Raw genomic sequence first — 44,646 nt, 5'->3', positions numbered from 1 at the left:
CATTGTTTATACGCCCTTTATTTCACATTTGGGTACACAATGCAAGGGCTTATTGAGAATGGTGCAAGATCTCAGTTAAAACCGACTCAAAAAAACTATTTTGAATAACAGGCAGGATGCCTGTTCCACACAAAAATTAAATTTTCTGGTTGTGGGGTGGGCGTCCCGCCCGCCCAAAAATACAATTTAGATACAACACAACTTATTAATGAGTGATTCAACCAAACAAAACAAAATTTTAGCATTCTATCTCGGTCAGCAGCCGGATTCGCAAGGTCGGGCGATCGAGGATATTTGGTCGTGGGATTACCAGAAACTGGAATCCGTGCACAATTACATTCAATGGCTGTTTCCGCTGAGAGAAAAGAGTCGCTTTAATTCCAGTGCTCCTACTTTAAATGATGAGGTAATTCAAGCTTTTAGAACAAGTGAAGAGTTGAGAAATCGCTTACTCCATTCGTTCAAGGTCATACTGGCGTTTTACGGGTTGGAATGCAGCGAAGGGGAAAACGCAGAAATTGTAATTGCCAAATCCGAGGAATATTTGTCAAGAAACAGAGAGTGGATTGAAAAATTTAATCACAACTACCTGCGGCTGACTAGGATTCTCACAAGTTTGACAGACTTGGGATTGGAAAATTACGCTTTAGCTCTTTTCTTGTGTTTAGATGAGATATATAATGAAAATCAAAAAAGTATTGGTTTAGAAACTTATACTTATTGGAAAAATGCTGTAAATAGTTAGAACCGATATTGGGAACTGGTCGCTATCGTCAACTCTACTGCCCACAAGAAAACTTAATTTTCGTGGAACAGGCCCGAAAGCCTGTTATGGGAGGGCTAGAAGCCCACCCCACAAGAAAATTTAATTTTTGTGGAACAGGCCGGAGTGCCTGTTGCTGACATTGGTGCAGTTTTCCACCCCAAGCGGATTCATGCTCAAAATATTATTTTAAATAATTTGAACCTTTTTCGAGAGCGTCCTGTCTAAACACTTCAGATAACGAACTGGTGGGGGAGACTTCACAGGTGTTAGGTGTGCCAGCCAATGTTTTAACCGATGACTGTTCCGACTCGGACTTAGTTGCTCAATGTTTAAAGGGCGATCGCACTTGCTTTCGCTACCTTTACCAACGCTACCAACACAAAGTCAGATCAACCCTTTACCAACTCTGCGGCCCCTCGCTTCTTGACGATTTAGCACAAGAAGTATTCCTGCGAGTCTGGAAAGGATTGCCCAAACTCAAGCACCAGGAAAACTTTTCAACTTGGCTTTATCGAATCACTTGGAATGTGGCTTCTGACCAAAGACAAGCATTTGCTAAACAGCATTCTTTTGACTCCCAACTCAAAAATCAAGAAGTAATGGATCGGGTTATTCTCAAAGATAACACATCGGACTTGATGAAATTGCACTATCAAGATTTAGTGCAGCGGGGATTGGAGCAATTGAGCTTTGAACACCGCAGCGTTTTGGTGCTGCATGACCTAGAAGACATCCCGCAAAAAGAAGTGGCTCAAATTTTGGGACTGCCAGCAGGAACTGTCAAATCTCGCGTCTTTTATGCCAGAAATGCTGTGCGACAATTTTTGCAAAAAGAAGGTGTTAGCGAGCTATGAATAACCCAAGCAGCGACCAAAACTTAGTTAATTTCTTGAAGCAACATCGCCCAAACGTTCCCGAAGCTGCACCCGATTTTGAGCAAAAACTTTTAGCAGCAATAGAGAGGAATGAGGCCGGTGAGAGAAAGCTCAATTATCTAGAAGATCGCCAATTTACCCGGTCTAATAAGAGGTCGGGAATGATCGGTTTTCGCAAGTGGGTTTTTCCTTCGGCGCTCGCCGCTGGCTTGCTAGTTTTTTGGTCGGGCTACCGTCCGTTTGAGACTGCACAATTGCCCGATAATGAAACAGCTAAGTTAGAAGCATTTTTAGTGACTAACTGGGAGGGTGTCCTGCATGATTCTAGCGAAAAGAATATGACCGATCGCTCGCAAACAGACTGGTTGACTTTCAGCCAGAGTGCTGACAGCGAACCGCTAACAAATAACTAATCTCAAAGAGGTAATTTTCATGTCAATTCGTCGCATTTCTGCCCTAGCCGTTTTAATGCTTACTCTCGGCAGCACAGCCGCAGCAATAGCAGTTCCTAATCCCCTAGAACCCGAAACAATTGCCCAAACCCAGCGTCCCAATCGACCCGCTGGCAAAGAAGGTGGGATGTTCGAGAAACTGAATTTAAGTGCAGACCAAAAGCAGCAAATGCAGGCAGTTCGCGATCGGTACAAAGACCAAGTTTCCCAGCGGATGCAAGCAGTCCGCCAAGCGAGACAAGAATTGGAAACGATGATGTCCGGCACGGCAAATGCCAGTGAAATGCGCGAAAAACACCGTCAAATAATCGGATTGAGGCAGCAGTTGGAAGAGGTGCAATTTGAAAGTACACTCGCAATGCGAGAAGTGCTCACGCCTGAACAGCGCAGTCAATTAGCTCAACTGATGCAGCAGCGCCGACAAACTGCTAGAAACAGGATGCAAAACGGTCAAAAACCGCAGTAATTGACGAGTAGTTTTGAGTGAATCGCAGGGTGCTTACGCACTCTGCGATCTATTAGTTCAATCTCCCAGATTGGAAGCATCTCAAGGAAAGCAGCTAAGCTAGAAATTGGAGTTTTGAGGCAGGAGGCAGAAGGAAAGAGGAAAAAGAAAGGAGTCAATCGATTTTAGATTAAAGATTAAAGATTTTAGATTAAAGATTAAAGAATTGAAGCATTGACCCCACGGATAAATTCGGGGGCTCCTTTATCGGATACAGGTTGTTTATTTCTCCGTCCTGAGTCTGCTTTCGGAATGAATCCGGGGGCTTGTATCCTGGATGATTTCGGTCAATCGATTTTAGATTTTAGATTAAAGATTAAAGAATTGAAGCATTGACCCCACGGATAAATTCGGGGGCTCCTTTATCGGATACAGGTTGTTTATTTCTCCGTCCTGAGTCTGCTTTCGGAATGAATCCGGGGGCTTGTATCCTGGATGATTTCGGTCATAAGAAGTGTTTTTACAAATATGAGATGCTCCCCCTAGATTCATGGAGTAAATCTAAAATCTAAAATCTAAAATCTAAAACCTACAATCGAATGACCCCTCTAGCTGGGGCGCAAACGTTAGCTTTCATGCTGGTTGCGTCGCCTAATGTAAAGGTGTGGGTTGAGATTTTCCCCTCCAGCATGATATCATCAGGCTGATCTATTTGGTTTGTTAATTTAGATTGGCTTTCAATATAGAATTTACTAAATTAACCGCAGAGAGCGCAGAGTTCGCAGAGGGAAGAGCAGGGGAGAATTATCATTTTATTATTACATGAGTACAATTTACTATTAAACCGGAGCTATTGAGATGAGATTGTTAAAACCCTGGCGTTTAGTTTTATTAGGTCTAGTTTTTGGGATGGCTGTAATTTTATCAAATTGCGGCACGCCCTCAAACACGGTTAGCAATAATTCTCCAACTCCGACAACTCCCGCCGCACTACCACCGGGAGCTTTAGTCTACGGTGCGGGTGGGCCGCCGATAAATCTGGAACCGGGAAATATTACTGATGGCAATTCGGTGATTGTTATCGACCAAATTTACAATCGCTTGACTGATTTCAAACCGGGAACTGTGGAACTTGAGCCGAGTCTCGCTACTGAATGGTCAAGTTCTCAAGATGGCAAAACTTGGACTTTTAAGTTGCGTTCCGGGGTAAAGTTTCACGACGGTACGGATTTTGATGCGGAAGCTGTTAAGTTTAATGTGGATCGCTGGTGGGATGCCAAAAATCCTAACGGTTTTCGAGAAGCGGGCAAGAATTATTCAATTTGGAAAGATTTTTTTGGCGGGTTTAAGGGAGAAAAAGATTCTTTAGTAAAAGATGTAGCGGTTCTTGATAAGTCTACAATTAAATTTGTTTTGAATCGACCTTTTGCGGCTTTTCCGTCGGCGATTGGGTCTGGTTATTTCGGGATGGCGAGTCCGGGGGCGGTGAAAAAAGCGGGTGCTAAATACGGCACTCCGGGGTCGCTGGCGGTGGGTACGGGGCCTTTTGTGTTTCAGGAATGGCGCTCGGGCGATCGCATTGTTTTGGAGAAAAATCCTAATTATTGGAAAACTGGCACGCCAAAAGTCAATCAATTGGTAATTCGTTTTGTTGATGATCCGGCGGCGAGACTGGCTCAGTTGCGAGCAGGACAACTTGATTTTACTGTGGATTTAACGCCGGATCAACTCAAAGAAGTTCAGGGAGATCCTAATTTAGAAGCTGTTGTGCGACCTTCTTTTAATGTCGGTTATTTAGCCTTAAATCCGACTTACGAACCTTTGTCAAAACCGGAAGTCAGGCGCGCGATCGCCCAAACAATTAACAAGCCCGCAATAGTCAAAGCTTTCTGGGGAGAACTCGGCAAACATGATTCGCAATTTCTCCCGCCTGCGCTGAATTGGGCGGCGTCAAATCAAGTTAAAGATTATGAATTTAACCCGCAGCAAGCTAAAGCAATTCTGGCGAAAGCCGGTTATCCGAACGGTTTTGATTTGGATTTGTGGTATATGCCCGTCAGTCGTCCCTATTTTCCCACACCGAAGCCGATCGCTGAGGCTTTGGCAGCGGATTTGAGCGCGATCGGGATTCGGGTAAAATTGCTGACAAAGGATTGGTCTGCTTATTTAGCCGATCGGCTCAAACCTCCCGGCTTTCAAGCTTTTATGATGGGTTGGACGGGAGATTACGGCGATCCAGACAATTTTTATTATCCTCACTTCGGGCCTGGTTCCACGGGGGATTTGGGAAATTGGAAAAATCCGAAAGTTCTGGAACTTTTGGATCGGGGGAGGGCGAGTGGGAATAAAGCAGCTAGGGCGAAAATTTATGCGGAAGTTAGCGAGATTTTGCATGGGGAAGCTGTCCGTTTGCCGATCGTACATTCGCAACCGCTTTTAGGGAAACGCAAGAATATTCAAGGTTGGATTCCGAGTCCTTTGGGGTCGGAGTCTTTTGAGGAAATAAGCAAAGATTGAAAGTTTAGATCGAGACACCTCTCCGGGGTTATCATACTTTACATGAATTTACCTTAACAAATAGTATGGAGAGCAATCAGCAACCTGCAAATCATCACCCACAAATTATTTTGATTACCGGGAACATGGCCGCCGGAAAATCAAGTGTGGCGCAATCACTTGCCGAACGGTTGCCCAAAAGTGTCCACCTTCGCGGCGATATCTTTCGTCGCATGATTGTGAACGGACAGGCGGAAATGGCGTTAAATTTGTCAGCAGAGGCATATCAGCAGCTTCAACTGCGGTATCACCTGGCAGCAATGGCAGCGCGACATTATCTCCAGGCTGGTTTTACGGTCGTTTATCAAGACATCATCATTGGTTCGGCACTGGCTGAGGTACTTGCCACTTTCCACGATGTGCCGTTGTCCGCGATCGTTCTGTGTCCCAAGGCAGAAGTTGTAGCCGCACGGGATTCAGCAAGATCGAAGACCGGATATGCCAACGAAACAATGGTTTATGCCTTCGATCGCATTCTCCGTACCGAAACTCCTCGCCTTGGCTACTGGCTGGATTCAACCAATCTAACGGTAGAAGAAACGGTTGATCGGATTTTGGCAAATTTGCAAGGTGAATGAGATCAACTGATGTTTCAATATATTGCTAAACGTTTGCTGGGACTATTGCCAGTCCTTTTCGGAATCACTCTGCTAGTATTTACTTTTTTGCATTTGATACCGGGAGACCCAGCTACAGTGCTTTTGGGAGAACGGGGAACTCCCGAACAGGTAGAAGTTTTGAGAGCAAGGTTGGGTCTGAATCAGCCTTTACCTGTGCAATATTTGGCGTTTTTATGGAGTTTGCTGCGCTTGGATTTGGGAAATAGTATTATTAGCGGTATTCCGATAATTGATGAAATTACAATTCGCTGGCCTGCTACTTTTGAACTGTCTGTAGTGGCGATGTTGGTGGCACTTGTTATCGGAATTCCGGCGGGGATTTTGGCTGCTGTTCGGAAAAATAGCTGGCTGGACAATCTGGCGATGAGTGGTTCGTTAATTGGCGTATCATTGCCAGTGTATTGGTTGGGATTGATGTTAATTTATTTGTTTGCTGTTTATCTGAAATGGCTGCCTCCAAGCGGTCGGATTAGTGTAGATTTGGGGTTTGGTTTTAAGTCGATTACGGGTATTTATGTTTTGGATTCTTTGCTGAGGTGGGATTTGGCGGCTTTGCGGGATGCGATCGCCCATTTAATCCTTCCAGCTTTGACTTTAGGAACTATTCCTCTGGCTATTATAGCTCGCATCACTCGTTCTGCAATGCTGGAAGTGCTTTCTCAAGATTACATCCGCACTGCGAGGGCGAAGGGATTGCCGGAATATTGGGTAATTTTGAAACACGCTTTGAAAAATGCGTTTTTGCCGATCGTCACAACTATCGGTTTGCAGTTCGGCACTCTTTTAGGCGGCGCTATTCTGACTGAAACAATTTTCTCGTGGCCGGGAATTGGTTCTTGGATTTATAGCGGTATTCTGACGCGGGATTACCCAATAGTCCAAGGAGGAGTAATTTTTGTGGCTGTAACTTTTGTATTGATTAATCTGGCGGTTGATATTTCCTATGCTTTTTTTGATCCGAGAATTCAGTACCGTTAATGAAAAGGAAATCAGACACGAAATGCTTGTTTAACATCCGGCCGCAACAGGTAGTAAATGCTAGCTACTGCAAAACCCAGAGTTAAAAAATTGACTGCTGTACCGCCGCTGCCCAACATTTTGGCAATTTGCGCGAGGGTGGCGATGATATGGACAATTAATGTTCCAGTCCAAGCCCAATTTTTGAGTTGAAACAAACCCCAAGTTAATAGTAAGGAGAGGAGGCCTAAAATAAAACTGATTCCAGCAAAAATTGCAATGAAGCCGCCGATTACCGTGCCAACTTTTGCCCCGAATCCAACCGCACCGAGACCGCCAAAAATGCCGGCAAAAAGTAAGATGAACAAGCCGTCAAGAATGCTGAATACGCCGCTAATTAGCTGCAAGATTGCCAGAACTGTAACGCTTTGAGGACGATTCATTGTTTTTATTTTCCATTTTTAACGGATTTGAAAAATATTTTAACCTGTTGTGGGCACAGGGCGGATATGTATTCAGGACTTACGCACCGCTACCCGTGAAACCGGGTTTATGAGAATAAGTGTGTCCATACTGTGTCGTTGCGAGATTCGCACTGGCAGATCCCGCTGCGATCGCTAAGACGAGTCCGCAATGACTTAGTAACGGTCGATCGCCCCCTGCCATATCGGCCTTTGTTGCTGGTGAGAAGCGCGCTCCTCGATCCCAAAAACAATATTATCTGCTAAAATATATTTTAATTTGCCAGCAGCCAGGAGCGATTCTGTTTCGGATCACCTCTTTTGGCGTAAAAAACTTAACATTTTTTAATAAGTTGCAAAGATTAGCTATAATTGTTTACAGGTGCTGGTTGGGGAACTTTTTATAAATCACCCGATCGGATGAGTCTGAAAGACGATGCCAAGCATCAGCAAAAATTTTACCTTTAAGGTAATCCTGAGATTAAATTAGGTGAGTCGGTATGATCGTTAGCCCTAAAAAGGAAACTGCTCAGGTCACGGTGGAAGATACTCAGACTGTAGACACCAAGGCCGCAGAGACCAAAATTGCAGATAAAAAAACCGCCCAAAAGCAGTCTCCGAAGAAACCCGCGCGCAAACCGCAGCGCTGGGCGATTGGGTTGGTGGCAGCCGGGTTGCTAGCTGTACCGACCACCATATATATAGCAAAAAGTCGATCGCAACCGAAAGTAGATGCGATCGCCACTATGACAGTGCCGGTGGAAGCGCAAAACCTCACGGTGCGGATCACATCTAGCGGCACCGTGCAGCCCGTACAGCGCGTGAATCTCAGCCCCAAAGGCTCCGGCCGGATCGCAGAATTATTTGTCGAACAGGGCGATAAAGTCGAAGCAGGACAAATCGTGGCCCGCATGGAAAGCCGCGATGTAGAAGCTCAACTCCAGCAAGCTCAAGCCCGCGAAGCCAGCGTGCGAGCAAAACTCGCCAAAATCGAAGCCGGGAATCGATCGGAAGACATCGCCAGCGCCCGAGCGCGCTTAGATCAAGCCGAAGCCAGTCTCGCGCAAGCCCAAGCCGGCAGCCGCGTTGAAGAAATTGCAGGAGCCAGAGCCCGCTTGCAGCAAACTCAAGCAGGCTTGCAGCGACTGCGAGCCGGCAGCCGCGTTGAAGAAGTCAGCCAAGGGCGAGCTCGTTTAGCCCAAGCTCAAGCTCGTTTAGCAGATGCTCAAACCGGCAGTGTCAAACAAGAAATTGCCCAAGCACAAACGCAAATTGACTCGAGTAAAGCCCAAGCCGAACTAACAGCTCAGCGGGTAGAACGCAATCGACCGCTAGTGGAAGAAGGTGCTCTGGCTAAAGATAAACTGGATGAATTAATTAAAGAAAACCGTACTGCCCAAGCTAAATTAATAGAATCTCAAAGACGCCTGCAACAACTGCAAGAAAATCGGCTGTCCCAAATTCAGCAACTGCAAGCTGCTGTGCAAGTCGAGCAGCAAGCATTGAACCAATTGCAAAACGGCACGCGATCGGAAGAAATTGCTAAAGCTGAAGCAGAAGTTGCCGAAGCCAAAAGCAAATTAGCGCAGCTAGAAAACGGCAACCGTCCAGAAGAAATCGCCAAAGCCGAAGCAGCAGTTGCTGAAGCCAAAAGTCAATTTGCCGCACAAGAAAACGGTTCTCGCCCGGAAGAAATAGCTCAAGCTAAAGCTGAATTAGAGGAAGCTCAAGCTCAAGTACGCTTTCAAGAAGTGCAGTTAGAAGATACGAAAGTTCGCGCTCCTTTTGCGGGAATTATTACCCAAAGATACGCCATCCAAGGAGCTTTTGTAACTCCGGCAACTTCGGCCTCGGAAGCTACTTCGGCAACTTCGACATCGATTGTCGCTTTGGCTAGAGATGTGGAAGTTTTGGCGAAAGTCCCGGAGGCTGATATCAGTCAAATTAAACCGGGTCAAGAAGTTGAAATAGTCGCTGACGCTTATCCAGATAAAGTGTTTAAAGGCCGCGTTAAGTTAATTGCGCCGGAAGCTGTTAAGGAACGGGATGTGACGCTATTTCAAGTGCGAGTTGCCCTTGATACGGGCAAAGATTCGCTGCAATCTGGGATGAACGTAGATTTGAGATTTGTTGGTGAAAAGTTGAGCAATGCTTTAGTTGTGCCGACGGTGGCAATTGTGACTAATAAAGGTCAAACGGGTGTGCTAGTTCCCGATGAGAAACAACAGCCGCAGTTTAAACCTGTTACGGTTGGATCTACTATTGGCAACAAGATTCAGATTTTGGAGGGTGCGAAAGCGGGCGATCGCGTTTTTACCGAACTTCCTCAAGGTAAAAAGCTGGAGGATATTATCAAGAATCAGAAGTAGTCAGTTGATAGTTGATAGTTGATAGTTGGCAGTTGGCAGTTGACAGTTGGCAGTAGTCAGTTGGCAGTTCTTAGTAGTCAGTAGTCAGTTGGCAGTTCTTAGTAGTCAGTAGTCAACAGTCAACAGTCAACAGTCAACAGTCAACAGTCAACAGTCAACTGCTAATCTAAAATCCCAAATCTAAAATCGAATTATGGATATTGTTGAAAGCGTCAAAATGGCCGTCACAACTTTGATGGCAAACAAGCTTCGCAGCACCTTGACGATGTTAGGAATTATCATAGGCAATGCTTCTGTCATTTCGATGATAGGTATCGGGGAAGGAGCTCAAACATTTATCGAAGGACAGGTTAACTCTCTGGGTTCAAACTTGCTATTTATTATTCCCGGAAGTCCTGAAGCGCAAAGCCGCCCGGTGATTCCACCTCAGACTTTAGTCGTCGAAGATGCAGAGGCGATCGCATCTCAAGTTGCTTCTGTCCAAGAAGTCGCACCAACTCTCAATGACAGTCAACTCGTTACCTACCGCAACAAAAATGTCTCATCTTCCATTGTCGGAACTACCCCAGAATTTCTGACAGTCAGAAGCTTTGATGTTGGTCAAGGTCGATTTTTAAACAAATTAGATTTAGAAAGACAAGAAAATGTGGTTGCTTTAGGATCGGAAGCAGCCGAACAATTGTTTGGCAATACACAGCCAGTTGGTCAATACATCCGCATCAAAAACTCGACCTTTCAAGTGATTGGAGTCATGCAGTCGAAAGGTTCCAGCTTTGGCGACAATCAAGATATGAATGTTTATTTGCCACTGACAACAATGGCAAATCGGATCGTAGGTAGATCGTCTCCCTACGGCACAAAAGTGACATTTATTTCGGTTGCTATCAAAGATGAAAGTATGATGCAAGCAGCCCAATTTCAAATAGAAAATCTACTCAGATTGCGTCATAAAATCACTAAAGAGGATGATTTTACGGTTCGCAACCAGAAAGATTTAATGAATACTTTGGGCAGTATTACTGGTGCTTTGACGTTGATGTTGGCTTTTGTGGCGGCAATTTCGCTGTTTGTCGGCGGCATCGGGATTATGAATATCATGCTGGTTTCTGTTACCGAACGCACGAAGGAAATTGGATTGAGAAAGGCGATCGGAGCTTCTCAGCAAGATATCCTGATTCAGTTTATGATAGAGTCTGTGATTTTGTCAGCGGCAGGCGGGGCGATCGGTACTGGATTCGGTATCGGCGGCGTGCTTTTAGTCGCTGCTTTTACTCCCCTGCAAGCTAGTGTTTCCCCAGTGGCGATCGCACTTGCAGTCGGTGTTTCCGGCAGCATCGGCTTATTTTTTGGAATCGTACCTGCAAAACAAGCTGCTAAATTAGACCCGATTGTGGCATTGAGAAGTGCTTAAGAAGTCATTAGTCAGTAGTCAGTAGTCAGTAGTCATTAGTCATTGGTTATTGGTTATTGGTTATTTGTGGGTTTCAATTACAATGCCTAATTCCCGATGCCCGATGCCCGATGCCCGATGCCCGATGCCCAATAACAAATAACCATAACAAATAACCAATAACAAATAACCAATAACAAATAACCAATAACAAATAACCAATAACAAAGTATGAATTTTATTGAAAGCGTCAAAATGGCCGGTCAAACGCTACTAGCCAACAAAACTCGCAGCAGTTTAACAATGATCGGCATGATTGTCGGCAACGCCTCAGTAATTGCCATGATTGGAATTGGAGAAGGAGCTCAAAAATTTGTAGCAGGACAAGTTCAATCCCTAGGTACAAACGTATTAATCGTGAGGCCGGGAGTTCCCAACGCTAGGCGAAGTACCATCTCAAGTGCGCCTCAAACTCTCGTACTGCCAGACGCAAAGGCGATCGCAACTCAAGTCCCCTCCGTTCAAGGCGTGTCAGCAGAACTTAACAGTTCCGAAATTGTTCGCTACAGCAACAAAAATGTTTCGGCTCTAATTTTTGGTACGATTCCAGAATTTCTAGAAGTCAGAAGCTTTGAAATGGCAAAAGGGCGGTTTTTGACTGAACTTGATGTTAAGCAAAGTAACCAAATTGTGGTTCTCGGTTCAGAATTAGCGGAAAAACTTTTTGGCAATACAAATCCCTTGGGCGAACAGATACGTATCCAAAATGTCAGCCTCAAAGTAATTGGAGTATTGGCGCCCAAAGGCACATCTTTTGGTACGAATTTTGACAATTCCGCCGCAGTGCCGATCGCCACAATGGCCAATCGCATAGTCGGACGCCAATCTCCCTACGGTTTGGCTGTCACGTCGATATTTATTTCGATTAAAGATGAATTGCAAATGGACGCAGCACAATTTCAGGTGGAAAACCTGCTGAGATTGCGGCACAAAATTACTACCGAAGATGATTTTACTGTCAGAAATCAGAAGGATTTAATGGCAAGAATGGGAGCAATTTCCGGCGCTTTGACTCTGATGTTAACTGCTGTTGCCAGCATTTCCCTATTAGTCGGCGGTATTGGGATTATGAACATTATGCTGGTTTCCGTCAGCGAACGCACTCAGGAAATTGGGCTCAGAAAGGCGATCGGCGCCTCCCACCAAGATATCTTGTTTCAATTTATTGTCGAAGCTGTGATTTTATCCGCTGCCGGAGGGATAGTCGGTACTTGCGTAGGTGTTGGTGGTATCTTGCTTGTAGGTAATTTCACGCCCTTGCAAGCTGGAATATCACCCGTGGCGATCGCCCTTGCTGTCAGTGTATCCGGTGCAGTCGGCCTCTTCTTCGGCGTTGTCCCCGCCCGCCAAGCCGCCAAACTCGACCCGATCGCAGCTTTGAGAAGTGCTTAATCAACATATACTTATTCAGTTACACAATCCGCACCTTTTATGCTGGTAAAAATTATCTTGCTCTAAAGAAAAAAAACGGTTTTTTTATAAAAAATTAACAACGTTGCAGTATCTAATACAGTTTAAATGTCTGTAGTTTTACGCAAATTCAAATCGCAAAACTTCATAAAAAGCCCGTTAAATATTAAATAAAGCTTGGTTGTGGCGTTTACTTATCAACCAGAAAGTTTAATATTATTAAATCAGCGGTAAATACACCTAACCATCTACAGACGGTACGAACCTTTGCGCTTTAATCAAAATATCCAATAAATAAACATGGCATCCCTGAACCCCAGTTCTAAATTTGACTATCTCGAAGGAACCATCCAACCAGACAGATTTAACGCCTTGGATGGCAACGACATAATTTATGCCAACAGCGGAGACGACTATCTCGAAGGCGATGCAGGTAAAGACAAAATCTGCGGCGACCAAGGTAACGATACGATTGTTGGTGGTGCAGACAATGACATCCTCTGGGGAGGCAAAGGCAGCGACCTAATTGGTGGCGATTCCGGCAACGATCTCATCTACGCAGGCGTAGGTAGCGATACCATCAGCGGCGGCACAGGCGATGATATATTTGCCATTGCTAAAGGCAGTGGCGGCCCAACTGTAGCTGCCGCCGACTACATCGCCGACTTCGGCAACGGCAATGACAAAATTCGATTGCTAGACGGCCTCAGCTTTGAAGATTTAAACATCCAGCAAGGCACCGGCGCCAACAGCAACAGCACTATAATTCAAGACAAACTCACGGGCGAGTATTTAGTAGTATTGGCGGGAGTCAACAGCAACACAATCAACCGCGACCAATTCACAAATCAGCTATCGGGAAACCCTGTCATTGAGTGGAACGGAGTCATGCTGAATGCAGTGCGGACAGCCAGTACCGCGCCTCCCCTCGCTTCCCGCAACATGGCAATGGTTCACGCAGCCATTCACGATGCTGTTAACTCGATCAGCAAAAAATACAGCCCTTACCGGGTCAACATAGATGCACCAGCAGGCACATCAGCAGAAGCCGCGACAGCAGCCGCAGCCCACCGCACCCTAGTCAGCCTCTACCCAGCGCAAGCAGCCACATTCAACGAAGTATACGCATCGTCTTTAGCTAAAATTACCGACGGCAAAGCAAAACAAGACGGCATCGCCCTTGGACAGCAAGTTGCCGACCAAATTATCAGTTTGCGGAGTACAGACGGCATCACGAAAGTAGTGCAGTACACCCCCAAAACCGAACCCGGTAGTTGGGTGCCGACTCCCCCTGCCCTTGCGGCCGCGCTGGCACCACAGTGGGCAGAAGTTACTCCCTTTGCCATGACTAGCGGTTCTCAGTTCCGCCCGGCCGGCCCGCCCGCCCTTGACAGCGCCAAGTACGCAGAGGAAGTTAACTACGTCAAAGAAATCGGCAAAAGTGACAGCCTCACGCGCACCCCAGACCAAACACAGATCGCCAAATTCTGGGCTAACGGCGCTGGGACGTTTACGCCTCCGGGCCACTGGAATCAAATCGCCGAAGAAACAGCAAATCTCACCGCCACATCCCTGGAAGATAGCGCCCGCTTGTTCGCCCTGCTAAATTTTGCCCTCGCCGATGCAGCTATTAGCTGCTGGGATGCTAAGTACCAATACAATTTATGGCGGCCGGTGACAGCTATTCGCCAAGCAGACACAGACAACAATCCCAACACGACAGCCGACCCCCTATGGACTCCGCTGATAACTACTCCGCCGTTCCCTGAGTACACGTCTGGTCACAGTACCTTTAGCGGTGCAGCCGATGCCGTTATAAGTTCTGTATTTGGTTCGGATTACGGCTTTGCCGATCGGGGAGATCAATCTGTCAACAGTTTGCGAACCTACGAGAACTTCAGCGAAGCGGCCGACGAATCGGGCATGAGTCGCCTTTACGGAGGCATTCATTTCATGAGTGCTAACGTAAATGGCTTGAGTGCGGGTAGAAATGTGGGGAACTATGTTGTCCAGAATTTCTTAGTGTAGTAAAGTAGCAGTTACCGATAGTTTTGTAGTGCAGTTCTTAACATATAGCGTTTCTCAGTCAAGTGAGGTACATTTTTAGAGTTAAAATTCTTAAGGGATAAGGATTGGTTGTACCCGATCGGCTAAGGAAACGCTATATAGCAATCCTAAATCCTTTGTGAATTTCTTACTCCCTCCCCAAGGCATCGGGGAGGGCTGGGGTGGGGTAAAAAATTTACGACTCCTGCAAGGATTGCTATAGTCAAAAATATGTTGACGATCAAACGTCATCCTAGGAATTTAATTGCCAACATATTATCGATAATTAATGACTATTGGGAACAAAGAAACACTCCTTAATAAAAACTCATATTTCTATATATCAGCGTTCGGCTTGTAGAGAAAGAATTACAGCCATTTCTTATACCATTTCTCTAAAATCGTGCAACACTCTTCGACCCCCCCTAGCCCCCCTTTGCAAAGGGGGGGGACAAGAATTCTGTTGCATTCTTTTTTAAAATTGGTATTACCAAAAAATCCCTCGTTAATAATGTTAAGACCTGCGGAATGTGGGGTTAAACTTATCCATAGGATTGTTGCCTGAGTCATAAGAATTTTCTTTGAGTATTATTAAAAAACTTTGCGATTTCAGGGTTGAAACTTTTTCCATAGTAAAATATACCTATTGAGCTGACCAGGAGCATCTGATTATGAGTGGTTCCAGCAGTGACGGTAATTTTTTCGATCTAACTCCCAATTCTGATTACTTCAGGCTAACCCCAGGACTTTTAAATCCCTTCACCAGAGGACTGCGGGCTTTAGAAGGTAATGATACTGTGATTGGTTCGGTATCTCCAGAATCGATCGATGGCGGTGGCGGTCAGAATTTCCTCTTAGGAGGTAGCGGTAACGATGCCCTATTGGGCAGGAACTTTGATGACTTCATCTCTAGCAACTTTGGGAACAATACCCTCGTTGGAGGTCAAGGAACAGACTCGCTGCACGGTAGTCAAGGCAGCGACATACTTACAGGTTCTGATGACCAAGACAGTTCGGTTAGCAATTTGGGTGGAGACACGCTAATTGGTGGTAGTGGCAATGACTCTTTTGTACCCCAAACCGAACGAAAAGCAGCAGCAGTAGGATCAACAGACCTCGGTACCCTGAAAAATTCAATTAGCCTGAATGGCTTCGTAGATGAAAACAACTTCAGACATATTTACACTTTCACCACTGACACACTCAGTAGTCTCACATTGGGACTCAACGGTTTGAGTGCGAACGCTGATTTATGGATTGCGAGGGATACTAATGGCGATGGTAGCCCTATTGGAGAGGAATTCTTTGCCTCCCGAAATTTTGGAACTCAGTCAGAAGTAATTGAAAGTCGCTTTCTTTTACCCAGCAAATACTTTGTCTACGTTCAACAGGGTGTAGCGGGCGCTAACACCAGCTACAACCTGGATATAAATGTCAAGCTAATTCAGTTATCGCTGAATCAAGCTACTCCTCAACTTGTCGGCACATTTAGCAGCGAAGTCAAGTATTCGTTTGACGGCTTTGTTGAAAAAAACAAACCTGTGCAACTCTACAAATTCGATCTCCCACAGCCCAGCAACCTTCAAGTCAACTTGCGGGGAATGTCTACGGGTACAGATGCGGATTTAGTGTTGTTTCAGGATGTCAACCAAGACAACAAGGTTGATTTTGGTGAAATTGTTGGCGCTCCTCAACAGCAAGGCAACAATCCAGAGGAGATTTCCTTTACAGGTTTGTCAGCAGGTACTTATTATCTCGGAGTCAATTCTTTTGAAGGCGACACGCTCTACAACCTCAGCATCTTAGCTGCACCGACAACAGATAAGTTCAACAGCTTGTTTGGCTACGGACTCGTGGATGCAGCAGGGGCCGTTGCGGCTGCCACTGGTAAACAGCAGTTGGATGCTGCTAACCCGCTCACCAGTGCAGCTAAATTCAATAACATAGGGGAATTAAACCAGATCGATGTTGCCCCAGCCTGGAAAGCAGGTTACACGGGTAAAGGTGTTGTGGTTGCGGTACTGGATAGTGGCGTTGACTTTAGTCATCCCGATTTACAGAGCAATATCTGGCGGAATCCTAATGAAATTCCGGGGGATGGTATTGATAACGATGGCAACCGAAAAACTGATGATATCAATGGGTGGGATTTTGTGGATAATGACGCCAATCCCTCCCCAGATTTAAGAGATTCGGTACAGAATCACGGAACTGAAGTAGCAGGAATCATTGGGGCGAAAAGAAATGGAATTGACATCAATCTTCCCAATAATACCCTGGAAATGAATGGGGTTGCTTATGATGCTCAGATTATGCCGATTAGGGTGGGAGATTTGAGAGTATCTAATGCAAATCTCGTTGACGGCATTCTCTATGCGGTTAACAATGGCGCCAATGTGATTAACATGAGTTTGGGCGGACTCAAGTTTCTTGATCCAAATGTACGGAAAGCCCTAGAATATGCCAAACAACACCGAGTTTTTGTGGTGATGTCAGCGGGGAATGACAGGGACAAACTCAACCCTAGCGAACCAAATTTTCCAGCCTTTTATGCTTTCGATAATTTGGGAATAGCTGTCGGAGCAGTAACAACTCCAGGCAAACAGGTGACAGTTTTTTCCAATCCTGCTGGTTCGATAACAACAAATTTCGTGGTTGCTCCGGGCCGTGACGGCTTATCTACAGTTCCGGGAGGTTATGACCCTAAATTTGGCGGAACGTCTATGGCTGCTCCCTATGTTGCAGGTGTAGTTGCTCTAATGCTTCAGGCGAATCCAAAGTTAACTCCTGACCAAATTTTGGAATTTCTGACTACAACAGCAAAACCTGAAGGAATTACCCCGGAAGTTAGTTAGACATAATTAACAACTACTGGGAAATTTCTCGAACCCCGGTTTCTCCAAGAAACTGGGGTTTTGAGGATGTACACAGGACTTACGCACGACGGCCCAGAAACCGGGTTTTTTCGAGTCTCTTCGCTGCAGCCCGCCGAAACCGTAAAAAACCCGGTTTCTAAGCATCGCAGCGGGTGGTCAGAAACCGGGTTTTTTCCCAAGAATATGTTACAGATGGCAGAAGCTGCCAAAAACCCGGTTTCTTGGGTTTTTATGCGTAAGTCCTGGTACATTATTTTTATTCGAGCAATTCTACAGTGCCGAGATACCCATCTACTCGGACTTTTTGACCATCTCGCAAGCGAGTTGTAGCTTCAGAAATATTCATAACCGCGGGAATTTTGTACTCGCGAGCGATTATTGCTCCGTGAGACAATTGGCCGCCAACTTCGGCGATAATTGCTGTTGCTCCTAACAGCAGCGGTGCCCAACCTGCATCGGTGTATGGGACTACTGCGATCGCATTTTCTCCTAAATCTGTGCTCGCGGTGCGGCAAATCTTGACAAAGCCTTCGACACGGCCAATACTTGCCGGAATTCCCTGGATGATATTAGTTTCCGATGTTGCGGAGTCGATCGCCCTTGTCTGAGAATTTGGCAGCAAATTGCCGTAGACTACAGGGGGAATCGGACGATCGCGATCGGCTACCAGGCGATCGCGCCTTTCCCTAATTGTATCCTGAAAAGAAACACTCGCGCCGCTGCGAATCCACTGCTGAATTTCCCCAAATTCCAGATAAAAAATATCCCCGCTTTCCTGAAACACCTGCATTGCCAATCCGCAAGCTTCAATCTCCAAAAAAGTCCAGCGCAGGTGAGCCAACAACCGCGCGTAAATTTCGCTAATTTCGTTTTTTACAAGCGCTCTTTCTTGACATTTATCTAATCGCGAATTCTGCAAAAAATTCAATCCTATTTCACGCTTTTCAACTAAATTAGTTTCGGCTTTTTGAGCCATAGTTATTAGCAACTTTTGATAAATTTCCGGTTGTTCTCGCCAAGTAGGAACAGCAATATCCGTTCCCACCTCGCTCAAATATCCGTAAATATCAAGCCACTTTTCAAACTCTGCTTGTAAACCCGGAGTTTCCGCAAATGTCTGTGCTAAATGTGCGACTGAAACAGTTGCGTCAGGCTGCGACACAGCAGCTTGTCGCAATTTCTGAGCCAACTGCTGTAAAGCTCGTACCGAAGCAATTTCAGGAGCACTGTCATTAGCCAGCCAGTCATCATTAACTCGAAAAATTGCCTTGCGAATTGCCAGCCCGATCGGCCCTAATATATTGTAGTAAGTAATCGGTTTCAGCCACTCCTGAATTTGCTCGGTTCTCTCTAACAATTCCGTTAAATATTGGTAATCGGGAATTGGGCATTGGGAATTGGGCATTGGGAATTGGGCATTGGGAATTGGGCATTGGGCATTGGGCATTAATATTCCTTTTGACTCATCCTCAATAATTAATCCGTGTATCCGTGTCAAAATCCGTGTCGTGCCTTCCTTATCCAAACTTTGCAGTGCCGGGAGGAAAATAGAAGTACGATCGCCCTTGAATTCTGCATTGAGCGCCCTCTCTCGCTGCACCAGACGCCACAAACCAGGCAAATTCGGCAAAATCTTCCCCAAAGGCGGCTTGCCCATTTTTTGCCCTCTGAGCAAAAATTCCAAACCCTGCTCCGGCAATCCCATCATCCGAAAAATTTCGCCCAACAAAGTCGCATTAAAATAGGCGTGAGAACCGAGCAAAGTTGCCGTTTCATTAAAGTTTAAGCCACTGGCGCGATCGCCCAAAACCACCTGAAAAATCTCTCCCCAAACCCCGCAAGTCAGCGGCCGGTTAATCGACCAAGTTAACGGGCGAATTGCACCGGGAATCACTTCTGCTGCAATAGTGCGCGTCCAAAACGGCTGCAAATTAGTAATTGGGCGACTTTGCAAAATCCACACTTTTTCCCCGTCCCAACTCCACTCAATATCCTGCGGGATTCCGTGAAAAAATGCTTCAATTGCTTGTGCTTGTTTCACCAATTCTGCTAATATCGATTGAGCAATAATTGAATTACTTTGAAGTTCAGTTAATTTTTTTTCTAATAATTCAGGTTGACTAAAATCAATTTCCAAATGAACCGGAGTAACTTGTCCGCCAACAACAGCTTCGGCTCCTCCAGGTAAAGCTTCTATAATTACCTGGGAACCACCATCTAAAGGATTGCGACTGAACATGACTCCCGCCAACTGGCTGTCAATATAAGGCTGAATTAATACAGCCATTTGGGTGTCGGGTAATTGTCGCTGTCGGCGGTAAGCCACAGCTTCGGAAGTCCAATAAGACTGGCGGCAGCGATTAATGCCGTCGAGCAATTCTGCTTCAGTGAAAACAGGGCCAATAGTTTGATATTGTCCAGCCGCTGAACTAAGATCGCCGTCTTCTCCCGCAGCAGAAGAACGCACAATCATTCGATTTTGGATTCTGGATTTTAGATTGTGGATTAAAACATCAATACTTGACAAATGCTCAGCATTTTTCTTTTCCCTTCTTCCTTCTTCCTTCTTCCGTCGGACTTCTTTTTTCTTGCTTCCATCCGTTACATCCGTTACATAATCCGTTGCCGAACTTCCCTCTTCCTTCGATGGCAATATAAAACCAGCAGGTACATTAAAACCGGCGCGTTTTAGTTGAGACAATTTAGCCGCTTTATCGCCGCAGATTGCAGCATCTAACGACTCATCAAGAGAAAACAATTGCTCTGATTTAGATAAAGCCATATCATCACCCTGACTGAAATTAATTGCTGCTAACAACAAAGCTAATCCTGCTGCTGCTAAAAATTCGGGCATTGATTGTCGCCACACCCAAACCCAGATTGGGGTGCACAGACACCCGCAACGGGAAGCAAAGAGTCTCGCCCGATCGCCCTCACCCCACCACCGCTGTGCCAAACCCCACACCAGCAGCCCCCAAATGCCCGATGATACAGCCACCGGCGGCGAAAATACCAAAAGACCCCAAACAGCGTTGGTCACGCCTCCACCTCGGGCGATCGCATATCTGCAGGCAACTAGAGGAATTAACAGGACGATCGCGATCGCAGGTGCATCCGGGAAGCAAAACCGCCCCGCCAAAACCGGCACAATACCCCTGGCAATTTCCGCCAACACCGCAGCAATTCCCGCTAATTTCCCCCCGTGAATGAAAGCAGCCGACACCCCCACATTCCCCGTACCCAGCGCCCTCAAATCTCGGCGGCTAAACACTCGCACCGCCCATCCCGTTAGCGGTAAAGCACCCAGGCTGAAACTAGCAGCCAACAGGAATGCTATTGTCGGCAACGGCATAAAATCAGCTCTCCTATTTTCAACCTCTAAACATTATGACCGCAATTCTGTCAATTTTTCTGTCTTCCGATATATCAACCAGACGGCATTAGCACTTAAGATAATGTAAAAGTAGAGTAGATAAGGATTTAACTATCATGACAGATGTCACCTTGACGACCCCAATATTAGTTCTTGTTGCTGGCTTTATTGCCGCAGTTACGATCGGCTCGATCGCCTGGTATAACTCCAAGCGTCCCCCCGGTTGGGAATCCAAAGAACGCCCTGATTTTGTACCGAAAGTTGATAAAGACGATTTGATTGCTGATGTTTCTGACTCCAAAGGTAAATAAAACAAAGTTTCTTTAGAGGAATAAAAGCAGGACTTGTCCATTAATGAGAAAACTCGGTCATTGCGAGTTTGTCATTGCCAGCCGGAGCGCGGCAATTTCAATGGTTCACTTTTCCATTTTTGGCGCAAGTCCTAGAAATTTCAAATCCCAATAATCTAAAATCTACAATCAGGTGCGTCCCTAAGCACTTTACATATACAGGCATAAGGCTAAAAAGTAGTTTTAGACGATACATATAGCGTAAGGTGCGCCCAGTGCACCTACAGATTCTGCGTCCTCGACTGATATAGAATAGAATTTCTGCGTAAGTCTTGTGAATATTATGTAGGGGCAATTCTGAAAAAGCCCCTACAAATCGGCGATACCACGCAAGTTCTGCTTGCTTATTTTTGCAGCGGATTGAGTTTCGTAACCGAGCTTTCCTTGGCATCTTCAGCGCTATCTTTCAGGAAAGCAGAAGCATCCTTAACGGCGGCGCCTACTCTCTCTAAAATATTGGCATCGGGTTCGCTTTGTGCGTCTGGCGCTTCTAACAGAGTTTTATCTCCGCCGAGTTCGAGGTCGAACTTGTCAGTTTCCATCGGTGCAGAACCCGGATAAAGCAGCTTTGAGGAATTAGATTCAGCGGTAGTCGAGGCCAGGAGACGATCGCCCACGATCGACAAATCAGCCCGATTCTTTTCTGCTTTAGCAGGCAATTGATTGACTTTAGGGTCAGTAGACATTTGATAATTCGTGTATCCATCACCGCCAGCCTTGTGAGGGTTATTCATTCCTCCAGCTTGAACGGGAGGATTGTCAGGCCGAGCACCTCGAACATCGCCCGCATTGCAAGCTGTGCTGGTAAATAGCAGCACACCTGCCATAAATACAGTCAAAAATTGACCGATACGCAGTCTTTTAAAAAAAGCAGTTACAGTGTTCACAAAACTTTTCCGATTTTTTACTACCACTTGTTAAGAGTAAAAGTAAACTCCCCATGCCTGCCTCTAACGGCGGTGATATTTTGATGCGGGTTGCTATCGACTTTTTTATAACTTTAGAGGGATTTCATAAACTGCGGAGATTTTTCCAAAGCAAAGCATAATGGTAGGGTGCGCCAGTTCCAATAGTTACTGGAATTGAAGAGCTTTTTTGTTTATGACACACCCTACAAGCTCTTAATTAGGGAATTGTTCGACTTTCGCTTCAGCTTGCAAAGTCAGCAAACCAGCTTCCACATTTAGCTGCTGAATTCGCAGGGACATTCCCTCAATTTCAAAATTTCGCAAGTTTAAAACTTCACCAGCTTTGTCCGCCAAAGCTTCAGTTAACTCCGGCGAAAATTCCTTGTTTTCGGGATACTCGACATCCTCAAGAGAAATTGCCCAACCGCCCTCTGCGATCTGAGGTTTTGCTGTAAAATAAATTTTTTCAGTTGAGGCAGTTTCCCGCACCAATACCTCAGCATTTAAAGCGATTTTTTCTGTTAGCAATTGGCACTCAATAGTTTTAACGTCGATTGTCCGCAGTTGTCCGTCAACAGTAACTTTTAAGTTTTTCAGTTTCCTGCTGATGTATTCGGAATTAAAAGCGCGGTTGATATCGCTTTCTGTTAAAACTGCGCGCGCCCCACCGAAGGCAGGCCCGTTAAGTTCAATTTTGCCAAACATAGCGGTCAGGGGATTGACAGCAATATCCTTGACGTGAATTTGCAATTCTTCCACGCGCAAATCTTGTTGCATTACCAATCCTTTGCCCTCAACGGCAACGGCCTCTACTTCTCCCTGGGCTAGCTGGACAGGATCGGCGTTAACTGTGACAGATAAAGTTTCGGATTCGTCTAATTTGCTAGCAATAGCAATCTCGGCCACTTTGTCGATCGCCTGTTCCCCTAAACTTCTATTTTGTTGAAGCACGCTCAGAATTCCTAATAATATTGTTTAAAAATAGTAGTTAATACTTAATTGAGTTAGCGTCTTCCTCTCGGCAGGTTTCTCGTCTTAAAAAAACTCAGCCAAAGACAGAGGGTTTCCCAAAAATTACTAAAATTAGTAAGCTGCTCTTCGGCGCACTCTACATTGACTTCGTGGCGAAGCGGGGAAAAATCAAAAACTCGGATTTTTGCCAAAAGTCTTTTCTAGAAGTTCGATCGCCCGCTACAATTAAGTTAAGAGCCGGCACCGCCATTTGCAATGAATCCAGAATCAACTCTCGCCAGACTACAAGCTACACTTCCCGACGGAAAACTTCCTTCTAGCTACGGGGTATACTTCAAAAACACCCTAGTAGCCCTATGTCACGCCCTAGAAGACCACATTTTGCAAACCAGTGGCGGGGAAAAGAACGAACTCCAACCCTTAGTTTTGGTAACGTTTCAGCAGGGAAAATGGTATTTACAGGAAGCCGATCGCTACCTAGATATTGCTAATGCCTCTCGGCGCGTTGTCATCGGTGCAGTAGCCGACAGCGGTTTCGCTACCCACAAAACCGGGCAATTAGAAAATGTATCTTTAATAAATCTCGATGAAAACGACCCCATCATCGAAGAATGGAATTTAATCATCCTCGCCCCGACATACAAAGCAATGGTGCTTTGTCGCGAACTTTCAGCCCAGGAATACTTGCCCGAGGGCAAGCCAGAAGTAGATACAGAACGAAAGTTTTACGGTTTGTGGTCGTTTGACCAATCTTTGGTGTCGGCGGCAGCAGAAATTTTTATAGAACAGACGCGACATTACAACTCTCCCCTGGCCGACAGTTTGCTGGAAATGTACCACGAAATCCTGGCTACCGTTGGCCCGCCCTTGGCAGACATTAGTGGCGTGGTATCGCGGATAGTCACTTACCTGCAAAGTTCTCAGCAGCAAATGGTAGCAATTAACCGCCAAACCCGCGAGTTGTGGGAATTGGAAGGTCAAGCTTTGCGCGTCAGCCGCAATTTGAACGCTAACAAACTTCAAGCTTTTCTGCGGATGGCCCAGCGCGTGGACGAACGCGATACCTCAAATCCTACAGCGTCTTTGCAGGTGGCGGCTTTGTCGGAAACTTTGGGTCAACTCCTGGATTTGCCGGCTTTGCAGTTGCGGAGGCTGCGGCTGGCTGGATTGGTGTTTCGAGTCGGCTTAATTTCTGCCCCGAATGAGGTGTTCGATCGCACTCCCGATGCTTTCGACCAAGCAACTTTATCATTTTGGCGCGATCGCAGTTTCATTGGTTCCCAACTGCTGCAAGCAATGCCGGAACTAGCACCTGTGGCGGAAATTGTCAAGCACCAACTCGAATATTGGGACGGCAGCGGCAGGCCAGAGGGTTTGCGAGCCGAAACCATACCCGTTGCTTCGCGGATTTTGGGGTTGGTCGCTGATTTTCAAGAATTGACTCAACCGCGTGGCGATCGTCCGGCTTTAAGTTTGAGCGAAGCTTTGGAAGAGTGTCGGGAACTGTCGGGCACTCGCTTCGATCCGGCTTTGGTGGAAACTCTCGGCAACGTCGTCAGGCTGGCAGAAATGGGTTTGATGGAGTTACCAACTCGCCCTAGCCAACTGCCTAACGTGTGGTTGGAGGATTTGGGCGATCGAACGACCGCGACCGCTCCGGCATTATAAAATAACTGGACTGTTGACTGTTGACTGTTAACTGTTGACTGTTAACTGTTAATTGTTAACCAACAACTGATAACCAACAACTGACAACTGACTAATGACTAATGACCTCGAAGCCATACGCAAAGGCAAAATTTTGATGTTGGCCGGCACTGATTTAGCCGGCAAAGACTTAGCCGGAGCGGATCTCGCCGGTGCTAACTTGTCTCAAGCCAACTTGAGTGGAGCTAATCTCGCCGGCGCTAACTTGCAGCGGGCCGTATTGCGAGCCAACCTCCGTGGCGCTGACTTGAGCGGCGCCAACCTGCGAGGCGCAGATTTTCGCAATGCCGATTTGCGGGGAGCTTCCTTCGCTAACGCTTTAGTCCGCGACGCAAGTTTTGGGGGTGCTTTTTTGACGGGGGCATCCATCGGCAATTTGGATTTGAGCGGTGTCGATTTGCGGGGCGCCGATTTGCGGGGCGCTGCTTTGGCTCGGGCAATTTTGCACTCCGCCGATTTGAGCCATGCCAATTTGTCCGGCGCTGATTTGTCAGGAGCTGACTTGGAAGAAGCGATCCTGAATGGAGCCGTACTGCGCGGCGCTAACCTGACGGGGGCTAATTTGCTTTGCGCCATGATCGAACAAACCGTTTGGGATGGAGCGTTGCTCGATCGCGCCTGTCTCCAAGGCACCCCCCTGAGCCTTTAAATTTCAACAATGTTGTTTTGAAGACAGACAAAAAACAATATCTGCTTATGAGGTGAATAAGCACAAGCTATTTTTACATTTCTTAATATGAGGTTATAATGGCGACTGTAGATGAGCAAACGAATAAATGGTAGCAGCTTTGTTTAGCGGTACATCCTTTCAAGGTCAAAGTGGCGATCGCCTTGTTAGTAAAGTAGCAGGAGCTGCGATCGCAGCCTTATTCAAGCGTTCTGAAAAGGCCGAGGCCAACATCCGAGTCGAACCAGTAGCCAAACTCTTGCAGGGAAGCATCGACGGTTTCGACTTCGTTGGCAAAGGTATGTTGATGTACAACGGCCTTCGCATAGAAGTGATGGAACTCTACCTGCAAGCACTCTCCATTGATTTTGGAGCGATTTTTGCAGGTCAAGTGAAATTGCGGCAGCCTACCCAGGCAAATATGCGAGTAGTCTTAAGTCGATCGGATTTAACCACCTCATTCAATACACCTTTTGTAGTTGAAAAACTCCAGAAGCTGAAGTACCAAGAGCAATCTCTGCACTTTCAAAACACTGAAGTCAGCTTCGGAACCGACAAATCAATTCGGCTTCAGTCCGAAATTACCGTAGGCGATGCCAGCGAACCGGTCAACATAGATATTACTGCTCAATTGCAAGTAGAAGACAGACGCAAAATCCAATTTGTCAGCGTTACTTACGGCGGTGACGGGCAAGCAGTAGACTTGGGTCAAGCTATAATTGCCCACGTAAATAACTTGCTAGACTTAGACAAATTTGCCTTAGAAGGCACTCAACTGCGAGTAGACCGCTGCCGAGTTCAGAACGACGAGCTGGTTTTCTACGGTTGGGCGGGTATCGAACAGTTCCCCAAAGGCAAGCGCTAAACCTCAGCCTGCTGAGGTTTACCCAGCCATCTAGTTCGGAAACAGAGCATTTTTTAGTTAGCAAACAACCCGCACCGGCGGGTTTTGCTTTAGATTTTAGATGGGAAGAAAAATCTAGGATCTTAAATCTCGCATCTAAAGTCGATCGACGCAAAATCAGCACTGAGATTGATTCGATCGGACAAATTATTTTGATACATTTAAATAATAAATTAAACCACCCTCAAGAATAAAGATGCTCGGATTTTATTTATTTTGTATCTACGTCGCAGTCTTGTCCGTGTTTGCCGGGCCGGCCCACCGCCGGTCTGAGAAATGGTGGGTAGAGATTGTCACCGATTTGCCCCACTGTACCTACTATTTTGGCCCCTTCGACACCGACAAAGAAGCTTCCAGCAATACTCCAGGCTACATCGAAGACTTGGAAAGCGAGGGAGCTAAAAGGGTTAGTATCCGCATCAAACGCTGTCAGCCTTCGCATCTTACCATTTGCGAAGAAGAAGTCTCAGAAACTGTAGCGATTTAAGGATGTTGAGTTTTGAGTTAACTCAAACCTCAACAATAATATAAACACACTCTTCTTCTAGTCCTTACCTTGCGGACTTTGTATGTCTACCAATGACTTACAGCCACCCAGCCTAAAATTCTTCTCCACCAAAATGCTGATTTTAGACAGCAGCTAGTCTCAAAAATTACCTGCGTCAAATCAGCACTGAGGAAGATCCGATCGCTCCCCTTGCGTTGATAAATTGAGAAGAGTAAAAACTACTTAAGTCTTCTCAGAGGTAAATATGTTTGAAATCTCTATGTTGGGTATGTTTTTCACGGCTTTTTGGCTGCTAGCTCAACCTGCTAGCAGCACTCGACGCGACGAATGGTGGGTAGAAGTTGATACAGATTCGCCAAAGCGTACCTATTACTTTGGGCCCTATGACAGCAGAGAGGAAGCTTCCGATAGATCGATCGGCTACATCCGAGACCTGGAGAACAAAGGAGCTAAAAAAATTAGCATCAACCTCAAACAAGGTAGCCAACCTACTCAGCTAAGAGCTAGTGAAGAGTCTTGAGAAGGTTGGAAACTGCAAATTACGGGCGAAGAAAAGTTGACTTATTAACAGGGTATTTTTCAAATGAGATCGCGCTTGTATACACTAGGGACACAACAATGCTGTGTCCCGAGGAAATAGTGAAGAAAGAATCTTATTTGCGTCCGAGAAATGCACGCTTTTTTAAAGCACCATCTGATTGAGATTACTGCGAGGGTTAAAAGTACGATTTGCTTGGATTTTCTCGTAGCATTCGCGTTCTACACTGCTAATTTCTTTCGGTGGCACGATCGCAATTTTTACTAACAAATCAGTCCGCTCGTCTTTCTTCGGTTTCGGCCATCCTTTGCCCCGCAACCGCAAAGACTGACCCGAACGAATCCCGGCTGGAAATTTCACAGTAATCATACCTTCAGGTGCCGGCACTTCAATTGAAGCTCCCAACACCGCTTCGTCGGGAGTTATCGGGACTTCGCACACCAAATTCTCTCCCTCAAACTGGAAGAAAGCGTGAGGCAACACTTCTAATTTTAGATACAAATCTCCCTGTTGCTTCGTGTACGGGTCAACTTGACCTTTGCCTTTTACCCGAATTTTACTGCCGGTTTTCACTCCTGCTGGAATCGAAACTTCGCCCGTGGCGACTCGCTTAGAAGTTCCCCGAAATGCTTCCCCCAGAGTCAGGGAAATGACGACCTCGGTGTCGAGAGAGCTTCCTGCGGTGCGGTTTTCGTACCCCGCGAAATCTTCAAATCCGCCAAAACCGGTGGGCCCGCCGCTCGTGCTGCGGTAGTTGCTGTAATTCCACTTGGCGTTGCGGGCATTACCCGGACTACTACCTGCGCGACCTAGCAAGGCATTGATAAATTCGTCAAAACTGCCGTACTCGCTGAAGTCAACCCCGCCAAAGTCTACATTCGTACTGCCCCCGCCCGGCCATCCGCCTGGAGTTGTGGCAGCTTGCTTCCAGTATTGACCGTATTGGTCGTATTTTTTGCGTTTTTCAGGGTCTGAGAGCACTTCGTAAGCTTCGTTTACTTCTTTAAAACGAGCTTCGGCTTCTTTGTTGCCGGGGTTCATGTCCGGGTGATATTTGCGGGCTAGTTTGCGGAAAGTTTTTTTAATTTCGTCAGAACTGGACGTTTTGTTGAGTCCCAAAATAGCGTAATAGTCTTTAAAATCTGTTGCAGCCATTAAGCAATCCCCTCTTTATTAGTTGTTATTTGTTAGTTGTTAGTTGTTAGAAAGAATAAATCCCAAATTAGCCGCAGGATGGCGCATTAGTATCATGCCAGGAGCCGAAGTGCCTGCGGCATCTCATTCAAATTATAGGTTATCAAAGGTTTGGACTCGATAGAGTTCGGTTGTTGCTTGGTGTTCGATCGCAATTTCCGCACTCCGCTGCTGTTTAAGATTTTATAGCATTCGGCTCTCTCGTGCTGAAGGGAGCCGGAGCAGCCGCCTCTCGAAATGCTTTTGGCATTCGACAGCAAAAACAATGCTTTCATCAATTAAGAACGTCCTTACCCTATATGCCGTTGCTATACCTGTGAGCTTTGAGACGGTGAAACTCCTGCGGCGAAAAGTTTTGGGGAGTTATGAGGCTTAGGGCTTTCGGGAGGCGGCAGCCCGGTTGAGGTGAGGCGGGGAAAGCTGCTGCTGTTGCGGGCGCGAGCCCAGGAGGGTTGACTTGCGCGGACGATCGATCTTTTTTTGCTCTTTTTTTCCGGGGCGCGGTGCGATCCAACTTCTCGATATGAGCTTGATTACCCAATCCGCATCTTAGCAGGTTTTCATCAGCAAGTTCGATCCAATCTGCTTTTTGAATTGTAACTATATAATACCTTAAATTGCGCCGTTATTCCACAAAATTTCTAGATATTTTTTATTCACCCCAGACCAGTGCTATAAAATTTTATTTTTACCACCTATGAATAGATTTAAGTCAAAGTAATATAACATAATTTCTCCGCTGTCTGTTAGCTAAATCACACATTTTTATAAAACATTAAGATAGGATAGTAGAGCGATCAGCTTTTAACGCTACGAGGGTGCTAAGATTATGAATTATTTGCTAAGTTGGCCTTGCGGCTGCTGCGACGATTGGAAAGATAGTTCCGAGAGTGCTGTGGTACTCAGAAACGGGCAGCGCATTTGTCAGTCCTGCTACCAGCGCAAATACAAGAATCAGAAGCTATTCGCCAGACGCAGGCGATCGGACATATCTGTATCACGGCAGACAGTAACAGAGACGGTCGCTTATTAATAATGCGCGAGCCTTTGAATAAAACCAAGTATTTCGACAACCTCAATCAGCGGTGAGAATTAATAATCAACAAAAAAAGAATGAATTTCGTCATCAGTCATCAGTCATCGGTCATTGGTGATCTGTCACTAATTTCATTATTTATCATCAGTCACTTGAAAATCAGGTAACAGATTTTAACTTAAAAAACTAATGACTGACGACTAATGACTAATGACTAATAACTAAATGATAGTTCCATCAGGAATCGTGGCATGTTTCAGGACTACGATAATGCCGCTGCGGATGTAAAAACCTTGGTTTTCGCGGTTGGCTTCTTCCACTCGGTCTTTATTAATTATTTGAACATTGCGGCCAATGCGGGCATTTTTATCCACAATCGCGCGGCGAATTGTAGTATCTGCACCGATACCGAGGGCGACGCCGCCGTTGTCCAAACTCGAATGCCTTTCGGCGTCGGGTTCGTAGAAGTCCGCACCCAGAACCAGGGTGTCTTGAATCGTACATCCAGCTTCAATGCGCGATCGAACTCCCAACACAGAATGGTCGATCCGGCACTGTTTGAGAATGCAGCCTTCAGCAATAATCGATTCAGTCACGTGAGTATCTAAAAGCTTAGTCGGCGGCAAGAAACGCGGGCGAGTGTAAATCGGCGCCTTTTCATCGTAGAAACTGAAAGGCGGCTGAGGCTGTTTTGTCAGAGCCAAGTTAGCCTCGTAAAAAGCCTCAATGGTTCCGATATCTTCCCAGTAATCGTCAAACAAATAAGCTTGAACGTTGTGGTCTTTTGCAGAATTCGGAATTATCTCTTTACCAAAATCAGTTTGGTTTGGAGATTCTTTCAGGAGTTTAATCAGAACTTCTCTTTTGAAGACGTAAATCCCCATCGAAGCAATGTAAGGACTTTCCTGAGCCTGCTGCGCTGTCAGTCCCAGTGTAGTAGTATCCACCTGCATTTGTTTGAGCGCATCGCCTTTTGGCTTTTCGCTGAAAGAAACAATGCGGCCGGTGTCGTCGATTTTCATCAAACCAAAATCCGATGCCCGCTTCTCGTCCATTGGCAAAACCGAGAGGGTGATATCGGCGTTGGTTTCGCGGTGTCTCTGCACAAACTTCTGGTAGTCCATGCGGTACAGGTGATCGCCGGAAAGAATCAAGTATTCGTCAACGTCCCACTGTTCTAGCAGCGAGAGATATTGGCGAACTGCGTCGGCTGTCCCTTGAAACCAGTTGGGGTTTTCCTGAGTTTGCTGGGCGGCGAGCACCTCGACAAATCCCTCGGTGAAGCCGGAAAACTGGTAGGTGCGAGAGATGTGACGGTTGAGGGATGCCGAGTTGAATTGGGTGAGGACGTAGATTTTGACTATTTCCGAGTTTATGCAGTTGCTGACAGGAATATCGATGAGGCGATATTTGCCTGCGAGGGGAACTGCGGGTTTGGCTCGCAGTTTGGTTAGGGGGTAAAGGCGGGTGCCTACACCGCCACCGAGGATGATGGCTAAGACTTTTTTCAAGGAACTTTCTCCCTAGGGTCGATTAACTCTCCAAGTACAGTGTCGGATGGTGAGGGCTTCTTGACAAGGGGGGGGAGCAAGGAAGTTTTGAGTTTTGAGTTATGAGTTGAGTCGCTTACACAGAAACCGGGTTGTTTAATCCAAATACTTCTTCAAACTCTCAATAAGAGTTAAAAAATCCGGTTTAGAAGAGTTGGAGTGTGTCCGGGGCTGGAGTTAGGAGTTTTGAGTTGTGAGTTAAAATACCCATCAATCCCTATGGATATTTAAAAAATTTTTGAGTTGTGAGTTAAAATACCTTTCAATAAATAAAGGCAGTTTAAGGAAAGAATAAGGTTCGGGGTTTTGGCTGTTAATAACAAGTTTTTTGGGTAAATTCCCCATTTTCACAATTTCTCGATCGAGGCTCATGGCGCTGTTGTTCTTTTTCAAGGCAGGTCGAAGATCCCACGACCACGGGCCCTTCCTTCCGCTCTGGTTCTGCTTGAGTTTGAGCCGGTTTTTTTTTGGGGGCGTTCCTGTTATCTGAGTTTGTCCGACTCCACAGCACTCAGGAAGCGCCGCCCGTCGGGACGATAAATTTCTTCTAGGTAGAGTCAGTTTTCAATCTTAGATTGACGGCAAATTTGTGTAATATTTTACAATTTGTCGATCGACAAAAAGGGATAAAATGTCTATTCTCTACCAAAAGTTAGATCCCCTAGAAACCTCTGCTACTGTAGCCTAAGCCGTAAAAGCTAGAAAAAGTGTATGCAAATTCAAACGCCGGACTGGGTTAAACACGCGGTATTCTACCAAATATTCCCCGATCGCTTCGCCAAAAGCAAACAGCCTCGCAAACGCCTGCTGCAAAACTTCATGTGGGAAGAATGGCACGAAATCCCCACCCTGCAAGGCTACAAAGGCGGTGACTTGTGGGGGGTGATGGAAGAGCTAGACTACTTGCAAGACTTAGGAATTAACGCAATTTATTTCACCCCCATATTTCAGTCGGCCAGCAATCACCGCTACCACACCCACGACTACTATCAAGTCGATCCGATGTTGGGTGGCAATCCAGCTTTTAAAGAGCTTCTAGACGCTGCCCACGATCGCAATATCAAAATCGTTCTCGACGGCGTATTCAACCATGCCAGCCGTGGCTTTTTCTTCTTTCATGATATCCTCGAAAACGGCCCCCATTCTCCTTGGGTAGATTGGTTTAAGATTGAAGGCTGGCCGCTATCGGCCTACGACGGCAATTTTCCTGCTAATTATGCCGGTTGGGATGGGAATAGAGCCCTTCCTGTATTCAATCACGACAATCCAGAAGTGCGAGAATACATCATGGAAATCGCCGAATATTGGATTAAATTCGGCGTCGATGGCTGGCGGTTGGACGTTCCTTTTGAAATTAAAAACCCAGGATTTTGGCAGGAATTTCGAGACCGAGTTAAAGCAGTTAATCCCGAAGCTTACATTGTCGGCGAAGTTTGGGAAGATGCGAGAGAATGGCTCGACGGCACTCAATTTGACGGCGTGATGAATTATCTTTTTGCTGCACCGACTATTGCTTTTGCAGCGGGGGATAGGGTAGATTTAACTCAAATTGAAGGCCGTGCTTACCATCCCTATCCGCCGCTTTTTGCTAAAGAGTACGGCGACAAAATTCAGCACGTTTTGGAACTGTACCCGTGGCCGATACAGCTAACTCAACTTAATTTGTTGGCCAGTCACGATACTGCGAGGTTGTTAACAATTGCAGGAGGCGATAAAGCTAGCGTCGAACTCGCTACTTTGCTACTGTTAACTTTTCCTGGAGCTCCCAGCATTTACTACGGCGATGAAGTTGGTTTGCCCGGTGCTCTCGATCCCGATTCTCGCCGCGGTTTCCCCTTACAAGGTCACTGGGAACTTGATGTTTTAGATTACCACAAGCAGTTGATAGCTTTGCGGCACAAATACGCTGCCCTCCGCACTGGTTCGTACCAAATTCTGTTTGCTGAGGGAACGGTTTACGTTTTTGCCAGAATTTTGGGGGATGAGGAAATAGTTGTTGCTGTCAATGTCGCGACAGAAGCAGCTAATATTAGCTTTGAGCCAGCTAAGTTGAAATATCCTCACGATAAATTGCTGTTTGGGAAAGGCGAGTTTGTTTGGAAAGGTGACGGGGAAACTCGCCTTTTAGAATTGATGCTGCCGGCGCGATCAGGATTGATTTTAGGTTCGGATAATTAGTTCAGCAATTACGCAAGTGTCACGATCCAATCGACTTGTAGGGTGCGTCAGACCGAGTTAGGGACGGATGATCGATGGTTTGGACTCTGACGCACCTTACTAATTGTGACACTTGCGTAATTTCTCTAGTTTAAAATGTAAGGTGCGCCCATAAGTACCCTACTAAATTTAGAGATATCCCAAGTTTGATTATGCTGCAACCAATGCTGGTATTAGCACCGCATCAATGATATGGATCACGCCATTGTCAGCAAGAATATTGGGAGTGATAACTTTAGCATCATTCACTTTAATGCCGTCAGAAGTATCAATTCCCACCACAGAACCTTCCACTGTTTCAGCAGAACTTAACTCAAGCAAATTCTCAGTTAGTACCTCGCCAAACAGAACGTGATAAGTCAGAATTTTCTTGAGCTTGGGTATGTCTTCCAGCCAAGACGTAATAGTGTTCGTAGGAATTTTGGCAAATGCCTCGTCAGTGGGTGCTAAGACGGTGTAGGGGCCCGGACTTTGCAATAAATCTAACAAACCAGCCGCTTCAATAACAGTCACGAGGGTTTTGAAAGAGCCCGCATTGGTGGCAGTCTGGACAATATCAGCCATGATGTTTTTCAGGAGTGCAAATAGCAGAAAATGAATCAGAGGCGACAATCATTTTAGCAATTTACAAATAGCAGAAAATGAATCGGAGGGATGATGATTATTTTAGCCATTATAAGTTAATTCGGTTGTCGGCTCTGATGGCTCAGCGCGATCGACCTTTTGGCTTATACTTGGGTCGCCTCCTCCCCCTTGCGGAAAAACTGCTTTAAAATCTCTCCGGGCTCTCTGTCCCAGGTGTCGATATGTTCGTAAATTAAGCCGTCTTTATCCAGTTTATAAGTAGAGTAGCCGTTAAAAAAAATCCGAGCTTTCCAGGGAACCCGCAGTGTCCCGCGAACAGTCCAATTTGCCACAATAGCATCAGGGGCTGTCTGACCTACATCGTGCAGGTCGAAGTAAATCTCGTTAAAGAATAGCTGCCCATGAAATCGCAAAGTCCAAAAGATAATGCGATAGTTGATTTTTCCTTTAAATTTGTTAACAGGGTCTTGAAAATAAACATCTTTTGTGTAGATGTCGTAGGAGATGTCTTTCTCAAACAGCGTCGGGAGATCCGCTTTCAGGGTGTCTACTGCTTGTTCTACCTGCATTTGATATTCGATTGCGCTCAAACTACCACCTTGTGACAGTATTAATTTTTGACACTCACCGTCCTTTCATGAGCGGTGATTCTTCCTTCACAGAACAATGCCTCACAAAAGCAGTGCCTTTGCTTGGTCTTACTCGTTCTCCAGAAGCTACCGAGGTATGCCCTACCTCTAACATTCGTAAACCTTCATCTCGGATATTTTTAGCGGCATTGATATCTCGGTCGTGCAAAGTTCCGCATTTAGGACATTGCCACAGGCGAATATCCAATGGCATTTCGCTAGTTCGATGCAAACAGTGATTACAAGTTTTGGAACTCGGAAAAAATCTATCTACTTCTATGTAGATTTTTCCTTCCCATTCTGCTTTATATTTCAGCATGGTACAAAATTTCCCCCATCCTAACTCAGCTATTGACTTAGCTAATTTATGATTGCGTACCATGTTTTTCACTGCTAGATTCTCTACCACTATGACTTGATTTTCGTCTACTAATTTACGACTTAGTTTGTGGAGAAAATCTTCTCGACATCTAGTAATTTTCTGGTGTACTTTTGCTACTCTTTTTCTAGCTTTATTGCGGTTGTTAGAGCCTTTCTGCTTCTTAGCTAATCTCTTTTGGTACTTAGCCAACTTTTTCTCATGGCGGTAGTGCTTAGGATTGCCGTGTTTGGTTCCATCTGAGGTAATAGCAAAATGAGTAATACCTAAATCAAGGCCTACCGCTTTACCTTCCTTAGACAGTTCTGGCTTATCCTTTCCTTCATCAAACAAACAACTAGCATAGAATTCACCACTCGGGGTAATTGAAACCGTGACAGATTTAAATTCACCTTCGGGAATTCTGGATACTTTGCAGTAAACTTTTCCCAGTTTAGGCAATGTTAAGTAGTCACCGCTTAATTTCATCTTTTGAGGAAATCTAATTGACTGCCTTTGATGCTTCTTCTTGAAATTGGGATACTTCGCCCTCTTTTCAAAGAAATTGAGAAAAGCACTCGACAAATTATCGGCTACTTGTTGCAGAACTTGGGAAGGTGGCTCTGTTAACCATTCATGCTCTTTCTTGAGTTGTGGGAGCAGTTTGATTATTTCATTTCTGCTTAATCCCTTCCCAGTCTTTTTGTAAGTTTCGGTTGTTAAGTTAAGGCTGTAATTGTAGAACCAACGGCAACAACCAAAAGACTTAACCAGTAAGTCTCTTTGCTCGGTTGTTGGGTAGATTCTATACTTAAACGCCTTGAACATTGCACTTACCAAACTATACTTAGTATGGTAAACCAAAATCAGGCAAATGTAAAGCCGTCCTCAAAGGACGGGGTTTTCAACCCAAATTTCTGATAACTTTAAATGAATAATCTCGATCGGCAGCGGGAGGATCAAAAAATTGATACTTCAACCAGCTCTAATCTTACCTCTAATTATATTGTCCCCCTCGGCCTTTCTGCTGACCCGGACTTGCGACATCGAAACCTTGGCACAGATTTGACAGAACACCCCCACTCCTCTGACATTCTCGTAGAAATCAACAGCGGCAAGCTGTTGATGGTAGATAGCCGTCGCCGGAACGGTCTAATTTTGATTAAACGTTTCCACGCGGAGTTTGCCGGGCCTGGGGCTGCCGTTGGGGGCGCTTTTGATGTTGACTCTCAGCAGGCGATTCCCGTGGGCGATTTTTGTTTGGTTTGCCCTCAATCTCCCCAAGAAATACAGAAAGCTTTTGGAATTCGGCGGCAGTGGGTGCGGTTAATGGAACAGTTAACGGCAAAGCCGGCAGCTTTGGAACGGGCACAAATGGTTTTAACTCAGTTTGAACAATATTTGGATTCGGAAACTGTGGCACACATTCCCGATGAAGCTTTGGCACTTTTAGTAGGCGTATTTCCCCAAACCATTCGCGCGGCGAGACAGATTGATAATTAAAAATGTTATTACATCATTTTAGCCGTAGGTTGGGTTGAGGAACGAAACCCAACGCAACCGATGTTGAGGTTGGGTTTCCACTATCGTTCCAACCCAACCTACGCAAGATTTGTGGCAAAATTAATATTCATCATTCCTGACCAACCTCATTGTCCCATTCCATCTGAACATTTGCACCCCAATCCCTTGAATAAGAACCATCCTGCACATAGCGATGAAAACTGGAATATTCCCAATCCTGTGGTGCGGCAACTAATCCATGCTTTACCGGATTATAATGAATGTAATCCACATGATTTGCAAAATCAACTTCATCTCTAATTTGATGCTCCCAAAACCGCCTCTGCCAGATAGCTTGCTCACCTTTTTTCAAACGAGACACTGAACGATTTTGTTTGTATTGCTCAGGACAATTGCGACTAAAATAATTCTTAATCAATCGCCAGCGAGTTGAAAAATTAGCATCTTGATCGGGCAGCGTCCAAATACAATGGAGATGGTCGGGTAAAACAACAATAGCATCAATTGTAAAGGTAAATCCACCTATAACATTGCGGAATGCAGCGCGCAGCAGCTCTACCATTGCGGGGTCAGAAAATAAGCGTTGGCGCTGATAGGTAACAATAGTAAAAAAATAGGTAGCTCCGGGAGTTTTTAGACGACGATACTGCATGGGCTAAGCACTCATTTTTATAGTGTAGGTTGGGTTGAGGCGCTCAACCCAACATTCTGTATAAGCCGTGGAGTTGAGGAACGAAAGCCAACATTATTAATCAATTGGGTGTTGGGTTTTGCTATCGCTCAACCCAACATTCTGTATAAGCCGTGGAGTTGAGGAACGAAAGCCAACATTATTAATCAATTGGGTGTTGGGTTTTGCTATCGCTCAACCCAACCTACAGAATGCCAGCTTACTTAATAGTGTAGGTTGGGTTGAGGCACGAAACCCAACATTCTGTATAAGCCGTGGAGTTGAGGAACGAAAGCCAACATTATTAATCAATTGGGTGTTGGGTTTTGCTATCGCTCAACCCAACCTACAGAATGCCAGCTTACTTAATAGTGTAGGTTGGGTTGAGGCACGAAACCCAACACTCTATGTAATTTGATTGATTTCGCTGATTTGACAGCATTTTTAAGTGGTTTTGTCAATTAAAAATTTCTCCTATGCGATCGACTGTTCGCTGATTTTCCTCCGGGCTACCCACCGTAATTCGCAAACCTCCTCCTGTATGCCTAATTAAAGTACCTCCATCTTTTAGCTGCTGCATGATTTGTTTGTGTTCCTGTTCGGCTGACTCGCCCTCGCCGGCTTTCACCCGCAGGTAAACGAAGTTAGCCGCACTCGGCCAAACTTGTAATTTTTGATGCTGAGTTAGGGCTGCAATTAATTTGGCTCTTTCTGATAGAGTTTCGGGAATGGTTGCTAGCAATAACTGCCGCTGCGCTAGGGCTAACTCGGCTGCGGTTTGCGAGAAGCTGGGAAGGTTGTAGGGGAGACGGATTTTTTCTAAGGTGGCTGTGAGTTCGGGATGGGCGATCGCATATCCGACTCTCATTGATGCTAGTCGAAATGCTTTGGAAAATGTCCGCAAAATTATCCAATTTGGGTGATGGTGCAATTGGTCTGCTAAAGTATTTTGACTGAATTCAAAATAGGCTTCGTCAATTACTACTAATATCTCTTCGGGTAAAGTTGACAACCATTCTATTTCATCTGGTGTCAAAGCATTGGCTGTGGGGGAATTGGGATGAACGACAAAGACGGCGCGCACGGGGGGATTTTGATTTTGGCCGAGATCCCTTTTAGCCGCCTCGATATCGATTTCAAAAGTCTCCTCTTTCCGCCGAACACTCACAACGGGAATACCGAGGGTTTGGGCGATTATTCCATACATCGAAAAGGTGGGATTCGCAACGAAAATAGAGCCGGTACCGCCCAAGCAAGTAGCTATTAAGATGGATCTAATTAGTTCGTCCGAACCGTTGCCCACAGAAATATTGTCGGCTGTAATGGCAGTTTTTGGCTGTGGAACCCCCCCTAGCCCCCCCTTGTTAAGGGGGGGGACATGAATGGATTCTGCGGATTCGTTGGCGTATTGGGCGATCGCCTCTTTGAGCGCTGCGTGGCCTCCGTCGGGATAACGATTTGTCTCAATTAACTGCTGGTAAGTCCAAGCTAGCTTTTTTTTTAATTCCTCTGGCAAGTCGTAGGGGCATTCGTTGGTATCAAGGCGATCGATCGCACTTTCCGAGTGCGCTGGTTCTCCTGACGCCCCGCCCGGATGGGGAGTGTATGCGGTAAGTTCGGCTAAATCTTTTCGGATAAAGGGAAGCATGGTATAGTTTACGACTTTTTATTTTAGATAATCTGCTTAGAAGCATCTGAACTTAGCATAGAGCTTGTTCTATCTCGAAAGCAAGAGGAGAGGGGGATTTAGTTTCTGTCGATCGATTGATGCGTCGGCTGCGGCCAATTGATTATTCTTAGAAAGAAACTGCTAATATTTGGAAACCAAGTATGAAAGTCAAGCCGTCCGATATCTCTAAAAAGGCCGCCGCTACCCTCATAGCTTTGAGTTTGGCTATTCTCCCTTCAGCTATGCCTGCCTCAGCTCAAACGGAGTCAGCTCCGGCCCAGAACAATACTGATTCTAATGGAGTCGTTCTCGACAGAACTCCCTTTCAAGAAAGCAAAAACGACAACAATCATTGGGGTGCTTTGGGTTTATTGGGCATCCTCGGTTTGGCGAATCTGTTTCGCAAGGATGAACCTAAACGCTACCGCGATCCGATGGGCGAATAATTTTTTAAACGGCCCTCGCACAAGCCAAAAACTCAATCAACCGTCGTGGATTCAGAAACCGGGTTTTTTACCGAAAGACTGGATTATTGCCTTTAATCCGAGCAAAAAATCCGGTTTCTTTGATATTGATGGGTCTTTTTGCCACCAAGTTTACTCAATCACGCCACAAAGCAATGCCGCCCAATAAACCGCTCACATTTGGTACTATTTTAACCTGTGGCGGTAACTCAAAAGCAATCTTTTTAGTATTTCCGCCACCGATGTAAATGCGATCGCAGTTAAAGAGATTTTGCACAGAGGTGAGCGCTTTTTCCAGACGGCGATTCCATCTTTTGGAACCGACTGTATCTAATGCCGATCGCCCTAATTGCTGTTCGTAACTTTCCCCTTTACGAAAAGGGTGATGTCCTAACTCTAGATTTGGCACTAAGGTACCATCGACAAATAAAGCAGAACCGAAACCGGTGCCAAGGGTAATTACTAATTCTACCCCCGTCCCAGCAATTGCTCCCAATCCTTGAATATCGGCATCGTTAGCCACTCGCACAGGTTTTCCCAAGCGATCTTTGAGGGTAGTTTGTAAGTCAAAATCTATCCAAGACGGATCTAAATTCACTGCGGTTTTGATGACGCCTAGACGCACGACGCCTGGGAAGCCGACGGATACTCGGTCAAATTCCCCTTGTCCGCTGGCTAAAGAGGCGATCGCCTCTAGTATCGGTTCAGGTTTCGGTGGTTGAGGCGTTTCTAAACGGCTGCGTTCCGTTTGGGGTTTGCCTTCATTGTCCAAAACCATAACTTTGATGCCGCTTCCGCCAATGTCAACGGCTAAGGTGCGAGTCGATCGATCTTGTTCAGTCATTTGATTCTTAAGACTTGCAAGTTGGTCAAATTTTAATTTTTGAATTGGCAAAACTTTTTAATCGCTTCCCACATTTCCGCTAGGAAAGTTCCCAAAGAATGATCATCTTCTAATTCGATTGATTGCACCCAGGGACGGTTAGCGGTCAAATTTCTGCTAGCTGTTAGAGTCGATAGGGGCATTTCTACACCTACCTCTACTACAGAACCGGACGTGAGACGCTAGAGTCGTGGGGGATGTTATCATCCCGCCCCTCTCTTCCGAAACCGGACTTGAAAATTTCTCTTCATCCGGCTACTCAATGTGTTTCCTTTTGTCATTACAGGACTTCTGACTACCATCGCTGGCAATCTTCCCATCGTGGCAATGCCGATGCAAGAGTTGTAGGTTTTTCCACTCATCCTTGCCGCCTAGCGCTCTAGGGATTTTGTGGTCTATTTCTAATACCTTTCGACTTGATGTCAATTGATAGTCCTCCATCCCTCTGTATTCACTTGTGAATCAGATTTAGGCTTGTTCACTACCACTTATACCATTTTCCTAAAATAGTGCTACAGCTAGTAAGTGTCCTTTTTGTGAGTTAGTACCCAAATATAAGAAGGAAGAAAAATGTCAGTCGTGGGTCAAGATTGAGATTCGGGAAACACAAGAAGAACTGAAAGCTCTTCTGCGGAAAGAGTAAAGATGCGACTCGCCACGAAAAACTGCAAGTTCTGTATTGGCTCAAGACCCAAACTGTAGAAACCGTATTGTCGGCTACTGTGCGGTTAGGAAAACATCGTACCACAATACAAAGATGGTTGTCTAGCTACCCTTGCGGGGGGAATAGAAGAATTATTATTTCAGAAACGACGTTCGGGAAGACCAAGTATAATGAATCCTGAAACTGTATAGAAATTATCAAAGGAATTGCTCCAACCAGAAGGATTTAGTAGCTAGAAAGAAGTACATCAATGGTTGACAAGCTGTTGTGAAGTAGATGTGTCATATCGGACAGTACATCAGTGGGCTAGATATCGGCGATGGAGGAAAATTAAAGGCGCCACGTCCCGTGAGTGAAAAACAGAAAAAAGGCGCAGTAGAAGAATTAAAAAAAAACTACCATCCCTGGCAAAAGCCAGCCGCTGGTCAGATTGAGACATTTTTAAATGAATGGAAAAATATTCCCTTTGGGAGTCAAGACGAAAGTCGAATGGGCTACACACAATTCAAAGAAGGAAATTAACTGGCTAAGGAATTAAGCCTCACGGAAAAGTGTAATGGGACTTTGTATATCTGTGGTTATATGGATTAGTAGAACCTCAAACACCAGAGGGATTCTTTGATGAATTTACGCATCTAGACATCTAGACAAGTGAGGTACATCTTTAGAGCTAAAACCCTTAATGGATAAGGATGGGTTGTACCTGATCAGCTAAGGAAACACTATAGCCTTTCTCAGTAACATGAGGTGCACGCTTGATAAGCGGGCATAGGTCTCCGTGGGCATAGGTCTCCGTGGGCATAGGGCATAGGGTATACCTCACTTTATTAAGAACTGCTATATATCAAAACTAGCCTTATCAAGAACCATCACTATTTTCGCTTCTTTTTCAGCAAATTGTGATGTTTGATTAGCTGCTGATACCCCTTCATTAATTAGCTCTTTATCAAAGATTTTTAGGAATTCATAAATATTATGTGAATTGCCTGTATTCAGAAACTCTACAAACTTTTTTTATCGGAATTCCTCACTCCTCCCATTACATTAACTCTGCCTTTTCTTCGGTTTACTCTGACCTTTTTTCGGCTGCCTTTTTTAAACCAGTTCTTTCTTCTGTTGACTCCTAAACTAAATCCACTCTCGTCCCAAAACCAGATCTGTAATCGTCCTGGTTTTTTTTTCTACTTTTAAATATTCGGCAATCTTTATTTTAAACGCTGTTCTTTTTTCTGGATTAATCTTGGACTATAGGCTATACTTAGCGATCAAGGCAAACATACTTTTTTACTTTAATATCCTCCTAACTTGGACTCTACTTAATGTTATTACTGTGGATTTTTTAAGTATGTTGCCAATTTCTGCGCTGTTCATATTCCTTTCATACTATCCTAATTATTGAGAGCCTCTCTATAGTTTCTAATAATATCTCTATATGTTTATCTGTGGTTTTTTTGTGATTTCCCTTCATCCTCTCATCTATTAGACTTTCTAGATTGTCTGGGTCTCCCTTCAGACACTCTTTTAGATACTGGGTTTACAAAGGCACAACAGCTTATGTGCGATCGCACCTACCCTACAAATCAAAACTCTCTTCACCAACACTTCCCAGTTCCCCGCTACCCAGAAACTCTTCCTCCTCTACCTCCTCACTCCCAGAATCGAAACTTTCCACTACAAACGGCAAACCAGCCGCCATCAAACCCCGTTGAATCAGTTCCGGCGTTTCCTCAAACAAAACAAATAGCGGATGAACAGCCTCAGCTTCATCGCTGTAAATATGTCTGTAGCGGTGCGGCATCACCCATTCGTAACCTTTATCCAGCCAAACCTGAGACTGCCGCCAGCGGCCGAGCAACTCAGAAAACTCTTCGCCCGGACGATGAATGAAAATCAAAATTTCCACTCCAATTTTAACTTTCCATTCAGGATCGCACATCAAAATCGCCAAATCGCAGGGCAAACAAACTGCCTGTCCGGGCGATATGCTAGTGCCGCTGCTTCCCGCATAAGAAACCCCGTCCCGCAAGCGCGCAATTGGCAAAGGAATTGTGATTAAACTCTCAAGGGCGCGGCGGATACTCGGAATCATTTCCATGTAAACCCGATATTTTTTCAGCAGGGCGATCGCGGCCGAAGATTCGCTGTACTCTGCTAGTAAAGTCTCGTAATGTGATTGTTTAACAGACATTTTCAAACCAAAGAATAAGTAATTACTAATTGCTGCTAATTGCTAATTGATCGCTTCTCGTTACCAGCAAGACCCAATTGGTGACAACTTAAGCTCAAGTTCCCCCCTTCGGGGAACTTGAGCTTGCCTCTAAGCCTTGGTGCGTAACGCGAACAGCGATTAAAGCATTTCTGACTCTGGGCTACCAATGTCTGGAAAATGCTTACAGCCTTTTTATTTACAAGGTTTGAGCCATTTGCCGTCTCAAGATTAAGCCCCAGACAATGCCTCTTTGTCATTTTATGCCGCTCGCCTGAACTTCATCTGAGCCAAAAAGGTAATCTTGTCTGTAAGGTGTGCCTCTGGCAGCAACATGGGAAAACGACGTACTATAAATCCAGATCATATTCGCCATCGGAATGTACCAGTTCGCCTCAACTGAAGCGATCGCAGCCAGATTGCAAGAATTGCTCTCTCCCCTAGTCTATAACCAACTAGGCTACTACCAGTTGGGATTAAGGTCGCCGATACTCGGTTTACCAAGAAAATGGGTCTAAAGCCCCGTCCTTTTAGGACGGCTTTAATTTCCCCAGAACAGTGATATAGTGTTTTATATCCAGTTCCAAGACGTAAATGTTAGTATTTGAAGCCAAGCTAGAAGGAAAGACCGAGCAGTACGAGAGGCTAGACGAAGCCATTCGTACTGCTCGCTTTATTCGTAATAGCTGCATCAGGTACTGGATAGATACCAAGGGTGTGAATCGATACGACTTGAGTGCATACTGTGCGGTGCTTGCCAAAGAATTCCCTTGGGCTGCCAAGCTCAACTCAATGGCAAGGCAAGCTTCCGCAGAGAGAGCTTGGTCATCAATTGCTCGTTTCTACGACAACTGCAAAAAGGCAAAACTGGGAAAGAAAGGATTTCCACGTTTCAAAAAGCATGAAACCCGCGGTTCTGTTGAATACAAAACCTGTGGATGGAAGCTTTCAGAAGATCTCAGAAGCATAAACTTTAGCGACGGCTTCAAAGCAGGAAGTTTTAAGTTGTGGGGAACTCGCGATTTGCATTTCTACCAGAAGAGTCAAATCAAACGAGTGCGCGTAGTGCGTCGAGCCGACGGGTACTACGTGCAATTCTGTATTGATGCTGAACGGAAAGAAAAGCGAGAGCCTACGGGACGAACCATTGGTTTAGACGTAGGATTGACCCATTTCTACACGGACTCGGATGGTAATACCGTCGAGAACCCGCGTCATTTAAGAAAGTCTGAGCGGTCACTCAAAAAGCTTAATCGCAGACTTTCCCGAACCCAGAAAGGTTCTAAGAACAGAGAAGCGGCGCGGAATCGATTAAGCAGAAAACACCTCAAGGTAAGTAGGCGGCGTAAAGACTTTGCTGTGAAATTAGCAAGGTGCGTAGTCCAGTCCAACGACTTGGTAGCTTACGAAGACTTGTCGGTGCGTAACATGGTCAAAAACAAAAAGCTGTCCAAGTCTATATCTGATGCCGCTTGGACAGCTTTTAGGAATTGGATTGAATATTTTGGCAAAGTGTTTGGAGTAGCTACTGTTGCCGTCGCACCGCACTACACTAGCCAAAATTGTTCTAATTGCGAAAAGGTTGTCAAGAAATCGCTAAGTCAAAGAACACATATTTGTCCGCATTGTGGATTTGTTTTAGACCGCGATTGGAATGCTGCGCGAAATATATTAGAACTGGGATTGCGTACCGTGGGGCACACGGGAACCTACAGCACTTCCGGGTGTTATGAGGTACAATAAGAATAGATTAAAAAAATACACCAATGAAAGCATATTCAGTAGAT

Annotated in this window: 40 protein-coding genes; 24 read left to right on the top strand and 16 right to left on the bottom strand. The window is 45.5% G+C overall.

The genetic code is table 11. The annotated features are described in order from the left end of the window. Positions 1 to 208: 208 nt before the first annotated feature. The 7 genes from QUA43_RS25780 (at position 209) to QUA43_RS25750 (ending at position 6,692) form a co-directional block, all read left to right on the top strand. A complete protein-coding gene (locus QUA43_RS25780; protein ID WP_333377635.1) occupies positions 209 to 745 on the top strand; it encodes an opioid growth factor receptor-related protein in 537 nt (178 codons plus the stop codon). A gap of 284 nt (positions 746 to 1,029) precedes the next feature. Beyond that, positions 1,030 to 1,620 (top strand): sigma-70 family RNA polymerase sigma factor, encoded by a 591-nt coding sequence (locus tag QUA43_RS25775; RefSeq protein WP_333377642.1) that lies wholly within the window; start codon positions 1,030 to 1,032, stop codon positions 1,618 to 1,620. Next, the gene (locus tag QUA43_RS25770; protein WP_333377633.1) at positions 1,617 to 2,054 is read left to right on the top strand and encodes a hypothetical protein; all 438 of its coding nucleotides are present in this window, start codon (positions 1,617 to 1,619) and stop codon (positions 2,052 to 2,054) included. The genes QUA43_RS25775 and QUA43_RS25770 overlap by 4 nt, the downstream gene beginning before the upstream one ends. 19 nt (positions 2,055 to 2,073) lie before the next feature. Next, positions 2,074 to 2,559, top strand: a complete 486-nt coding sequence (locus tag QUA43_RS25765) for a Spy/CpxP family protein refolding chaperone (RefSeq protein WP_333377630.1) — start codon at positions 2,074 to 2,076, stop codon at positions 2,557 to 2,559. A gap of 837 nt (positions 2,560 to 3,396) precedes the next feature. Further along, on the top strand, positions 3,397 to 5,055 hold the full coding sequence (locus QUA43_RS25760) for an ABC transporter substrate-binding protein (RefSeq protein ID WP_333377628.1): 1,659 nt from the start codon (positions 3,397 to 3,399) through the stop codon (positions 5,053 to 5,055). A gap of 65 nt (positions 5,056 to 5,120) precedes the next feature. After that, positions 5,121 to 5,672: an AAA family ATPase gene (locus tag QUA43_RS25755; RefSeq protein ID WP_333377625.1), complete on the top strand. Its 552-nt coding sequence runs from the start codon at positions 5,121 to 5,123 to the stop codon at positions 5,670 to 5,672. Between the two features lie 9 nt (positions 5,673 to 5,681). Further along, positions 5,682 to 6,692 (top strand): ABC transporter permease, encoded by a 1,011-nt coding sequence (locus QUA43_RS25750; protein WP_333377624.1) that lies wholly within the window; start codon positions 5,682 to 5,684, stop codon positions 6,690 to 6,692. Between the two features lie 11 nt (positions 6,693 to 6,703). Here the strand turns inward: QUA43_RS25750 and QUA43_RS25745 are convergent, their stop codons facing one another. Beyond that, complete coding sequence (locus QUA43_RS25745) at positions 6,704 to 7,114, bottom strand: hypothetical protein (RefSeq protein WP_333377622.1); 411 nt, start codon at positions 7,112 to 7,114, stop codon at positions 6,704 to 6,706. A gap of 518 nt (positions 7,115 to 7,632) precedes the next feature. Between QUA43_RS25745 and QUA43_RS25740 the strand changes: the two genes are divergently transcribed. The 5 genes from QUA43_RS25740 (at position 7,633) to QUA43_RS25720 (ending at position 17,262) form a co-directional block, all read left to right on the top strand. Beyond that, positions 7,633 to 9,501, top strand: coding sequence for an efflux RND transporter periplasmic adaptor subunit (locus tag QUA43_RS25740; RefSeq protein WP_333377619.1), 1,869 nt, complete (start codon positions 7,633 to 7,635; stop codon positions 9,499 to 9,501). A 193-nt stretch (positions 9,502 to 9,694) separates the two neighbouring features. Next, the gene (locus QUA43_RS25735) at positions 9,695 to 10,912 is read left to right on the top strand and encodes an ABC transporter permease (protein WP_333377616.1); all 1,218 of its coding nucleotides are present in this window, start codon (positions 9,695 to 9,697) and stop codon (positions 10,910 to 10,912) included. A 210-nt stretch (positions 10,913 to 11,122) separates the two neighbouring features. Then, on the top strand, positions 11,123 to 12,343 hold the full coding sequence (locus QUA43_RS25730; protein WP_333377614.1) for an ABC transporter permease: 1,221 nt from the start codon (positions 11,123 to 11,125) through the stop codon (positions 12,341 to 12,343). 318 nt (positions 12,344 to 12,661) lie between these two features. Next, complete coding sequence (locus QUA43_RS25725; protein WP_333377611.1) at positions 12,662 to 14,389, top strand: chemotaxis protein CheB; 1,728 nt, start codon at positions 12,662 to 12,664, stop codon at positions 14,387 to 14,389. A gap of 689 nt (positions 14,390 to 15,078) precedes the next feature. Then, positions 15,079 to 17,262 (top strand): S8 family serine peptidase, encoded by a 2,184-nt coding sequence (locus QUA43_RS25720; protein WP_333377609.1) that lies wholly within the window; start codon positions 15,079 to 15,081, stop codon positions 17,260 to 17,262. A 277-nt stretch (positions 17,263 to 17,539) separates the two neighbouring features. On the opposite strand, the gene QUA43_RS25715 is transcribed toward QUA43_RS25720, so the two are convergent. Further along, the gene (locus QUA43_RS25715; RefSeq protein WP_333377607.1) at positions 17,540 to 20,635 is read right to left on the bottom strand and encodes a glycerol-3-phosphate acyltransferase; all 3,096 of its coding nucleotides are present in this window, start codon (positions 20,633 to 20,635) and stop codon (positions 17,540 to 17,542) included. Between the two features lie 137 nt (positions 20,636 to 20,772). Between QUA43_RS25715 and psb35 the strand changes: the two genes are divergently transcribed. Further along, positions 20,773 to 20,967 (top strand): photosystem II assembly protein Psb35, encoded by a 195-nt coding sequence (gene psb35 / locus QUA43_RS25710; protein ID WP_333377604.1) that lies wholly within the window; start codon positions 20,773 to 20,775, stop codon positions 20,965 to 20,967. A 383-nt stretch (positions 20,968 to 21,350) separates the two neighbouring features. Here the strand turns inward: psb35 and QUA43_RS25705 are convergent, their stop codons facing one another. Then, positions 21,351 to 21,893, bottom strand: a complete 543-nt coding sequence (locus tag QUA43_RS25705) for a DUF6658 family protein (protein WP_333377601.1) — start codon at positions 21,891 to 21,893, stop codon at positions 21,351 to 21,353. Positions 21,894 to 22,127: 234 nt separating this feature from the next. After that, entirely contained in the window at positions 22,128 to 22,865 is a 738-nt protein-coding gene (locus tag QUA43_RS25700) for a DUF2993 domain-containing protein (RefSeq protein WP_333377599.1), read from the bottom strand. A 276-nt stretch (positions 22,866 to 23,141) separates the two neighbouring features. Between QUA43_RS25700 and QUA43_RS25695 the strand changes: the two genes are divergently transcribed. The 5 genes from QUA43_RS25695 to QUA43_RS25675 all read left to right on the top strand — a co-directional run bounded on the left by QUA43_RS25695 (position 23,142) and on the right by QUA43_RS25675 (position 27,192). Next, positions 23,142 to 24,554 (top strand): HD domain-containing phosphohydrolase, encoded by a 1,413-nt coding sequence (locus QUA43_RS25695; protein WP_333377596.1) that lies wholly within the window; start codon positions 23,142 to 23,144, stop codon positions 24,552 to 24,554. A 94-nt stretch (positions 24,555 to 24,648) separates the two neighbouring features. After that, positions 24,649 to 25,242 (top strand): pentapeptide repeat-containing protein, encoded by a 594-nt coding sequence (locus tag QUA43_RS25690; protein WP_333377593.1) that lies wholly within the window; start codon positions 24,649 to 24,651, stop codon positions 25,240 to 25,242. Between the two features lie 127 nt (positions 25,243 to 25,369). Beyond that, a complete protein-coding gene (locus QUA43_RS25685; protein ID WP_333377590.1) occupies positions 25,370 to 26,125 on the top strand; it encodes a DUF2993 domain-containing protein in 756 nt (251 codons plus the stop codon). Between the two features lie 235 nt (positions 26,126 to 26,360). Continuing rightward, the gene (locus QUA43_RS25680) at positions 26,361 to 26,651 is read left to right on the top strand and encodes a DUF1816 domain-containing protein (protein WP_333377588.1); all 291 of its coding nucleotides are present in this window, start codon (positions 26,361 to 26,363) and stop codon (positions 26,649 to 26,651) included. 265 nt (positions 26,652 to 26,916) lie between these two features. Beyond that, entirely contained in the window at positions 26,917 to 27,192 is a 276-nt protein-coding gene (locus QUA43_RS25675) for a DUF1816 domain-containing protein (RefSeq protein ID WP_333377586.1), read from the top strand. 162 nt (positions 27,193 to 27,354) lie between these two features. On the opposite strand, the gene QUA43_RS25670 is transcribed toward QUA43_RS25675, so the two are convergent. Together QUA43_RS25670 and QUA43_RS25665 are read right to left on the bottom strand one after the other, a co-directional pair. Continuing rightward, a complete protein-coding gene (locus tag QUA43_RS25670) occupies positions 27,355 to 28,365 on the bottom strand; it encodes a J domain-containing protein (protein ID WP_333377583.1) in 1,011 nt (336 codons plus the stop codon). Positions 28,366 to 28,699: 334 nt separating this feature from the next. Continuing rightward, the gene (locus QUA43_RS25665) at positions 28,700 to 28,945 is read right to left on the bottom strand and encodes a hypothetical protein (RefSeq protein ID WP_333377580.1); all 246 of its coding nucleotides are present in this window, start codon (positions 28,943 to 28,945) and stop codon (positions 28,700 to 28,702) included. Between the two features lie 288 nt (positions 28,946 to 29,233). On the opposite strand from QUA43_RS25665, the gene QUA43_RS25660 reads away from it, so the two are divergent. Next, entirely contained in the window at positions 29,234 to 29,437 is a 204-nt protein-coding gene (locus tag QUA43_RS25660) for a hypothetical protein (protein ID WP_333198941.1), read from the top strand. Between the two features lie 224 nt (positions 29,438 to 29,661). Here the strand turns inward: QUA43_RS25660 and QUA43_RS25655 are convergent, their stop codons facing one another. Then, entirely contained in the window at positions 29,662 to 30,951 is a 1,290-nt protein-coding gene (locus tag QUA43_RS25655; RefSeq protein WP_333377577.1) for a glucose-1-phosphate adenylyltransferase, read from the bottom strand. A 750-nt stretch (positions 30,952 to 31,701) separates the two neighbouring features. Here QUA43_RS25655 and QUA43_RS25650 point away from each other — a divergent pair. Continuing rightward, positions 31,702 to 33,168, top strand: coding sequence for a glycoside hydrolase family 13 protein (locus tag QUA43_RS25650; protein ID WP_333377575.1), 1,467 nt, complete (start codon positions 31,702 to 31,704; stop codon positions 33,166 to 33,168). Between the two features lie 189 nt (positions 33,169 to 33,357). Here the strand turns inward: QUA43_RS25650 and QUA43_RS25645 are convergent, their stop codons facing one another. From QUA43_RS25645 to QUA43_RS25635, 3 genes are all read right to left on the bottom strand, one after another. Continuing rightward, positions 33,358 to 33,771 (bottom strand): fasciclin domain-containing protein, encoded by a 414-nt coding sequence (locus QUA43_RS25645; protein ID WP_333377572.1) that lies wholly within the window; start codon positions 33,769 to 33,771, stop codon positions 33,358 to 33,360. A 164-nt stretch (positions 33,772 to 33,935) separates the two neighbouring features. Beyond that, the gene (locus QUA43_RS25640; RefSeq protein WP_333377639.1) at positions 33,936 to 34,361 is read right to left on the bottom strand and encodes a DUF2358 domain-containing protein; all 426 of its coding nucleotides are present in this window, start codon (positions 34,359 to 34,361) and stop codon (positions 33,936 to 33,938) included. A gap of 55 nt (positions 34,362 to 34,416) precedes the next feature. After that, positions 34,417 to 35,607, bottom strand: a complete 1,191-nt coding sequence (locus tag QUA43_RS25635; protein WP_333377637.1) for an RNA-guided endonuclease TnpB family protein — start codon at positions 35,605 to 35,607, stop codon at positions 34,417 to 34,419. A 102-nt stretch (positions 35,608 to 35,709) separates the two neighbouring features. Between QUA43_RS25635 and QUA43_RS25630 the strand changes: the two genes are divergently transcribed. Further along, positions 35,710 to 36,282: a hypothetical protein gene (locus QUA43_RS25630; RefSeq protein WP_333377569.1), complete on the top strand. Its 573-nt coding sequence runs from the start codon at positions 35,710 to 35,712 to the stop codon at positions 36,280 to 36,282. A gap of 130 nt (positions 36,283 to 36,412) precedes the next feature. Here the strand turns inward: QUA43_RS25630 and QUA43_RS25625 are convergent, their stop codons facing one another. Together QUA43_RS25625 and QUA43_RS25620 are read right to left on the bottom strand one after the other, a co-directional pair. Continuing rightward, positions 36,413 to 36,955 (bottom strand): REP-associated tyrosine transposase, encoded by a 543-nt coding sequence (locus QUA43_RS25625; protein WP_333377567.1) that lies wholly within the window; start codon positions 36,953 to 36,955, stop codon positions 36,413 to 36,415. Positions 36,956 to 37,430: 475 nt separating this feature from the next. Then, on the bottom strand, positions 37,431 to 38,621 hold the full coding sequence (locus tag QUA43_RS25620) for a histidinol-phosphate transaminase (RefSeq protein ID WP_333377564.1): 1,191 nt from the start codon (positions 38,619 to 38,621) through the stop codon (positions 37,431 to 37,433). A gap of 182 nt (positions 38,622 to 38,803) precedes the next feature. Here QUA43_RS25620 and QUA43_RS25615 point away from each other — a divergent pair, with 182 nt between their 5' ends. Further along, on the top strand, positions 38,804 to 39,088 hold the full coding sequence (locus QUA43_RS25615) for a WGxxGxxG family protein (protein ID WP_333377561.1): 285 nt from the start codon (positions 38,804 to 38,806) through the stop codon (positions 39,086 to 39,088). Positions 39,089 to 39,242: 154 nt separating this feature from the next. Here the strand turns inward: QUA43_RS25615 and QUA43_RS25610 are convergent, their stop codons facing one another. Both QUA43_RS25610 and QUA43_RS25605 read right to left on the bottom strand, forming a co-directional pair. Further along, positions 39,243 to 39,950, bottom strand: coding sequence for an ROK family protein (locus QUA43_RS25610; RefSeq protein ID WP_333377559.1), 708 nt, complete (start codon positions 39,948 to 39,950; stop codon positions 39,243 to 39,245). 294 nt (positions 39,951 to 40,244) lie between these two features. Continuing rightward, a complete protein-coding gene (locus tag QUA43_RS25605; RefSeq protein ID WP_445302004.1) occupies positions 40,245 to 40,430 on the bottom strand; it encodes an HNH endonuclease in 186 nt (61 codons plus the stop codon). 499 nt (positions 40,431 to 40,929) lie between these two features. On the opposite strand from QUA43_RS25605, the gene QUA43_RS25600 reads away from it, so the two are divergent. Then, the gene (locus QUA43_RS25600; protein WP_333377556.1) at positions 40,930 to 41,175 is read left to right on the top strand and encodes a hypothetical protein; all 246 of its coding nucleotides are present in this window, start codon (positions 40,930 to 40,932) and stop codon (positions 41,173 to 41,175) included. A 479-nt stretch (positions 41,176 to 41,654) separates the two neighbouring features. Here the strand turns inward: QUA43_RS25600 and QUA43_RS30965 are convergent, their stop codons facing one another. Continuing rightward, a complete protein-coding gene (locus QUA43_RS30965; protein WP_445302005.1) occupies positions 41,655 to 41,810 on the bottom strand; it encodes a transposase in 156 nt (51 codons plus the stop codon). A gap of 416 nt (positions 41,811 to 42,226) precedes the next feature. Further along, complete coding sequence (locus QUA43_RS25595) at positions 42,227 to 42,841, bottom strand: hypothetical protein (protein ID WP_333377553.1); 615 nt, start codon at positions 42,839 to 42,841, stop codon at positions 42,227 to 42,229. Between the two features lie 612 nt (positions 42,842 to 43,453). On the opposite strand from QUA43_RS25595, the gene QUA43_RS25590 reads away from it, so the two are divergent. Further along, positions 43,454 to 44,602, top strand: coding sequence for a transposase (locus tag QUA43_RS25590; RefSeq protein WP_333377551.1), 1,149 nt, complete (start codon positions 43,454 to 43,456; stop codon positions 44,600 to 44,602). Positions 44,603 to 44,646: the final 44 nt, after the last annotated feature.

The organism is Microcoleus sp. N9_B4, assembly GCF_036701635.1.
Classification (GTDB): Bacteria; Cyanobacteriota; Cyanobacteriia; order Cyanobacteriales; family Microcoleaceae; genus Microcoleus.
Note: the sequence above shows the minus strand (reverse complement) of the source record. Positions and strands in the feature narration are given on the sequence as shown.

Excerpts from the sequence above, each read along its gene's own strand:
- QUA43_RS25750 (WP_333377624.1), top strand. The coding sequence starts at position 5,682 with ATGTTTCAATATATTGCTAAACGTTTGCTGGGACTATTGCCAGTCCTT.
- QUA43_RS25770 (WP_333377633.1), top strand. The coding sequence starts at position 1,617 with ATGAATAACCCAAGCAGCGACCAAAACTTAGTTAATTTCTTGAAGCAA.
- QUA43_RS25720 (WP_333377609.1), top strand. The coding sequence starts at position 15,079 with ATGAGTGGTTCCAGCAGTGACGGTAATTTTTTCGATCTAACTCCCAAT.
- QUA43_RS25645 (WP_333377572.1), bottom strand. The coding sequence starts at position 33,771 with ATGGCTGATATTGTCCAGACTGCCACCAATGCGGGCTCTTTCAAAACC.
- QUA43_RS25745 (WP_333377622.1), bottom strand. The coding sequence starts at position 7,114 with ATGAATCGTCCTCAAAGCGTTACAGTTCTGGCAATCTTGCAGCTAATT.
- QUA43_RS25685 (WP_333377590.1), top strand. The coding sequence starts at position 25,370 with ATGGTAGCAGCTTTGTTTAGCGGTACATCCTTTCAAGGTCAAAGTGGC.
- QUA43_RS25715 (WP_333377607.1), bottom strand. The coding sequence starts at position 20,635 with ATGCCGTTGCCGACAATAGCATTCCTGTTGGCTGCTAGTTTCAGCCTG.
- QUA43_RS25675 (WP_333377586.1), top strand. The coding sequence starts at position 26,917 with ATGTTTGAAATCTCTATGTTGGGTATGTTTTTCACGGCTTTTTGGCTG.
- QUA43_RS25615 (WP_333377561.1), top strand. The coding sequence starts at position 38,804 with ATGAAAGTCAAGCCGTCCGATATCTCTAAAAAGGCCGCCGCTACCCTC.
- QUA43_RS25670 (WP_333377583.1), bottom strand. The coding sequence starts at position 28,365 with ATGGCTGCAACAGATTTTAAAGACTATTACGCTATTTTGGGACTCAAC.
- QUA43_RS25595 (WP_333377553.1), bottom strand. The coding sequence starts at position 42,841 with ATGTCTGTTAAACAATCACATTACGAGACTTTACTAGCAGAGTACAGC.
- QUA43_RS25695 (WP_333377596.1), top strand. The coding sequence starts at position 23,142 with ATGAATCCAGAATCAACTCTCGCCAGACTACAAGCTACACTTCCCGAC.
- QUA43_RS25660 (WP_333198941.1), top strand. The coding sequence starts at position 29,234 with ATGAATTATTTGCTAAGTTGGCCTTGCGGCTGCTGCGACGATTGGAAA.
- QUA43_RS25755 (WP_333377625.1), top strand. The coding sequence starts at position 5,121 with ATGGAGAGCAATCAGCAACCTGCAAATCATCACCCACAAATTATTTTG.
- psb35 (WP_333377604.1), top strand. The coding sequence starts at position 20,773 with ATGACAGATGTCACCTTGACGACCCCAATATTAGTTCTTGTTGCTGGC.
- QUA43_RS25600 (WP_333377556.1), top strand. The coding sequence starts at position 40,930 with ATGTGTCATATCGGACAGTACATCAGTGGGCTAGATATCGGCGATGGA.
- QUA43_RS25690 (WP_333377593.1), top strand. The coding sequence starts at position 24,649 with ATGACTAATGACCTCGAAGCCATACGCAAAGGCAAAATTTTGATGTTG.
- QUA43_RS25735 (WP_333377616.1), top strand. The coding sequence starts at position 9,695 with ATGGATATTGTTGAAAGCGTCAAAATGGCCGTCACAACTTTGATGGCA.
- QUA43_RS25725 (WP_333377611.1), top strand. The coding sequence starts at position 12,662 with ATGGCATCCCTGAACCCCAGTTCTAAATTTGACTATCTCGAAGGAACC.
- QUA43_RS25680 (WP_333377588.1), top strand. The coding sequence starts at position 26,361 with ATGCTCGGATTTTATTTATTTTGTATCTACGTCGCAGTCTTGTCCGTG.
- QUA43_RS25730 (WP_333377614.1), top strand. The coding sequence starts at position 11,123 with ATGAATTTTATTGAAAGCGTCAAAATGGCCGGTCAAACGCTACTAGCC.
- QUA43_RS25630 (WP_333377569.1), top strand. The coding sequence starts at position 35,710 with ATGAATAATCTCGATCGGCAGCGGGAGGATCAAAAAATTGATACTTCA.
- QUA43_RS25780 (WP_333377635.1), top strand. The coding sequence starts at position 209 with ATGAGTGATTCAACCAAACAAAACAAAATTTTAGCATTCTATCTCGGT.
- QUA43_RS25760 (WP_333377628.1), top strand. The coding sequence starts at position 3,397 with ATGAGATTGTTAAAACCCTGGCGTTTAGTTTTATTAGGTCTAGTTTTT.
- QUA43_RS25740 (WP_333377619.1), top strand. The coding sequence starts at position 7,633 with ATGATCGTTAGCCCTAAAAAGGAAACTGCTCAGGTCACGGTGGAAGAT.
- QUA43_RS25610 (WP_333377559.1), bottom strand. The coding sequence starts at position 39,950 with ATGACTGAACAAGATCGATCGACTCGCACCTTAGCCGTTGACATTGGC.
- QUA43_RS25640 (WP_333377639.1), bottom strand. The coding sequence starts at position 34,361 with ATGCAGGTAGAACAAGCAGTAGACACCCTGAAAGCGGATCTCCCGACG.
- QUA43_RS25605 (WP_445302004.1), bottom strand. The coding sequence starts at position 40,430 with ATGGAGGACTATCAATTGACATCAAGTCGAAAGGTATTAGAAATAGAC.
- QUA43_RS25625 (WP_333377567.1), bottom strand. The coding sequence starts at position 36,955 with ATGCAGTATCGTCGTCTAAAAACTCCCGGAGCTACCTATTTTTTTACT.
- QUA43_RS25650 (WP_333377575.1), top strand. The coding sequence starts at position 31,702 with ATGCAAATTCAAACGCCGGACTGGGTTAAACACGCGGTATTCTACCAA.
- QUA43_RS25635 (WP_333377637.1), bottom strand. The coding sequence starts at position 35,607 with ATGTTCAAGGCGTTTAAGTATAGAATCTACCCAACAACCGAGCAAAGA.
- QUA43_RS25620 (WP_333377564.1), bottom strand. The coding sequence starts at position 38,621 with ATGCTTCCCTTTATCCGAAAAGATTTAGCCGAACTTACCGCATACACT.
- QUA43_RS25590 (WP_333377551.1), top strand. The coding sequence starts at position 43,454 with ATGTTAGTATTTGAAGCCAAGCTAGAAGGAAAGACCGAGCAGTACGAG.
- QUA43_RS25765 (WP_333377630.1), top strand. The coding sequence starts at position 2,074 with ATGTCAATTCGTCGCATTTCTGCCCTAGCCGTTTTAATGCTTACTCTC.